Annotated in this window: 54 protein-coding genes, 1 tRNA gene, 1 pseudogene and 1 riboswitch (1 of these 57 running past the window's edge); of the genes and pseudogenes, 22 read left to right on the forward strand and 34 right to left on the reverse strand. The window is 56.1% G+C overall.

Translation table 11 applies throughout. The features are described 5' to 3' along the window. Positions 1-95: 95 nt before the first annotated feature. Together IEX04_RS00005 and IEX04_RS00010 are read right to left on the reverse strand one after the other, a co-directional pair. On the reverse strand, positions 96-1,661 hold the full coding sequence (locus IEX04_RS00005) for a DEAD/DEAH box helicase (protein WP_188682762.1): 1,566 nt from the start codon (positions 1,659-1,661) through the stop codon (positions 96-98). A 251-nt stretch (positions 1,662-1,912) separates the two neighbouring features. Then, the gene (locus IEX04_RS00010) at positions 1,913-4,066 is read right to left on the reverse strand and encodes an MMPL family transporter (RefSeq protein WP_229676914.1); all 2,154 of its coding nucleotides are present in this window, start codon (positions 4,064-4,066) and stop codon (positions 1,913-1,915) included. A 115-nt stretch (positions 4,067-4,181) separates the two neighbouring features. Between IEX04_RS00010 and IEX04_RS00015 the strand changes: the two genes are divergently transcribed. The 4 genes from IEX04_RS00015 (at position 4,182) to IEX04_RS00030 (ending at position 8,041) form a co-directional block, all read left to right on the forward strand. Continuing rightward, positions 4,182-4,682, forward strand: a complete 501-nt coding sequence (locus IEX04_RS00015; RefSeq protein WP_096254256.1) for a MarR family winged helix-turn-helix transcriptional regulator — start codon at positions 4,182-4,184, stop codon at positions 4,680-4,682. Between the two features lie 9 nt (positions 4,683-4,691). Further along, entirely contained in the window at positions 4,692-5,315 is a 624-nt protein-coding gene (locus IEX04_RS00020) for a LysE family transporter (RefSeq protein ID WP_096254255.1), read from the forward strand. A 217-nt stretch (positions 5,316-5,532) separates the two neighbouring features. Next, positions 5,533-6,042, forward strand: a complete 510-nt coding sequence (locus IEX04_RS00025; protein ID WP_188682764.1) for a low molecular weight protein-tyrosine-phosphatase — start codon at positions 5,533-5,535, stop codon at positions 6,040-6,042. Further along, a complete protein-coding gene (locus IEX04_RS00030) occupies positions 6,029-8,041 on the forward strand; it encodes a chorismate-binding protein (RefSeq protein ID WP_181148013.1) in 2,013 nt (670 codons plus the stop codon). The genes IEX04_RS00025 and IEX04_RS00030 overlap by 14 nt, the downstream gene beginning before the upstream one ends. Before the next feature lie 7 nt (positions 8,042-8,048). On the opposite strand, the gene cls is transcribed toward IEX04_RS00030, so the two are convergent. After that, positions 8,049-9,524, reverse strand: a complete 1,476-nt coding sequence (gene cls / locus IEX04_RS00035) for a cardiolipin synthase (RefSeq protein WP_229676915.1) — start codon at positions 9,522-9,524, stop codon at positions 8,049-8,051. 179 nt (positions 9,525-9,703) lie between these two features. On the opposite strand from cls, the gene IEX04_RS00040 reads away from it, so the two are divergent. Then, the gene (locus IEX04_RS00040) at positions 9,704-10,579 is read left to right on the forward strand and encodes an aminodeoxychorismate lyase (RefSeq protein WP_096254251.1); all 876 of its coding nucleotides are present in this window, start codon (positions 9,704-9,706) and stop codon (positions 10,577-10,579) included. On the opposite strand, the gene IEX04_RS00045 is transcribed toward IEX04_RS00040, so the two are convergent. Both IEX04_RS00045 and IEX04_RS00050 read right to left on the reverse strand, forming a co-directional pair. After that, positions 10,576-12,921: an ATP-binding cassette domain-containing protein gene (locus IEX04_RS00045; protein WP_382344102.1), complete on the reverse strand. Its 2,346-nt coding sequence runs from the start codon at positions 12,919-12,921 to the stop codon at positions 10,576-10,578. The two genes, IEX04_RS00040 and IEX04_RS00045, sit on opposite strands and share 4 nt — an antisense overlap. Then, positions 12,914-13,531 carry an ECF transporter S component gene (locus tag IEX04_RS00050; protein WP_188682774.1) on the reverse strand — a complete coding sequence of 206 codons (618 nt, stop codon included), beginning with the start codon at positions 13,529-13,531 and terminating at the stop codon, positions 12,914-12,916. The genes IEX04_RS00045 and IEX04_RS00050 overlap by 8 nt, the downstream gene beginning before the upstream one ends. Before the next feature lie 71 nt (positions 13,532-13,602). Next, positions 13,603-13,721, reverse strand: a riboswitch (TPP riboswitch). 74 nt (positions 13,722-13,795) lie between these two features. Here IEX04_RS00050 and IEX04_RS00055 point away from each other — a divergent pair. Beyond that, positions 13,796-14,047: a DUF4235 domain-containing protein gene (locus tag IEX04_RS00055; protein ID WP_188682776.1), complete on the forward strand. Its 252-nt coding sequence runs from the start codon at positions 13,796-13,798 to the stop codon at positions 14,045-14,047. A 62-nt stretch (positions 14,048-14,109) separates the two neighbouring features. Here the strand turns inward: IEX04_RS00055 and mnhG are convergent, their stop codons facing one another. Genes mnhG through IEX04_RS00085 form a run of 6 tightly spaced genes read right to left on the reverse strand, consistent with a single transcriptional unit; the run spans position 14,110 to position 20,458 of the window. Further along, on the reverse strand, positions 14,110-14,523 hold the full coding sequence (mnhG, locus tag IEX04_RS00060; RefSeq protein ID WP_188682778.1) for a monovalent cation/H(+) antiporter subunit G: 414 nt from the start codon (positions 14,521-14,523) through the stop codon (positions 14,110-14,112). Then, positions 14,523-14,789 (reverse strand): MrpF/PhaF family protein, encoded by a 267-nt coding sequence (locus IEX04_RS00065; protein WP_096255500.1) that lies wholly within the window; start codon positions 14,787-14,789, stop codon positions 14,523-14,525. Before IEX04_RS00065 ends, mnhG begins: the two co-directional genes overlap by 1 nt. Beyond that, positions 14,786-15,418: a Na+/H+ antiporter subunit E gene (locus tag IEX04_RS00070; RefSeq protein ID WP_188682780.1), complete on the reverse strand. Its 633-nt coding sequence runs from the start codon at positions 15,416-15,418 to the stop codon at positions 14,786-14,788. The genes IEX04_RS00065 and IEX04_RS00070 overlap by 4 nt, the downstream gene beginning before the upstream one ends. Before the next feature lie 11 nt (positions 15,419-15,429). Next, positions 15,430-17,034, reverse strand: a complete 1,605-nt coding sequence (locus tag IEX04_RS00075; RefSeq protein ID WP_188682782.1) for a Na+/H+ antiporter subunit D — start codon at positions 17,032-17,034, stop codon at positions 15,430-15,432. Positions 17,035-17,036: 2 nt separating this feature from the next. After that, complete coding sequence (locus IEX04_RS00080) at positions 17,037-17,486, reverse strand: Na(+)/H(+) antiporter subunit C (protein WP_188682784.1); 450 nt, start codon at positions 17,484-17,486, stop codon at positions 17,037-17,039. After that, a complete protein-coding gene (locus IEX04_RS00085) occupies positions 17,483-20,458 on the reverse strand; it encodes a Na+/H+ antiporter subunit A (RefSeq protein ID WP_188682786.1) in 2,976 nt (991 codons plus the stop codon). Before IEX04_RS00085 ends, IEX04_RS00080 begins: the two co-directional genes overlap by 4 nt. Positions 20,459-20,670: 212 nt before the next feature. On the opposite strand from IEX04_RS00085, the gene IEX04_RS00090 reads away from it, so the two are divergent. Beyond that, on the forward strand, positions 20,671-21,999 hold the full coding sequence (locus IEX04_RS00090; protein ID WP_188682788.1) for an MFS transporter: 1,329 nt from the start codon (positions 20,671-20,673) through the stop codon (positions 21,997-21,999). 63 nt (positions 22,000-22,062) lie between these two features. Continuing rightward, positions 22,063-22,788, forward strand: coding sequence for a VIT1/CCC1 transporter family protein (locus IEX04_RS00095; protein ID WP_188682790.1), 726 nt, complete (start codon positions 22,063-22,065; stop codon positions 22,786-22,788). 68 nt (positions 22,789-22,856) lie between these two features. Here the strand turns inward: IEX04_RS00095 and dcd are convergent, their stop codons facing one another. Beyond that, positions 22,857-23,438 (reverse strand): dCTP deaminase, encoded by a 582-nt coding sequence (gene dcd, locus IEX04_RS00100; RefSeq protein ID WP_188682792.1) that lies wholly within the window; start codon positions 23,436-23,438, stop codon positions 22,857-22,859. Positions 23,439-23,539: 101 nt separating this feature from the next. Next, entirely contained in the window at positions 23,540-24,028 is a 489-nt protein-coding gene (locus tag IEX04_RS00105) for a hypothetical protein (RefSeq protein ID WP_308422396.1), read from the reverse strand. Positions 24,029-24,273: 245 nt separating this feature from the next. Between IEX04_RS00105 and IEX04_RS00110 the strand changes: the two genes are divergently transcribed. Next, positions 24,274-25,152, forward strand: a complete 879-nt coding sequence (locus tag IEX04_RS00110; protein ID WP_188682794.1) for a M15 family metallopeptidase — start codon at positions 24,274-24,276, stop codon at positions 25,150-25,152. A gap of 83 nt (positions 25,153-25,235) precedes the next feature. On the opposite strand, the gene IEX04_RS00115 is transcribed toward IEX04_RS00110, so the two are convergent. Then, positions 25,236-26,942, reverse strand: coding sequence for a fumarate hydratase (locus tag IEX04_RS00115; RefSeq protein ID WP_188682796.1), 1,707 nt, complete (start codon positions 26,940-26,942; stop codon positions 25,236-25,238). Positions 26,943-27,053: 111 nt separating this feature from the next. Here IEX04_RS00115 and IEX04_RS00120 point away from each other — a divergent pair, with 111 nt between their 5' ends. From IEX04_RS00120 to IEX04_RS00155, 8 genes are all read left to right on the forward strand, one after another. Next, complete coding sequence (locus IEX04_RS00120) at positions 27,054-27,539, forward strand: SseB family protein (RefSeq protein WP_170947805.1); 486 nt, start codon at positions 27,054-27,056, stop codon at positions 27,537-27,539. Positions 27,540-27,644: 105 nt separating this feature from the next. Further along, positions 27,645-27,715 (forward strand) — tRNA-Gly (locus tag IEX04_RS00125). 85 nt (positions 27,716-27,800) lie between these two features. Then, positions 27,801-28,730, forward strand: a complete 930-nt coding sequence (locus IEX04_RS00130) for an AEC family transporter (protein WP_188682798.1) — start codon at positions 27,801-27,803, stop codon at positions 28,728-28,730. A 157-nt stretch (positions 28,731-28,887) separates the two neighbouring features. Further along, entirely contained in the window at positions 28,888-29,694 is an 807-nt protein-coding gene (locus IEX04_RS00135; RefSeq protein ID WP_188682800.1) for an amino acid ABC transporter substrate-binding protein, read from the forward strand. Between the two features lie 89 nt (positions 29,695-29,783). Next, positions 29,784-30,446, forward strand: a complete 663-nt coding sequence (locus IEX04_RS00140; protein WP_188682802.1) for an amino acid ABC transporter permease — start codon at positions 29,784-29,786, stop codon at positions 30,444-30,446. After that, complete coding sequence (locus tag IEX04_RS00145; RefSeq protein WP_308422382.1) at positions 30,436-31,206, forward strand: amino acid ABC transporter ATP-binding protein; 771 nt, start codon at positions 30,436-30,438, stop codon at positions 31,204-31,206. Before IEX04_RS00140 ends, IEX04_RS00145 begins: the two co-directional genes overlap by 11 nt. 65 nt (positions 31,207-31,271) lie before the next feature. Beyond that, positions 31,272-32,978: a helicase HerA-like domain-containing protein gene (locus IEX04_RS00150; RefSeq protein ID WP_188682804.1), complete on the forward strand. Its 1,707-nt coding sequence runs from the start codon at positions 31,272-31,274 to the stop codon at positions 32,976-32,978. Between the two features lie 40 nt (positions 32,979-33,018). Further along, entirely contained in the window at positions 33,019-34,020 is a 1,002-nt protein-coding gene (locus tag IEX04_RS00155; protein WP_188682806.1) for a hypothetical protein, read from the forward strand. Here IEX04_RS00155 and IEX04_RS00160 read toward each other — a convergent pair. The 10 genes and pseudogenes from IEX04_RS00160 to IEX04_RS00210 all read right to left on the reverse strand — a co-directional run bounded on the left by IEX04_RS00160 (position 34,017) and on the right by IEX04_RS00210 (position 44,673). Further along, positions 34,017-35,282 (reverse strand): MFS transporter, encoded by a 1,266-nt coding sequence (locus tag IEX04_RS00160; RefSeq protein ID WP_188682808.1) that lies wholly within the window; start codon positions 35,280-35,282, stop codon positions 34,017-34,019. The two genes, IEX04_RS00155 and IEX04_RS00160, sit on opposite strands and share 4 nt — an antisense overlap. Positions 35,283-35,457: 175 nt before the next feature. Continuing rightward, a complete protein-coding gene (locus IEX04_RS00165) occupies positions 35,458-37,374 on the reverse strand; it encodes an NHL domain-containing thioredoxin family protein (protein ID WP_188682810.1) in 1,917 nt (638 codons plus the stop codon). Positions 37,375-37,479: 105 nt separating this feature from the next. Then, positions 37,480-38,247 carry a hypothetical protein gene (locus IEX04_RS00170; RefSeq protein ID WP_188682812.1) on the reverse strand — a complete coding sequence of 256 codons (768 nt, stop codon included), beginning with the start codon at positions 38,245-38,247 and terminating at the stop codon, positions 37,480-37,482. Continuing rightward, positions 38,237-40,351: a bifunctional copper resistance protein CopD/cytochrome c oxidase assembly protein gene (locus IEX04_RS00175; RefSeq protein ID WP_188682814.1), complete on the reverse strand. Its 2,115-nt coding sequence runs from the start codon at positions 40,349-40,351 to the stop codon at positions 38,237-38,239. The genes IEX04_RS00170 and IEX04_RS00175 overlap by 11 nt, the downstream gene beginning before the upstream one ends. A gap of 328 nt (positions 40,352-40,679) precedes the next feature. Continuing rightward, positions 40,680-40,853: pseudogene (locus tag IEX04_RS00180) on the reverse strand (Dyp-type peroxidase); the annotation flags it as partial. A 364-nt stretch (positions 40,854-41,217) separates the two neighbouring features. After that, positions 41,218-41,817 carry a copper resistance CopC family protein gene (locus IEX04_RS00190; RefSeq protein ID WP_229676916.1) on the reverse strand — a complete coding sequence of 200 codons (600 nt, stop codon included), beginning with the start codon at positions 41,815-41,817 and terminating at the stop codon, positions 41,218-41,220. After that, positions 41,705-42,496 carry a hypothetical protein gene (locus IEX04_RS00195; RefSeq protein ID WP_188682822.1) on the reverse strand — a complete coding sequence of 264 codons (792 nt, stop codon included), beginning with the start codon at positions 42,494-42,496 and terminating at the stop codon, positions 41,705-41,707. The genes IEX04_RS00190 and IEX04_RS00195 overlap by 113 nt, the downstream gene beginning before the upstream one ends. Positions 42,497-42,649: 153 nt before the next feature. Further along, a complete protein-coding gene (locus tag IEX04_RS00200; protein WP_188682824.1) occupies positions 42,650-42,934 on the reverse strand; it encodes an HU family DNA-binding protein in 285 nt (94 codons plus the stop codon). 288 nt (positions 42,935-43,222) lie between these two features. Beyond that, a complete protein-coding gene (locus tag IEX04_RS00205) occupies positions 43,223-43,507 on the reverse strand; it encodes an HU family DNA-binding protein (RefSeq protein ID WP_096255551.1) in 285 nt (94 codons plus the stop codon). Between the two features lie 170 nt (positions 43,508-43,677). Beyond that, entirely contained in the window at positions 43,678-44,673 is a 996-nt protein-coding gene (locus IEX04_RS00210; RefSeq protein ID WP_188682826.1) for an SDR family NAD(P)-dependent oxidoreductase, read from the reverse strand. Positions 44,674-44,776: 103 nt separating this feature from the next. Here IEX04_RS00210 and IEX04_RS00215 point away from each other — a divergent pair, with 103 nt between their 5' ends. Beyond that, positions 44,777-45,388, forward strand: a complete 612-nt coding sequence (locus IEX04_RS00215) for a DnaJ family domain-containing protein (protein ID WP_188682828.1) — start codon at positions 44,777-44,779, stop codon at positions 45,386-45,388. 93 nt (positions 45,389-45,481) lie between these two features. On the opposite strand, the gene rpsN is transcribed toward IEX04_RS00215, so the two are convergent. The 9 genes from rpsN to IEX04_RS00260 all read right to left on the reverse strand — a co-directional run bounded on the left by rpsN (position 45,482) and on the right by IEX04_RS00260 (position 52,756). Next, positions 45,482-45,787: a 30S ribosomal protein S14 gene (gene rpsN / locus IEX04_RS00220; RefSeq protein ID WP_096255557.1), complete on the reverse strand. Its 306-nt coding sequence runs from the start codon at positions 45,785-45,787 to the stop codon at positions 45,482-45,484. A 3-nt stretch (positions 45,788-45,790) separates the two neighbouring features. Continuing rightward, on the reverse strand, positions 45,791-45,961 hold the full coding sequence (gene rpmG, locus IEX04_RS00225) for a 50S ribosomal protein L33 (RefSeq protein WP_054821834.1): 171 nt from the start codon (positions 45,959-45,961) through the stop codon (positions 45,791-45,793). A gap of 1 nt (position 45,962) precedes the next feature. Beyond that, the gene (gene rpmB / locus IEX04_RS00230) at positions 45,963-46,199 is read right to left on the reverse strand and encodes a 50S ribosomal protein L28 (RefSeq protein WP_096255559.1); all 237 of its coding nucleotides are present in this window, start codon (positions 46,197-46,199) and stop codon (positions 45,963-45,965) included. Positions 46,200-46,530: 331 nt separating this feature from the next. After that, complete coding sequence (locus IEX04_RS00235; RefSeq protein ID WP_188682830.1) at positions 46,531-47,031, reverse strand: MarR family winged helix-turn-helix transcriptional regulator; 501 nt, start codon at positions 47,029-47,031, stop codon at positions 46,531-46,533. Positions 47,032-47,390: 359 nt separating this feature from the next. Further along, complete coding sequence (locus IEX04_RS00240; RefSeq protein WP_188682832.1) at positions 47,391-48,188, reverse strand: ABC transporter permease; 798 nt, start codon at positions 48,186-48,188, stop codon at positions 47,391-47,393. Positions 48,189-48,197: 9 nt separating this feature from the next. After that, positions 48,198-49,121, reverse strand: coding sequence for an ABC transporter permease (locus tag IEX04_RS00245; protein ID WP_188684013.1), 924 nt, complete (start codon positions 49,119-49,121; stop codon positions 48,198-48,200). 5 nt (positions 49,122-49,126) lie between these two features. Continuing rightward, entirely contained in the window at positions 49,127-50,287 is a 1,161-nt protein-coding gene (locus IEX04_RS00250) for an ABC transporter ATP-binding protein (RefSeq protein WP_188682834.1), read from the reverse strand. A 6-nt stretch (positions 50,288-50,293) separates the two neighbouring features. Continuing rightward, on the reverse strand, positions 50,294-51,517 hold the full coding sequence (locus IEX04_RS00255; protein ID WP_188682836.1) for an ABC transporter substrate-binding protein: 1,224 nt from the start codon (positions 51,515-51,517) through the stop codon (positions 50,294-50,296). Between the two features lie 6 nt (positions 51,518-51,523). Beyond that, complete coding sequence (locus IEX04_RS00260) at positions 51,524-52,756, reverse strand: ABC transporter substrate-binding protein (protein WP_188682838.1); 1,233 nt, start codon at positions 52,754-52,756, stop codon at positions 51,524-51,526. Between the two features lie 270 nt (positions 52,757-53,026). Here IEX04_RS00260 and IEX04_RS00265 point away from each other — a divergent pair, with 270 nt between their 5' ends. Further along, positions 53,027-53,500, forward strand: coding sequence for an Lrp/AsnC family transcriptional regulator (locus IEX04_RS00265; protein WP_188682840.1), 474 nt, complete (start codon positions 53,027-53,029; stop codon positions 53,498-53,500). Continuing rightward, entirely contained in the window at positions 53,497-54,879 is a 1,383-nt protein-coding gene (locus IEX04_RS00270; RefSeq protein ID WP_188682842.1) for an aspartate aminotransferase family protein, read from the forward strand. Before IEX04_RS00265 ends, IEX04_RS00270 begins: the two co-directional genes overlap by 4 nt. Before the next feature lie 85 nt (positions 54,880-54,964). Here IEX04_RS00270 and IEX04_RS00275 read toward each other — a convergent pair whose 3' ends face one another. Next, positions 54,965-55,381 carry a hypothetical protein gene (locus IEX04_RS00275; protein WP_188682844.1) on the reverse strand — a complete coding sequence of 139 codons (417 nt, stop codon included), beginning with the start codon at positions 55,379-55,381 and terminating at the stop codon, positions 54,965-54,967. A 93-nt stretch (positions 55,382-55,474) separates the two neighbouring features. On the opposite strand from IEX04_RS00275, the gene IEX04_RS00280 reads away from it, so the two are divergent. Together IEX04_RS00280 and IEX04_RS00285 are read left to right on the forward strand one after the other, a co-directional pair. Further along, the gene (locus IEX04_RS00280; RefSeq protein WP_188682846.1) at positions 55,475-56,146 is read left to right on the forward strand and encodes a helix-turn-helix transcriptional regulator; all 672 of its coding nucleotides are present in this window, start codon (positions 55,475-55,477) and stop codon (positions 56,144-56,146) included. Positions 56,147-56,333: 187 nt separating this feature from the next. Then, on the forward strand, positions 56,334-57,671 hold the 5' portion of the coding sequence (locus tag IEX04_RS00285; RefSeq protein WP_188682848.1) for an acyl-CoA dehydrogenase family protein. It continues 621 nt past the right edge of the window; the window shows 1,338 of its 1,959 coding nt (coding positions 1-1,338); the start codon lies at positions 56,334-56,336; the stop codon falls past the right edge of the window.

The following is a 57,671-nucleotide window of genomic DNA, read 5'->3' on the forward strand; positions in this document are numbered from 1 at the left end:
CCTGGCAGCTTGACCCGTCTAGACTTTAATTACCTTGTCCAACTTTCGGGGACCAGTTCATTTGGCTGTCTGGAGGTTCTTTTTCGTACTAGTTCTTACCGTCCGCCGGTAGCAGGGCTTGATGCACGACGTGGTCCACGTGAACGACCGCCGCCAGCTGGTGCGCCAGCTGAGTCGCCGCGTCCACCCTGACGTGGAGCACGGTTGCCACCACTTGGACGTTCCGCGTTAGCGTTGTGCCCGCCGCGCGATGGGCGCTCGGCGTTAGCCGAATGTCCGCCACGTGCTGGACGTTCCGCGTTGGCCGAGCCGCCGCGAGCTGGACGACGGTTCGAGCTCTGCTGGCCTTCGTCTTCGGAACGAGCGCCGCGACCTGGACGGCCACCGCGAGCACCATTACCGCCGTTGCCACCACGCGAAGAACCGTTACCGGCGCCAGCGCTGGTGCGCTTGCGTGGCGATGCCTTTGGCTGTGCCGGAGCAACATAAGCAACCGGTGCGGCCACTTCGCCGACAACATCTGCCACGACTGCGGAGTTCAGGTTGACCTTCTCAAAAGGAACCTTCAAACCAGCCTGGCGAAGCAAGGTGGATACGTCGCCCTGCTGATCAGGGGTGCAAATGGTGACTACGGTGCCACTGGAGCCTGCACGGGCGGTACGGCCCGAGCGGTGAGTGTATGCCTTGTGTTCTGCCGGTGGATCAACGTGTACAACAAGTTCCACGCCGTCAACGTGAACGCCGCGAGCAGCAACGTCGGTGGCAACAAGAACCTTAGCCTCACCCGAGGAGAAGGCAGCTAGGTTTCGGTCACGAGCGTTCTGCGACAGGTTGCCGTGTAGGTCTACCGATGGGACGCCTGCCTTAGACAGGGCGATTGCCATCTTCTTGGCGTGGTGCTTGGTGCGCATGAACATGATGCGACGACCGGTGCCCTGAGCCAAAATGCGGATCAGTTCCTTCTTGTCATCGGCTGGAATCACGAAGACGTGGTGTTCCATGGTGTTCACTGCGGCTTCCGGAGCATCAACCGAGTGAATGGTTGGGTTGCTCAGGTAACGCTTAACAACCTTGTCCACACCGTTGTCCAAGGTGGCCGAGAAGAGCATGTGCTGGATGCCGGTTGGCATGCGGTCCATGATGCGGCGAACTACAGGCAAGAAGCCCATATCTGCCATGTGGTCGGCCTCGTCCAGAATCGAGATTTCAAGCTGGGACAGGTCAACGACCTTCTGCTTGATCAAGTCATCGAGACGACCTGGGCAAGCGATGACAATGTCAACGCCCTCGTTCATGGCCTTTTCCTGGCGGCTCTGGGCGACGCCACCGTAGATTACGGTGGTGCGCAAACCCGAGGCTGCGGCTAGCGGATCCACGGCCTTGGCGATCTGAGTCGCCAATTCGCGGGTCGGAGCCATGATCAGTGCGCGAGGGAAACGTGCCTTGCGACGCTGTGGACGCTGAGCCAGTCGGGCCACCATTGGAATGGAGAAGGCAAGGGTTTTACCCGAGCCGGTCTGTCCACGGCCCAAGACGTCGCCGCCGGCAAGAGTGGAGGGAAGGGTGGCTTCCTGAATTGGGAAAGCCGATTCAATGCCAAGGTCAGCTAGGACGTTGACAATGTTTTCGGGCACGCCGAGGGCGCTAAAAGTTGCAGTCATGCTCAAACTTTCTCTCTGATTCGCACGCCGGTTTTGGCGTTTGGTTTCGCCGAGCCAGGAGGAAGTCCGCAACTATGCAAAGAAAAGACACCAGCTGGTGAAGATCTTCGGAAGGGGGAAATCTAAACTGTCGACGAATGCGCACCGAGTTTTTCGGGAGAATCACCGAATCACTAAGAAGTGCGCACAGTTTTATCCTACAGGCCAATGACGGACTCCGGCAGTACCGGAGTCCGTCAGATCGACTAAAATCAGGAGATCTCAGACACTAAATCAGATTCTTTAGTCTCTTCGGGCTCTTTGGCCAGCTTCGAAGGCCACCAGACCTTCGGTCCAATTTCCTCCACCAGAGCAGGGACCAAAAGGCTTCTGACGATGAATGTATCGAGCAGCACGCCAAAGGCAACGATGAACCCAAGCTGCGCCAAGAACATGATTGGAACAACGCCTAAAGCTGCAAAGGTTGCTGCCAGCACCACACCTGCCGAGGTAATGACTCCGCCGGTAACCTTCAAGCCACGACGCATACCCTCACGCGTTCCATGCTTCAACGATTCTTCGCGCACCCTGGTCATCAAGAAGATGTTGTAGTCCACCCCCAGTGCTACCAAGAAGACAAAACCAAACAACGGTACGGCCGGATCAGCCCCCGAGAACTTGAATACGTTGTTGAATACCAGTGCGCTGACGCCCATGGCCGTCCCATAGGAAAGCACGGTGCTCAGGATCAGCAGCACCGGAGCGAGCACCGAACGCAGTAACAGCATCAGAATGATCAGAATGGCGCCCAGCGTCAACGGGATGATCTTGGCCAAGTCGGCAAGTGCCGTATCGGCGGTATCCAGTTGCGTCGCCGTAGTGCCACCGATTAGTGCTTCCGCGTCGGTCGCGTGGACCGCATCGCGAAGTGCAACGATCGTGTCCTTGGCAGCGTCCGAGTCGGCAGCGTCACTCAAGGTGATGAAGATCAGGCTACGACCTTCGACCACCTGCGGCGCTGCGCCGCGTTGTGCCATTGCCGGTCCACCATCTTCGGCTTGCAGATAAGCAGAATCCACCCCGGTGACATCTAGGACGTCTTCCAGCACGGTGGCCGCGTCAGCCTCGTTGACTACCGCGACTGCTGGCGAGCCAGATCCTCCAGGAAAGTGCTCACCTAAGGCAATTTGTCCGTCACGGGATTCAGAACCACCGATAACTAGTTCACTTTGCGGCACTCCATGGGCTTTGAGCCCAGTCACTCCCAAGGCGCCTACCGCCAGCAGGATGATCGTGAAGATCCAGATGGGACGAGGATGCGCCGCGACGAAGTTCGCGATACGCCCCCAGAGACCTTCCTTGACTGCCGCATGCCCACCTTGGTCTGCGGCCTTCGGCGGAAATGGCCAGTAGGCGGCACGTCCGAGTAAACCCAGCGCCGCAGGAAGGAATGTTAGGGCGGCAATAATGGAGAAAATAATGCCACTGGCACCAATCGGGCCCAATGCTTTATTGGAGTTCAGATCCGAGAAGAGCAGACACAGCAGGCCAACGGTCACGGTGCCACCCGAGGCGACGATCGGTTCAAAGGACCTGCGCCAAGCCTTGGACACTGCCTGGAACTTGTCCAGTCCTTCGGACAAGGCTTCCTTATGGCGTGCAACGAACAGCAAGGAATAATCCGTGGCGGCGCCGATGACCAGGATAGACAAAATGCCCTGAGATTGCCCATCCAACCGGATCCAACCAGCATCAGCCATATAGTAGACGGTCACGATGGCCGCACACAGGGCAACCACTGAGGTGAGTAATACCGTGAACGGCAGTAGCAGCGAACGATAAACCAACAGCAAAATGACCAGTACCGCAACGAGTGCCACACCGAGTAGCACCCCGTCGATACCGCCAAAAGCCTCGGTCAGGTCGGCGGCAAAACCCGCCGGCCCGGTGACATAGGCGGTAGCGCCCTCGGGGGTCAGCTGTGCGGTCAGGTTACGTAATTCTTCGACGCCCACATTTGCTTTGACTTCACCACTGACGGGAACCAGAAGTTCCAGTGCCCGCTTGTCTTCGGAAATGAATGGTCCGGTGACCTCCCCATCGAGGTATTCATAATCGGCAAACCCCTTGGCTAACTGTTCCCCCGCAGCAGCGTCAAGCTGATTCTCGCTGGTAAACAGCACCACTGCAGGGACTGCGTCAGAGCTACGGAATTTGCTCTGCCATTCCAGCGCTTTGGTCGCTTCTGCGGTCGCGGGAAGAAAAGCTGCCTGGTCATTGGTCTGCACTTCGGAAAGTTTGCCGAAGGTGGGACCGCCTACACCAGCAATCGCTATCCAGATCAACACCAACAGCGAGTACACGATTACTCGAATACCCGCACCCTTAAACTTCGAGGGCCGGTGCGGCTTTGTCACGTGAGACACGGGTCAATCCTTTTTCTCGGTGAGATAGTGGGGAGTCGAAAGCTAACGACGCATTTAGCTTATCAGGAAAGTATCTCTATGATCGAATGACTCTATTACATATACAATAACTTTTATGAGCAATAACCCCTCCCATCAGCTCGTGGCACTTCTGCGCGAATTTGCGCACGCAAGCGACAGATACGTTGAGTCCACCGGGGCCCTGCACGGAACTCACCGCACCGACATGAATGCACTGTCAATCATCATGAAATACCAGCAACAAGGCACCCCACCCTCACCTCGGGATCTGAGCCACGAGCTGCATTTGAGTTCGCCTGCGACCACCGCCATGCTTGACCGCTTAGAAAAGATCGGGTTCATTGAGCGCCAACGTACCGATAAGGATCGCCGTGTGGTGCGAATTGCGCTAACCGACAAGGCACGAACCGGCGGACGAGAAATGTTCATGCCCTTGGGCAAAAACATGCTTGATGCCATAGCTCATTACGACGCTGAACAGATTGCCCTGATTACGGATTTTATGGGCCGGATTATCGAAGGTGTCGACAGTGCGATAGTCGACGCCGCGTCACAGCACGATACTAAGTCTCAAAGTAGTACACCGAACGCCTAAGCTAATCTGGTGACACTTGCACTTTGGATCTCCCTGCTCGGCGCCTCCATCATCATCAGCTTCACCCCCGGCGCTGGGGCAATCAACACCATGACCAACGCCATGCGACTTGGCTTCCGCGGAGCTATCTGGGGAATTATCGGCCAACAGATCGCATTGCTCATTCACGTGATCATCGTTGCCGCCGGAGTGGGAATATTGGTCGCCAGTTCGCCGGCAATCTTTGCAGCCGTGCGCTACGCAGGCGCAGCCTATCTGGTGTATTTGGGCGTTCGGATGATTCTTTCCAAACCCGATGTCAGTTCAGAGTCAACGACCCAAACCCGCGTCTCGGGCCGCTGGGCAATGGTGCGCAGGGGAATTCTGGTGAACCTGCTGAACCCCAAGGCCATCGTGTTTTTCCTGGCCTTCACCCCACAGTTTATCCAACCGGGCCAACCACTGGCCCCGCAGTATGCCATCTATATCGGTACGATCATTGTGGTCGATATTCTCGTCATGTGGTTTTTCTTTGCCGCCACCGCACGCAGCTTCCAGCGTTTCACCACCACGGTGCGTGGCGCTAAGATCTTGAATTTAGTCTTCGGCACACTCTTTATTTTTGTCGCCGCACTTTTGCTCCTCATGCACTAAATCATCCATTGCGCTTGGTGCTTTCAAAGTTGCGCGCCGAGCATCTTCTAGACGAATACCGCACTTGTCGCAGGGCAGATTGAACAGCGCATAAACCAGATGACAAACCGATTTCTGCACTCGTTCACAGACCTAAACTAAATCGTGGCCTTTTTGTAGTCTTAAATCGGGCGCGTAGCTCTCGAAGGTTGGCCCGACTTGTGTCTAGACTGAGGACATGTTCCGGATAATGATCGTGTGCACAGGGAATATCTGCCGCTCGCCGATGGCCGAGTACATGCTCAAAGGCGCCCTCGCTGATGCAGGAATCTTAGAGGTTGAGCTCTTCTCCAGGGCAACCACCGACGGTGAGGTCGGCAACGGGATCGATCCACGTGCCGCGAACACGTTGCGTGCTCACGGAATTGACGCTTCGGAACACGTTGCCACGCAAATTGCCCAAAATGAGCTTGGTCAAGTTGATCTAGTGCTAGCCATGGATACCGACCACTTCGAATTTCTCGTTCCGCACTTAGCAGAGATAGATCAGAACGAACGTCCACAACTGCGCATGTTCCGGTCCTTTGACCCGGCCGTGGCTAACGAACCTCATGAAACCCAAGGAGTCTATGACCCTTGGTATGGAGATGCCGGAGATTTTAGAGAAACCTGGAAGATGGTTTCTGCCAGCCCGCCAGCCCTCGTTGATTATGTGCGGAGTAACATCGCCTCTCGTGGAAACCGATAGACCATATATTATTGCCCTCGACGGCCGTTCCGGAGCGGGCAAAACACGATTTGCTGCGGCTTTGGCGACCCTGCTGGGTGCCGAGGAAACCGTTAGTGTGCTGCACCTAGAAGATCTTTATCCCGGATGGGATGGATTGGGACAGGCCCGAGACCTCTACTCCAAGCTATTGCCAGATTTGGCAGCGGGCCACGAAGTTTCCTGGCACAGCTGGGACTGGGAGACTAACCAATTCGGCGCCCTCACCTCCTTTACCCCTGGTCGAGTGGTCATTGTTGAGGGAGTCGGCGCCGCCGGCGCCGCCGCACGTGAACACCTCGACGTGAGTATCTGGCTTGAGGCCCCTGCCGTGTTGCGCCGCGAACGCGCGCTGGCCCGTGACGGCGAAACATATCGCCCTTACTGGGCACGATGGGCTGACCAAGAGGCTGCATATCTGCAGGCAGAAGCCCCGCAGACCTACGCCACCATCATCTTGGACGGTGCCGCCGAACAAACTCCGGCCCATCAACTGCGCACAGTGCACCACTTCCTTCCCGAAAAATTACAACAATTGCTGCCGCGTGAAGAAGCGGTACAGGCACCTGAGCTACAACAAACTTTTAAGGCTCCGCAGGATGTGGCTGCTTTATTCGAGTCGCTAGCCCAAGGACTGCCAAAAGCCGCGTTGTTGGAGTCAACGAGCCATAAACTCACTGATCCTTTAGATCGTAATAGATACTCTGTGCTCGCCCTGGCACTGGATCCGGCAGCGGCCACACTCACCAATGATGCCTCCGGAACCACCGTGTCCGTTGGCGGCAGCACCGTGCGTCTTAATGAGCAGTTCTTTACTGCCCTGCATCACCTCTGGCCCCAGCACGCAGATGTCGGCGGTGATTATCCGATGCCTCAATGGGTGGGCTATCTAGGCTATGAACTCAACCGCGAAGTGGGAGCGAAAGATCGCAGCGTCCAGCTTAGTGACGCCACCATTCGCCCCGATGCTCAGTTCTTTTGCCCGGACACCGTCCTAGTGGTGGACCACCGTTTGAATCGCTTAATGCTGCATTGCCCAACCCTTCGAGTACCAGAGCTCCGAGAGCTGATCAATGCCCTGGACACCGCTGGCTCCCGGCACTGTGTACCCTTACCTCCGTTGAGCTTCGAATGCGCCGATTCGGCCAGCGGATACCAGCAAAAAGTCCGGGCGGTGCAACAACAAATTTTTGAGGGCAACACCTACGAAGCCTGCCTCACTACGGTTTTGACGGCACAGACGCCAGAATTTTCACCCTTTGAGGCGTACTGTGCAATGCGCGAGTCCAGCCCGGCGCCCTTCGCCCACTACCTGCGCATGGACACACTGGAAGTTGCAAGTATCTCTCCGGAAAGATTCTTAAGTTTAGATTCCTCCGGCCACCTTCGCGCCGAGCCAATCAAGGGGACCCGTCCACGTGGCCGGGACGAAGACGAAGATTTTGCTTTGGCTCATGACCTTGCCACACATCCCAAAGACCGTGCCGAAAACATTATGATCGTTGACCTATTGCGCAACGACCTTTCGCATTATGCGATTCCCGGTTCGGTAGAGGTCAAACGGCTATGCGCGGTGGAAACGTATTCGACGGTACATCAAATGGTGTCCACCATTGATGCCACGCTTCGAGACCGGCGTGATGCAGCCTTGGCTTTACGCGAAGCATTTCCCCCGGGCTCAATGACCGGCGCACCCAAGCTTTCGAGCATGGAAATCTTAGACAACCTTGAAGGCCAACGCCCGCGGGGCCTCTACTCCGGCTCCGTGGGATACCTCGGTTACAACGGCTCAGCAGATTTTTCGGTGGTGATCCGCACCTTGGTCTGTGACCGGATTGCAGGCGGCGGTTGGGATTTGAGCCTTGGCTTAGGCGGTGCAATTACCGCGGATTCACAACCTCACGAGGAATGGGAGGAAGTGATCACCAAGTCTGTGGGCGTGCTGCGCGCATTAGGCGCACACTTCCCGTTGCGTCCTTAAGCGTTCGCTATTGCAAGGTTGCACTCAACCGGCAGACGTTATCGATCCAGCGCTGTAAGCGCGGACGGCGACGCCACTCGCTTAAGGTCAGCTCCGAAGAGATCTCACGGTATTGATCTTGAACTTCATTGACCGCGTTCACCATTTCCGGGCCAAGCATCATCACTGAGATTTCCATGTTCAAACTAAATGAACGCATATCCATATTTGATGAACCAACCACCGCAACATCGTCATCAGCGGTGAAGCACTTGGTGTGCAGCACCATCGGCGCCGGGTAACGGTAGATCCGGACCCCGGCCTGCAATAGTTGCTGGTAGTAAGACTGTTGCGCGTGGTGGACTAGGAACTGGTCTCCCTTTTCGCAGACATACAAGTTCACTTCCAACCCACGTTGCGCGGCGGTGGTGATGGCATAAAGCAGCGAATCATCAGGCACAAAGTATGGGCTAGTGATGTTCAACCGTTCGGTAGCCGAGTACATCAACGTGTTGAACAGTCGTAGGTTGTTTTCAGATTCATAACCTGGACCGCTGGGCAAAACTTGCGCCAGCGTAGTTCCGGGCTGATCTGCCAAGGACAGCGGGTGTGAAGCTTCGGTCAGATCCGACAGGACGTCGGTGGTGTCATCTTCCTGCCACCAGTCAGTGGCAAAGGTGACATCCAAACTACGTACCAGCGGACCTTCAACCCGGATCATCATCTCGACCCATTCCCGGCCAAGGTTGTGTGAGGACTCGCGCTTGTAACCCGGTTCAATGAGGTTCTGACTGCCGGTGAAGGCCATGACACCATCTACCACCAAGATCTTGCGGTGGTTGCGCAAGTCCGGACGCCTCCAGCGTCTGCCAATAGGATCAATGGGGAGCATGGCCCGCCATTCGATATCTGAGGCGCGCAACCGTTTTTTCAGGTCACGGTAGCCGGAGACACGTAAGGTGCCCAGGTGGTCAAAAAGCAGTCTGACGTTGACACCGCGCCGAGCTGCAGCTTCCAAGGCGTCAAGCACCGGACCAACATATTCTTCATCATCACCCATGATGTAGAACTGGATATGGACGTAACGCTGGGCTTTTTCAATGGCCTCTCGCATTGCTTCCAAAGATGCTTTGTAATTGGAAAGCACCTCAATTTTGTTTCCACCATCAAGTGGAAATGCACCGAGTTTGCGGTTGAGCACCACGACCGATTCCACCCATTCCTCCGAGGAGTGAAACTCCTCAGGAAGTTTCATATGGGAAGTGGCGTTGGTAATGCTTTCGTTTGCGCGAGCTTGTTTTTCTAAACGCCGCCGGGATAAACGTGGGTTAGCGAATAACAGGTACGCAACCAGTCCTGCCACAGGGATGAAATAAATTGCCAACAGCCATGCCATGGCGGTGGTAGGTCGGCGGTTTCCCGGGACGATGCCAATCATCACGAAGCGCAAAATAATGTCGATAGTGACGGCAACTGGCCAGAGCACTGCCCCCAGATGAAGCATAAATTCGCCACTAGGCAACATTCAGACACGTCCCGTTCTTTATTTCTTCATGACTTTCACGTGTTTTGCGCGGTCAAGTCCTCAAACTCTCTGCTTAGACTATCGTCCTGTGAGCGACTTGTTCGTCCTTGGAGCCTTTGATGGCGCGTAGAACAGTAAAGTTTCGATAATCTTTAACTATGAGCTCACTCGTATTCCTAGATCCGGCATATCCTGCCGGACGTCTAGCAGATATTAATGCACCCCAACTTCCAGTAACCGCCCAGGGCGTGACACGCGGAGACGGTGTGTTTGAGTCGATGCTTTACACCAACCAGGCAGTGCGCAAAATGGAAGCGCATTTGGCCCGCTTGGCTATCTCGGCCGAAACCTGTGATTTGGTCATCCCCGATGAACACCGCTGGCGTTCGGCCATTGATACGGCCGTCGCCGATTTTGATGCCGACGGCGGCGCCGAAGAAGCCGTAGTGAAACTCGTTGTTTCGCGAGGCTCCACGGATGCCGAACAGGCTCTTTGCTGGGTGACTGTTTCACCAGCACCACAGCTTGGTAAAGACCAGCGCGAAACAGGAATCGACGTCCTGCTGTTGGATCGTGGCTACGACTCAAAAATTGCCGAACGCGCCCCATGGCTGTTGATGGGTGCCAAAACCCTGTCTTATGCAGTGAATATGGCGGCCTTGCGCTTCGCGCAGAAACACGGCGCTCAAGACGTAATTTTCACTTCTTCAGATGGTGTAGTTCTCGAAGGCCCAACGTCTACGGTCTTGCTGGCGCAACGCGACGGCGACACCAAACGATTGATCACCCCGATGCTTGAAACCGGTATTTTGCCGGGGACCACGCAGAGCGCAATCTTTGACGCAGCCGAACAATACGGCTGGGAACTGGGCTACGGTCCGTTGCGCCCCGAGGACCTCTACAACGCTGATGGCGTCTGGTTGGTTTCCTCGGTACGCCTGCTCACGCCGGTACACACCATCGATGCCAAACCGCTGCGCTTGGACGCTGAGCTCCATGCGGAGCTCAGCGACCTGAGCGATTCAATTCGTTAGGTCCACACTAGGTTGAAGGTGCCCGCCCACAGGGCTGCACCGATGGCCGCCGAGCCAAGCAAAATACCAACTGTCAGCACCGCTGCATCACGCAAGGTGAAGGTTGCACTGCGTACCCAGGTGCGCGTTCCGGTACCAAAACCTTTGGCTTCCATAGTCACTGCGAGCCTTCCTGCGCGGCGCAACGCTTGGACAAGCAATGCCAATACCTGGCCAAGTTTGGCTTTCACCCGTTGTATCGGTGAGCGTAGGTCTCCCACTCCGCGCGCCCTGCGCGCCAAGGTGAGGGTGGTAAATTCTTCCACGAGTAAACCTAGCAATCGCATGCCTGCAAGTGCACCCAAGACGAAGCGGTGCGGCACCTTCAGCTGCTGAGCCAAGGCCCCGCCAAGATCGCTGGGATTGGTGGAACTCAGTAGCAGGACCGTGGGTACGGCTAAGGCCATGGCACGTAACCCGGTGGCGATTCCGGCATTCACCGATCCTTCGCTAATGCTAAGAATTCCTAGACTAATCAGTGTGGCCCCGGAGTCCTCACCCACCAAGGCGATCCCCCACGCGGCCAAGGCCCCAGCGATAATCAGTGGCCAGCTTCGGCGCAGGAAGCGTCCCACGCTCAAGCCCGCCAGCGGGAGCGCGAGCAGTGTGGCACCAATAATGACACAGGCCGAGACCCAGTCGATGGTAGAGATTAATGGCAAGGTTGCAGCCGCAACGGCTCCAAGCTTGGCCAGTGGGTTGATCTTTGTCAGCCAGCTGCGCCCCAAGGGAGCATCAAGCATTGGACCCTGCACAGCGATTCGACGCCCAGCATTATCAGCCTCACGAGTCAGATGCAGTGCCGACGCTTCTAGAGCACGGGCAAAATCCGCGTCGTGAGTCACCGCCACCACGCTGGTGCCCGAGCGCAACTCTTCGATGAGAATAGTTGCTAGTTCCAGCCACGTATTGGCATCTTGGCCAAAGGTGGGCTCATCTAGGATGAGCACATCGGGTGAGGCTGCAAGTACCGTGGCAACAGATAATCTGCGCTTTTCACCGCCAGAGAGCGTGAACGGATTAGCATCTGCCAGCGCCGTTAGCCCCAAGCGTTCAAGCAACTCCTCTACCCGTCGTTCCACCGCCTGGGAATCAAACTGATCCTGTTGACTGCCCGCTAGCCGTGCCCGTGTCGGTGCAAAAGCTAGTTCTTCTCGAACACTTTGGGTGACAAATTGATGTTCGGGCTCTTGGAATACAGTCCCGATTCTGCCCACCAGCACCCCTGCTCGCCAGCTAAACGGTTCACTTCCCTGCCCTTGGGACAGCTGCGCACTTGCTTCAAGCGTTCCGGAAGCAGGCTCAAGCAATCCGCCTAAGGTCAACGCCAAGGTGGATTTACCTGCACCATTTTCACCGAGCACCACCAGCGCCCGGGAAGCGCGCAGTTCCAGGTCTATCGGTCGGGTTCGTACCGCACGGACGCTGCGCGATACTTGCATTTCAGCCGCGGTCAGTAACTGTGCGCCTGGGCTCGTACCCACCGGTTCGGTCACTGGGACAAAGCCTGGAACCCAGATACCCGAGGCGGCCAACTCACGACGTATTTTTTCATCATCGAATAATGCCTGCGGATTGAGGTCATGAAGAATTCCTCCACCCGGGGCAAGCACCAGGACTCGATCCACATGCTTGGCCCACGCTTGCAGACGGTGCTCCACCACGATCAGTGTTGCCCCGGTAGATTCTGCCGCGGCGAGTACTGCATCTCGCAACGGTTCGATACCTGCTGGGTCAATATTTGCGGTCGGCTCATCGAGCAGCATCAGCCCCGGATTCATCGCCAGGATTCCAGCCAGGGCAAGGCGTTGCTTTTGACCTCCGGAAAGCTCCTGGGTGCGGTGCCCCAAATCTAGGTCTCCAAGGCCTACCTCTTTGAGTACCTGTGGGATTCTGGCCCGGATGATTTCTGGTGCAATGCCAAGGTTCTCCGCACCAAAGGCGACGTCGTCACCGACGCGGCTCTGCACAATTTGGGTCTCGGGATCTTGCTGCATGAGACCCACCGGGAATGTCCGGGCAAAAGCATCTTGCTTTTGGATCCGTAGCTCACCGGTAGAAATTTGGCGTTCGTCGGCTTCCAGCACCCCGGCCAAGGCGTGCAGCAACGTGGATTTTCCGGCGCCAGAGGCACCAAGAAGTAGCACTTTCTGGCCCGCCGGAATCCGAACGTTCAATCCTTGCAAGGCTGGCACTTCACGTTCTGCGTGATGCCAACCAAAATCGGTGGCAAGAATTTCTAGTCCCCGCTTGGAAGTACGTTCGGCAGTGCGGGCCGCGCTGGCGTTACTCACTTCAGGCACGTCCCCACGGACTTTCCAGATGCGCTGAGCGGCTGGTCAAGGCGCCCAGCGCACCGGTTTTTGCCAAGGCGCGCGTGGCTAGCCACGTCAGCAGCCCGGCAATGATCAGACCGGAAATACCGGTGGCAACTACGTGGAACAGTTTCATCGCTTCGGTGTATTCCGCGAAGTAGCCCATCAGGTAGGCTTCACCGATTCCACCGAAAATACCGGTCATGAAGCCGGCGAGCAATGCGACAGGCAGATTCCAGCGGCGGTACCTGAATGCAGCAAAAATAAGCTCGGCGCCCAGTCCCTGAATGGCGCCCGAGATCAGTACGCCCAGTCCCCACTGGGATCCCAGCAATGCCGAAATGATGGCTGCCAGAAGTTCGCAGTACAGTGCGGCACCGGGTTTACGGATGATCAGCGCACCGAGCACTGCTGGGAAAAGCCACATGCCTGAAAGAAAAGCGCTGGCTGGTGGGAAGGCAACAAATGCGAGACTGACAAATCCGTAGCCTGCGTTCCACGCCCAAAAGATGACGCCCGAGGCTACAGCGATGACTGAAGCTACGACAATGTCTACCACGCGCCATTGCGCGCGAGTTGTTGCTGGTGCAACGTTCATAAGGTTGGTCCTCCTGTGTCAGGAGGGGAGATGTACGGATTCGTTGGCGTTTGATGGCGCACCCGAGTCCGCATCCGAGATGCTCGACTTCCTTCGCCGGTACTAACCGGAGCAGGTTCGAGGGTCTGCGATCTATCGCACTCTCAGCGTCTGGCGCCGCGAACGGCATGACGCTCCCCTGTCGGAATGATTACTGCTCACCCACCATACCGCAGGTATGCTGGGTTACAGAACGAATCCCCAATACACGAATGCGAGGACCACATGAATGCAGTTCAGAAGCTCATTACCCTTGGAATTTCTATGGGTGCAGGAATGCTCGGAAGTAAGCTCATTGACAAGGTATGGCAGGGATTCACCGGAAATGCGGCCCCTCGTAAAGGCAGTGAAGAAGCCGCCGAAGCTTCGATGCGTCAAGCGCTAGCCTTCGCGGTCTTTTCCGCAGCAGTCGCAGCAATTCTCCAGGTGCTCGCCGAACGCGGAACGAACAAAGCGATCTCCAGGTTCAGCAAGTAATTTTGTGTACTTATAGTTGTGGGGCGGGCCTTTCGGACCGCCCCACAACTATTTAGTCTTGTTTACGGCTTTTCATTCTCGTCCGCTTTGGAGCCTTCAATTTTCCTCACGGCCCCGGTATTTCCGGTTGCTTCGGAATGCTTGCTGATCACCTTTTTTAATTCATCGACATGTAATGTTTCTTTGGCAACGTGCTTGGTGCGATATCCGGCGCGACCAATCATATGTGCCGAAACCGGTGCGGTGAGCAACTGCAATCCCCAAGCCAGCACCAAGACCGGAACCAGAATCCAACTACGCAGGTGAATGGCCAGCCCGGCAAACAACAGCAAGAATCCGAGCACTTGTGGTTTGGTCGCCGCGTGCATGCGCGAGAGCAGATCCGGGAAGGTGATCAAACCAATTCCGGCGATCAGCGACATCAGCGAACCCACCACGAGCAACACTGCAACAACAATCTCTAAGAAGAAGTCCATCAGGCGTTCCTCTGATCCGAGACGAAGCGGGAGACCGTCACCGAACCGATGAACCCCAGTGTGCACGCCACCACCACGAACAGCAGATAATCCGTATGGCGGTTGATGGCCATGTCTAGGCACAACGCGCTGGAAATGATCAGCAAGATCACGTCCAAGGCCAGCACTCGATCAAGAATCGATGGACCCTTGAAGACGCGCCATAGGCAGGCAATCGAGGCCAGAGCCAACATGACTCCACCAATCCATACCGCAGTTTCAATCATTTAGCTGGCCTCCTAGCGGAAAAATCCGGGCCTTCTTCGGCTTTGATTGCTTCATATTCGTCGGGACTGCCGATGGCCATGATCAGCCGGCGTTCAATATCGCGGATACCAGCTCGCGCTTTTTCCACTTCCGCGTCACTATTCACGTCAAGGTAGTGCAGGTACAGCGTTGAGCTGCTGCGGTCCACATCGACTACGAAAGAGCCTGGAATGAGGGTCAGCACGTGTCCTACGGTCATCACAATCAAGTCTGATTCGGTACGCAAAGGGACCGCGATGAGTGCGCTGCGCGCCTTTCTGCCACGTGCCACGGCAACCCACGCCACGTGAACGCTGGCCGCAAAAACCTGACCGATAAACCAGATGAACAGCTTCAAGCAATACCAGAGGTTGATTCGTCCTGGCAGAACTACCGGGGGCAGCGGGAACAGGTTCACGATGATGATTGACAAGATCGCACCGAAGAGCAGGTTGCCTACGGAGAAATCTTGCCACAGCGCGCCCCACACGAAGATCAACAGCAAGAGCAGCGGCCATTCCTGCTTAAAGGTGGCGCGGTGCCGGACGCCAGCGGTATCCAGCGCATCATCGATGCGCTGATCGCGAGGCGTGAGGTCCTTAGGTTGCATGTCTGCGCCTCCTAACTGAACGGTAGTACTGCGTTGATAAATGGTTCACGGGCAATCAGCTCGGCAGCTACGCGCTGGCAGAATGCAAAGATTGGGCCGGCAAAAACCGTGAGCGCAATACCTGCAACTACCAGCGAACCGGTGGCGTAGCGCATGCCCCACGGCAATGATTCAGCTTCCAGCTCGCGTGCAAGCTTGCGTCCCAAATACGGTGCTTGGGCACCGCCGACGGCGGTTTGCTCCAGGACTCGGGTAGATTCGGCCACCAGTTGTGCGCTGGGCACCTCGGCGTCGGCCGCACGGCGCCAGAACATACGTGCCCACACGCGAATAATTGCCAGCAAGGTCAAGAGGCTGGTCAGCAGGCCCGCACCGATCACGGCCCAGGTAAGCGCGTCGGCATCTGCCGCGGCAGCGTGCAACAGCCCGAATTTCCCGAGGAAACCGGAGAACGGTGGAATGCCGCCCAAATTGATTGCCGGGATGAAGAAGAGGATCGTCAACGCCGGGGACAGCTTGGCCAGGGAACCGAGTTTGGTGACGTTTGCGCTGCCGGCGCGGCGTTCAATGAGTCCTGCCACCATGAACAGCGAGGTCTGCACAATGATGTGGTGTCCCACGTAGTAGATTGTGGCAGCAATGGCTAACGGGCCGCCCACCGCGACACCGAAGATCAAATATCCAATGTGGCTGGTCAGCGTGAAGGAAAGCATACGTTTGAAGTCTGTCTGCGCCAACGCACCGAGAATACCGATGACCATGGTCAGGGTCGCAACGACCAGTAGCGCCGCATTCACCGTCCCACCGGGGAAGAGCAGGGTTTCGGTACGCACAATCGCGTAGACGCCAACCTTTGTCAGCAATCCGGCGAACACTGCCGTGACCGGGGCCGGTGCCGTCGGGTAGGAGTCCGGAAGCCAGAGCGAAAGCGGGAACACGGCGGCTTTGATGCCGAAGGCAATGAGCAGCAAGACGTGCAGGATCAGTTGCGGGCCTTGCTCGAGTTCTGGCAGCTTGACCGCCAGGTCTGCCATGTTCACGGTACCCGTGGCCGCGTAGATCATCGCGATGGCCATCAGGAATATCACCGAGGAGACCACCGAAACAACCACATAGGTGGTACCGGCTCGGATACGCTCGGCCGTGCCGCCCAGGGTGAGCAACACATAGCTGGCGGTCAAGAGAATTTCGAAGCCCACGTACAGGTTGAAAAGGTCAGCGGCGAGGAAGGCGTTGGACACGCCCGCTAGAAGAATCAGGTAGGCGGGGTGGAAGACCGACACAGGCCCGGGTTCATCGCCATCGGCTAAACCTTGGCTGGTCGCGTAGAGCAGCACCGCCAGGGATACCACGGTGGAGATCAGCAGCATGAAGGCGCTAAAGCCATCCACCATCAGTGCTATACCGAACGGTGCATCCCAGCCACCTATATGGATGGCATAGCTTTCGCCGCCCCAGACCGCGGCGACCATTCCAACTTCCAGCACCATGGTCAGGCATAGAATGCCGATGGTAATGAGACGTTGGGTCCGCAGCCGGCGACGGGCGAGGAAAGCCGCGCCCGCACCGAAAATCGGGAGCAGGACTGCTAAGGGAGAGAGTTCTAGGAAGTTCATTTTTACTCCTCCCCTTCTCGGATTGGCCGGCCTTCTTCATCGACGAATTCTGTCGTGTCCTCGGCTACCGGTGAATCTTCTTCTTCGTCATATGCGGTGGACTGCGAAACCTTGATATCTTCGGTATCATCGGCCACGATATCCGCGCTGGTCAGTGCCCAGGAGCGATAGATCATAGCAAGCAAGAACGCGGTCACCGCAAAGGTAATGACAATCGCGGTGAGGATCAGTGCCTGGGGCAGCGGGTCGGAATATTCACTCGGATCCCGGTTCGAGTCGAACAACGGTGCGACACCGCGCCGTCCACCGGTGGTCAAGATCAGCAGGTTCACCCCGTTGCCCAACAGCATAATGCCCAGCAGCACCCGGGTCAGCGTGCGTTCAAGCACCAGATAGAATCCGGCGGCCAGCAGCACGCCGGTGATCACCAGGAAGGTAATGTTGACGCTCATCGTCCCACCCCCAAGGTCGCGGAGTGGCTGACATCGTGCTGTTCCACCGGCGAGCGTCCTTCGGACAGCTCGTCAATTTCGCTGCCCAGCGAGCGTAAGACGTCCTGTACGAGCCCAAGGACCACCAGATACACTCCAATATCGAAAATTGTTGAGGTGACGAACTTATGTTCGCCAAAGATTGGCAACCAGAACTCCCAGGCATACATGGTGAAGATCGCGTCCCCAAAGAACACCGGTACCAACCCGGCGATACCGGCTAGGGCAAGCCCACCGCCGATGAGCATGCCCGGGGCAATGCGCATTGACTCTGAAAGTTCCACGCGCCCACCTGCCAGGTAGCGGATGGTCAAAGCCAGTCCGGCAATGAGTCCGCCGGCGAAGCCGCCACCGGGTGTATTGTGTCCGGCGAGCAAGGCATACACGCTGAGCAGCAGCACCGTGTGGAAGACCAGCCGGGTGACAACCTCAAAAATAATGGAACGGCGTTCGGCCACCAGGGTGTTGCCGGCCATGAGCCAGTCTTGGTTGCTGGAGGTCGCGAAACGGCGTGCCACCCGCAATCCGCGTTCCTTGCTGCTCTGGTCTCCCATAGCTTCCGAACCGCGGTCGATGCTTCCCGGTTCCACCTCATGGGCGCGCAGCCGAGTGCCAAAGCCGCGCCCAGCAAAAATCAGCGATGCCACGCCGGTCGCTGCGGCGGCAAGCACCGTGATTTCTCCGAAGGTATCCCAGACGCGGATATCAACCAGCGTCACGTTCACGATGTTCTTGCCGAAGCCCTCGTAGTAGGCCAGGTCCGGGAAGGACAGCGAAATCGGCGCTTCGCTACGCGCGGCCATCATCGCGATCGCGATGTACACCACCATCAGCGCCAGCGCGATGGCCAGTACCGCACGGCCCCACTTGATGGTGGTCAGCCCGACCCAAAGCCGTTTAGGCAGAGCACGCAGCGCCAGCACGAAGGAAACCAGCACAATGGTTTCCACTAAAAGCTGGGTCAGGGCTAGATCAGGGGCTCCCTGCAGCGCGAAGATGGCGACCATGCCGTAACCGGTCACCGAGACCATCAGCACTGCCATGAAGCGTTTTGGTGCCACGATAGCGGTCACACAACCGACGATGATAATCGCACCGATGACCAGCTGTGCCGGGTGGTCAGCGATGACCCAATTAGTCGGCCACGGTGTTTCAACCGTCAGGGCGATGGACAGTGGCAAGATGAGCACAACCATCAAGATCACGCCCAGGTAGAAGGACAAGGAACCGCGCTGGGTACGGCCGGTAATCCAAATCGCTACTCGGTCAACGACGTTGATGCTTACACGATAAATTTCCTCGGCAGAAATCATATTGCGGCGCAGCGGTGCGCCGGTATCGGTGCGCTTGCGCAACCAGAAGAACAGGATACCGATGCTCACCGAGATCGCGCTCAAACCCAGCGCCGAATTAAACCCGGCAAAGAGCTTCAAATGCATGTCACCCGGCCCGCCTTGCAACAGCGACCAATGCGCTACCAGTGGTTCAATCAGTGCCGGGAAAAGGCCAAGACCCAGGGTGCATACGCTCAGCACCAGCAGCGGGCTGAGGAAGATCAGCGACGGACGCTTGGAGGTTGTCAGGCCCGCAATTTTTTTCTTCACGCCGAACGCGCCAACGAGGAAGCGCAGTGAGTAGGCCATGGTCAGCGCCGCGCCGAGGACCAGGCCGATCAGTGCAAAGATTCCCCACCCGGTCTCCAAGTGCAAGGCAGCTTCATACACCGCTTCCTTGGCCACAAAACCGAAGAGCGGCGGAATGCCAGCCATTGAGGCGACGGCGATAGCGGCGATCAATGCCAGTCCGGGCATGCTGCGGCGCAGACCAGAGAGCTTACGGATGTCACGGGTACCGGTGTTGTGGTCAATGATGCCCACGGTGAGGAACAAGGTGGCTTTGAACAGTCCGTGAGCAAGTGTGAGGGCAAGCGCTGCGAAGGCGGCTTCGGCGGTGCCGAAGCCAAAGACGGCAATGATGAAGCCAAGCTGTGAGACGGTACCGAAGGCGAGGATCAGCTTCAAGTCATATTGCTTCAGTGCCCGGAAGCCGCCGATCAGCATCGTCAGCACACCGATACCGACGGTGATAGGAACCCAGAAGGTGGTGTCGGAGAATCCTGGGGCTAACCGCGCGATCAGGTAAACGCCGGCCTTCACCATGGCTGCAGCGTGCAGGTAGGCGGAGACCGGGGTGGGCGCCGCCATTGCTCCGGGCAGCCAGAAGTGGAATGGAACCAGTGCGGATTTGGAGATTGCGCCAAGCAAGATCAGGGCGATGGCTATGTCGACAAACATCCCGCTGGCCACCAGCTGGTCCGATTGGGCGATCCATTCCGAGAGTCGGTAACTTCCGGTCTGAGCGCCGATCATCAGCAGGCCACCAAGCATGGCCAGGCCGCCGAAAGTCGTGACGATCAACGCGTTCATGGCCGAACGACGTGCGGTGATCAGATGCTGGCTAAAACCAATCAGGAGGTAGGAAAGTACCGAGGTGATTTCCCAGAAGATAAACATGATGATGACGTCATCTGCAGTCACCAGACCGGTCATGGCACCGGCAAAGGCCACCATTTTGGCGGCGAATCCACCGATTTGCGGGTCATCATTTTTGAAGTAGCGGCCACAGTAAATCAGTACGAGTGCGCCAACACCCAGGATCAGCAGCAAGAGGCTGGCGGCCAAAGCGTCCATGCGGAAGTTCAGCCCGATATTCAGGCCAAGTATCCAGTCGATGCTCAGTGAAGGGGGCGCATTGGGAGCGCCGGAGGAAAGTGTCGGGTCAGCTGCGAGTACCGCAGGAATGCGCGTGAGCAACCAAATAAATCCCGCTGCAGGCACTATTGCTACAACATAAAAAGCATTTCTTTTTAATGCTCTAAACAGTATTGGACACAACACTGCCGTAGCAAAGAGTGCAATGAGAATTACTAACACACGTCTCCTCTGTCGACTGAACAAGGGGCCAGAGTCCGACGAACAAAAAAATGCCCGCTACGCAATTTTATCAGCCCAGAGCGGGATTTTATGCACTATCGAGGGGTATGCGAAGCTTTTGCGCCACGGGAGAACAGCGGAATGAATTCCTAGAGCGGAATATCCTGCAGTAAATTCATTTACTGATCACCACAAACCTGTACGATGCCCACATGGGAACGAAAATTGAACCGACGGTAATACAACCCGGTGACAAGTGGCTCAATAAACACACGTGGGCTTGGGCCAGTTGGGACTGGGGCCAGGCGGCAATCAACGCGGTGATGATCACGTTCGTGTTCACCGTGTATTTAACCAGTGAACTTTTCGGCGACACCGACCATTCCTCACTGGTGCTCTCTCAGGCTTTGTCACTGGCTGGTTTGCTGATCGCTTTGCTGGTGCCAGTGACCGGGTTGCGCGCCGACGCTGCGGGCCGGCGCAAGCTCTGGATTATGGTCAACACCTTCTTGCTAGTGGTGGTGTGTGCCGCCGGATTTTTCGTCTACCCAGATCCTCGCTTCCTGATCTTCGGTGTCGCAATCATTGCCGCGCTTTCGCTATTCTCGGAGTTCGCCGGGGTCAACTACAACGCGGTGCTCAATCAGATCTCTACCCGGGCCACCGTTGGCAAGGTCTCCGGTTTCGGCTGGGGCATGGGGTACGTCGGTGGAATTCTTGCGCTGGCCCTGGTGCTCTTTGGATTTGTGCAACCCCTCGTTGACTGGCCCGGAGCAAACACCACCGATTCACTGAACCTGCGCTGGGTCGCGGTCTTCAGCGCCGCATGGTGCTTGATCTTCGCTCTTCCCTTGTTCTTCGTGATTCCCGAGTCCCCTTCAACGGTGTCCACCAAGATTCCTCTCTCGCAGTCCTACAAGGTGCTGTGGGGACGAATCGTGGGACTCTGGCGCGAAGACCGAAATCTCTTGTTCTTCCTTGGCTCCTCCGCGGTCTTTCGTGATGGGCTCAGTGCCATCTTTACCTTCGGCGGCGTGATCGCGGCAGGAACCTTCGGTTTCACCTTGACCGAGGTCATCATCTTCGCGATTGTCGGCAATATGGTCGCAGCGCTCGGTGCCGTGATTGGAGGCAGACTCGATGATGTAATCGGCCCCAAGGCGGTTATCACCGGCTCATTGATTGGCTTGTTGCTTGCCGGCGCTGGGGTGTTCTTCTCCCCCGGTGCTAGTGGTTTCTGGATTTTCGGCCTGTTGCTCACGCTCTTTGTTGGACCGGCACAATCCGCCTCACGTTCTTATCTGTCACGGATGATTCCGCCTGGCCGCGAAGGTGAACTTTTCGGCCTCTACGCAACCACCGGACGTGCGGTCTCTTTCTTAGCCCCGATGCTTTTTGGTCTGGCCATTGCTCTGGCTACGCCCTTCGTAGCAAGTGGAGAAGCACAGCGCTACGGCATTCTAGGTATCTTGGTGGTGCTATTGATTGGCTTGTTCCTACTTTTGCCAATTCAATCGCCACGCAAAACTTCAAATGCCTAGCAGTCCGCGCATTATTCGTCATTGACTAGCAAAGTTGGGTTTCCTAATGATTGACTGTGGCCTATGAAGGATCAAGAAGCAGCGCACGGTGTCGAGCCGCATGATAGAAATGTCGCAGAAAGACTGAATTGGCTACGTGCCGGTGTTTTAGGTGCAAATGATGGCATCGTCTCGGTGGCCGCAGTTGTGGTCGGTGTCGCTAGTGCCACGACCGCCAACTTACCGATCATCACCGCTGGCGCGGCCGCGGTCATAGGTGGAGCAATCTCAATGGCCTTGGGTGAATATGTTTCAGTGGCTAGCGCCGCTGACTCCCAGCGAGCGCTGATTGAAAAGGAGCGGGCGGAGCTACGCGATACTCCCGAAGCGGAGCTCGAAGAGCTGACCGGTCTGTATCAAGCTAAAGGGTTGAAGCCCGAGACCGCGTCACAGGTCGCCCGAGAACTAACCGAGCATGATGCGTTGCTCGCCCATTTGGATGCCGAGCTAAATCTTGACCCGGACGAGGTACTCAGCCCGTGGCATGCTGCCTTCGCCTCGGCCATCGCATTCCTTACCGGCGCAATTTTGCCCTTCGTCACCGCGGTATTTTTGCCCGGCCCATTAAAAATACCGGTAACTTTCGTGGCGGTATTGCTTGCGCTGGCGGTGACCGGTGCGCTGGGTGCCAAACTTGGTGGCGCACCGCTGTTACGTCCAACGCTCAGGGTGCTCATCGGGGGAGCCGCCGCGCTGGTAGTGACCTTTGCGATTGGTTCCTGGCTGGGAGACAGTTCCTTAATGCAATAACAAAGCCAAAAACCGTAGTGTTCCTCAAAGTTGAGGGACACCACGGTTTTTTGCAATATTGCTGAAACTTAGTCGGCGATGTTCGTCCGGTGAAAATTCAAGTGGCTGCGTGAAGCAGTTGGGCCACGCTGACCTTGGTAACGGTTACCGTAAGGGCCCGAACCATAAGGGTGTTCGGTGTCTGAGGTGAGCTTGAAGAAACAAAGCTGACCAATTTTTGAACCTGGCCACAGCTTTATCGGCAAGGTGGCCATATTTGAGAGTTCTAGGGTGACGTGTCCGGAGAATCCCGGGTCAATGAAACCTGCGGTGGAGTGGGTCAGCAGACCGAGACGGCCTAAAGAACTCTTGCCTTCGAGCCGAGCGGCTACTCCGTTGCCCAGGCTCACCACTTCATAGGTAGAACCTAAAACAAACTCTCCCGGGTGCAAGATGAAGGGTTCATCGGCGGCCACTTCAACCAGTCGGGTCAGCTCATTTTGATCCTGCTCCGGATCGATATGAGCGTACTTGTGGTTATCAAAGAGCCTGAAGAATCGGTCTAAGCGCACATCTACGGATGCGGGCTGCACCATCTCAGGGTCAAAAGGAGCTAAGCCAATTTCACCGGACGCAATTTCTCGACGAATGTCACCATCTGAATACAACACGTATCTAAAGTTATCTTGTTCGGTACCGGAAGTCGCAGTCTGGACGTAAAAAGAAGTGTAGAAATGTCGCCAAGGCTGTACTTCGGCTCGATTTCTACGCTTTATCGTCGGCTTTGAACCAGATTCGCGTAAGGAAGCTGACCGTGTTCTTCAATAAAGCGAGCCTGATACTCCGATAGTGCCGCGTTCAGCTCTTGCGCCGGGAGCTCTTTCCACGCGATCATCAGTTTTCCCACTCCGCCTAGCTGCCACAGCAAACGGCTATCCCAATGGCCAGGTGGCTTGCCGGCACCAAAGTCAATGATTTCCTTAAGCTGGATTCGAAGGCCGCGATTACCTTGGCTTCCCGGGCCGGCTTTGCCCAGGTACAGGATCTGAGCCGAGTCCACCCAACGTTCACTCAACTCCGCGACAGACAACGAAGGGTCTTTCTTCTTGAAGACGCCAGCCGTGCTTTTCGTCAGAAATTTCGGGGTGAAGTCTGCCGGACGCAAGATGGCAAAGAGCCCTTGGCGATTCGGGACCCGGTTAGTTTCCAAGGTCTTGATCGGCCGAAAACCGGTAAACCCGTCGGACTTCAGTTCCTTCATACTCAAGTGAATCCCGGTCCTTGCTTGGTGGTTGGGTGATCCTGCGGGACGCAAACTACAGCACAGAGTCCGCCATACGATGTTACCCCCGATATTTGGTAGTGGGGCTCTTCAAAGAATGGCGCCTACGCAAGCATGGAAAACATGTGCTTCTGCTCAAATTCTCATAGACCGCGCAGGTTTTCGAGCTATCGTGGAATAGAGTCCTGTGTCTTGCTAACTCGAACACCATAGAAAGTACGTTTATGCGTTTGGCTTCAACCCTCACCGGCGCCGTGTTGGCCGGTGTTGTTGTGCTCTCTGGAAGTGTCGCCGCCCAGGCAGCTCCCAAGCCTCTTCCCGTGGTTCAGGCAGAGGAATTTAGCGACGCCGCGAGTTATCTAGCGCTGATTAACCCTCAAACGCAGCTCTCTCGAGCCGACTACACACCGAAAAAATTGGTCAATGTTGCTGGCACCTCCAATAAGCTGCGCCCTAAAGCAGCCGAGGCCGTGGAAGATCTTATGGCGGGAGCCCGTAATGCGGGCCATAGCCTGAAGTTGTTGAGTGCATACCGCTCATACGGACGCCAAGCGGTGCTGTTCAACCAGTATCAGGCTAAGTACGGCACGACCTACGCAGAACGTATTTCTGCTCGACCGGGCACCAGCGAACACCAACTAGGCCTCGCCGCAGATGTAGGCAGCATTGGCAGCGGCACAGATCTGAAGGAATCCTTCGGGCAGACCAAGGCCGGCATCTGGGTGGCCGAGCACGCCGCAGATTACGGTCTGATCATTCGCTACCCGCAAGGTAAAGAGGAAATTACCGGGTATAAGTATGAGCCTTGGCATGTGCGCTATGTCGGCAAGGATCATGCGGCGGCGATGGAACAAGCAAAGGCCGAGACCTTTGAGGAATACCATCAGATGCTGCGCGACGCGGAACAAGACAGCACCAAAGACGATGCTGAAACCGTAGAGAATTCGGTGACCGTCGACGAGGAACCAAAGCCAGCTGATAAACCGAAGAAGGAGGAAAAGAAGTCCGCAGACGAAACGAATCAAGTTAATGACGATGATTTGCTCGTATTGCGCTTCCTTCCCCCATACCGGGACTGGGGCTTCGGCTTCACTCAGGAATAGTTCAACTTCCGCTAACTCTTAAACACGGCGGGATCCAGTTCAACTGAACTGGATCCCGCCGTGTTTTGCTTCCGTGGTGCGTGCTACTTAGCGCGGACCGGAATGCCGGTGAAGGTCGGCTTCATGGTCTCGGCAAAGAAGTCATTGCCCTTGTCGTCTACGACGATGAATGCTGGGAAGTCTTCGACCTCAATCTTCCAGATTGCTTCCATGCCAAGCTCCTCGTATTCCAGGACCTCAACCTTTTTAATGCAGTCCTGGGCCAGGCGGGCGGCCGGGCCACCGATGGAACCAAGGTAGAAGCCGCCGTGGTTATTACAGGCGGCAGTGACCTGTCCGGAGCGGTTGCCCTTGGCCAGCATGACCATCGAGCCGCCAGCGGCTTGGAACTGATCCACGTAGGAGTCCATACGACCGGCGGTGGTTGGGCCGAAGGAACCCGAAGCCATCCCCTCAGGGGTCTTGGCCGGACCTGCATAGTAGACCGGGTGGTCCTTCAAATACTGTGGCATTTCCTCGCCAGCATCCAAGCGTTCCTTGATCTTGGAGTGCGCGATATCGCGGGCCACCACCAGTGGGCCGGTCAGCGATAGGCGGGTCTTGACTGGGAACTTGGAAAGCTCAGCCAGAATCTCAGCCATTGGCTTGTTCAAGTCGATCTTAACTACCGACGAACCACCGGTGCCCGAGACACCGGAAGTCTCGTCATCGTGGGCTGCCAGCGCCGGGTGGTTTTCATCTGGCATGAAGCGCGCCGGATCGGTTTCCAGCTGTTCGACAAAGAGGCCATCAGCGGTAATCTTCGCCATCATCTGACGGTCCGCCGAGCAGGAGACCGCGATAGCCACTGGCAGCGAGGCACCATGTCGAGGCAAACGCACAACGCGCACGTCGTGGCAGAAGTACTTACCACCGAACTGGGCACCGATACCGAAGTGACGGGTCAGTTCTAGGACCTTTTCTTCCAGGTCGGTGTCGCGGAAACCACGACCGGTCATCGCCCCTTCCGTAGGCAACGAATCCAAGTATTTTGCCGAACCGTATTTGGCGGTCTTCAACGCCATTTCGGCGCTGGTGCCACCGATCACGATGGACAGGTGGTACGGCGGGCAGGCCGCGGTACCCAGGGAACGCAGCTTTTCATCGAGGAACGTCAGCATGGCGTTCTCGTTCAAGATTGCTTTGGTTTCCTGGTAGAGGAATGACTTGTTGGCAGATCCGCCGCCCTTGGCCATAAACAGGAATTTATAGTCCGTATCGTGGCCGGGCTTGGTGTCGGCGTACAGATCAATCTGGGCTGGCAGGTTATTTCCTGTCGCTTTTTCTTCCCAGGTGGTGATCGGGGCCAGCTGCGAGTAGCGCAGGTTCAAACGCGTGTACGCGTTGTAGATGCCGCGGGAAAGCGAAATCTCGTCCTGTTCTTCGGTCAGCACACGCTGTCCACGCTTACCCATGACGATTGCGGTTCCGGTGTCCTGGCACATTGGCAGGATGCCACCCGCAGCAATGTTTGCATTCTTCAGCAGATCCAACGCCACGAACTTGTCGTTCGGGCTGGCATCGTCATCATCAAGGATGTTGCGCAGCTGCTGCAAGTGAGCCGGACGCAGGTAATGATTGATATCGTGCAGAGCCGTTTCGGCCAGCTGCTCCAACGCTTCGGGTGCTACCTGCAGGAAGTTTTTACCGTCCGGTCCGGCGACTACGTCGACGCCTTCGGAGGAAATCTTGCGGTATGGGGTTTGATCTTCGCCAATCGGCAGAAGATCTTCATAACGAAATTCAGGCATGCTCAGTCCTTGGAAATGAAGATGTTTGCTCTTCATCTATTTTAGGCCTTTGTGCCAAAAAACCTCATTCGGTGTTTGCACCTGCGGGTTTTGCGCGACATGCTTGTGTACATGAGCTCCGAAAACAGCAATACCCCACTGGACGGAAACAACCCCGACGAACGTCCAAATATGGTTGTCGAAACGCCAATGGACCAGGAACGGGCCCGGGCCAAAACCCACTTTGAAATGATGTTGCAGGCCGGGCTTAACAAACCTGAGCTCTCAGGTTCGGTCATCAGCGCGTTCATGACCGCCGAGGTGTACTTCCTCTCGCGGGAAGAAGTGACCGAAGAGAACAAAAACGCGCAGCCAATGCTGCTGACCAATCCTCAGGGCGCAGCGATGGTGGCTTTATTCACCGGTTTGGATCGCATCCCCGGCACGTACATCGATATGGCACCCTATGGTGTGAAGGTTCAGGGTGCCACCATTGTGCGTGCCTTGGAAGGCACCGGTTTTGTGGTGAATCCGGGAGACGAACTGAGTTTTGAAGTTCCTGCCGATGGCGTGGCAATTCTGAAGGAAGAACTGCTGAAGCAAAAACGCTCCGAGTAAGCTCAAAGTCTTTTTTTGACATCACCGAATGCTGATTTCTGACCTGACCTTTTCTTAGGATAAGCTGGGTTCTGCCCGGGCCGTCAATAGGCCGCTCGGTGCATTGCGGGCGTAGCTCAATGGTAGAGCGCTAGCTTCCCAAGCTCGATACGCGGGTTCGATTCCCGTCGCCCGCTCGCATTCTGAAACGTCGGGACACCCCAGGGTGTCCCGACGTTTTGCATTGGCAGCACCCCAGAATCGTTGAACCGAGGAGTCCGAATGGCCGGAGTACTGTCAGGATTCTCGATTATCTGGATCGTGATTCTAGTGGGCTATCTGGTAGGCCGCACCGGGGTGCTCGGTGAGCAAGGCCGCCATGTACTGAGCCGGTTGACGTTTTTTGTCGCCAGCCCGGCGCTGCTCTTTGTCACTCTGGCCGAATCAGATCCCGTTGCAGTTCTTGGTCCACTGATGTGGGTGGCGGCTATTTCTGCCGGGCTCACGGCAGTGATCTACCATGTGGCGACCTACAAGTGGTTGCGCCGCGAGCCAGCTGAGCGGATCGTCGCGGCGATGTCCGCCTCGACGGTGAACTCCGCAAATCTTGGTTTGCCTATAGCCCTGTATGTACTGGGCGATATGTCCCATGCGGCACCCATCATCCTCTTCCAATTGGCGATCTACCAGCCGATTAATCTTGCGATGCTCGACGCCACCACAAGTACTCACCGCACCACTCCCATCGCGTTGCTGGTTGCCACGGCCAAAAACCCGATGATCATCGGATCGCTGTTGGGGCTGGTGGTGGCGTTGACTCGTTTTGAAGTTCCGGAACTCGTCTTAGCACCCATTGAACTCATTTCAGGTGCGTCAATTCCCGCCATGTTGATGGCTTTTGGCATCTCCTTAGTCGGTTCCAAACCTCTGGACAAGAAATCCGGGCGTCGAGCCGATGTGCTGCTCGGTTCAGCCGCCAAATTATTCATCCAACCGTTGATTGCGTGGCTTGCCGCGGTCTATCTTTTTGGACTCACCGGTGGGATGCTCGTTGCCGCGGTGATCATGGCGGGGCTGCCTACCGCGCAGAATATTTTCATCACCGCCCAACGTTATGAGCGTGGTGTGACCGTTGCGAAGGATACGGTGTTGATCACCACAATCTGTGCCATACCTATGATGGTGTTGCTGGCTTTGATGCTTGGAATTTAGCCAAGTTCAGGTCAGCAGGTGGGAATCCGCAAAAGAAGTTATATGACACGTCAGTTGCTTCGTCGGGGTATTCACGGGAATCTTACGGAATACCGCGTCGCTAAGCACCGTTGATCAAGGTATAGATCACCTCGTCACCTCACATAGTTAGGCCAACATGAAGCGCACAGCTCCACTCCTTGCAATCACTGCAGTACTCGCACTGGCACTGAGTGCGTGCGGCTCCTCAACCACCGGTTCCGACGCCTCCGGCGCCACCGATGAGAATCTCCTGCAGCACGTGGAATCCAGCGGTGTGCTGACCGTTGGCACCGAGGGTACCTACCGGCCTTTTTCCTACCACGAGGCAGATAAGCTCACCGGCTTCGATGTCGAGGTCATTGAGGCTGTCGGCGAACAGCTTGGGGTCAAGGTCGAATTCCAGGAAACTCAGTGGGATGGCATCTTTGCCGGTCTGGAAGCCGGCCGTTTTGATGTAATTGCCAATCAGGTCAGCGTGACGCCTGAGCGCGAAGAAAAATACCTGCTTTCCAAGCCATATAACTACTCCAGCGGAGTCATCGTCACCAAGAGCGACAACACTGATATCACCTCCTTCGACTCACTCAAAGGAAAAACCACCGCACAGTCGCTGACCAGCAGCTTCCATGATGACGCCAAAGCTGCCGGCGCGAAGATCCAGGCCGTAGAGGGCTGGGCACAGGCGGTCACGCTGTTGAAGCAGGGACGTGTGGATGCGACCGTCAACGACAAATTGACCTACTTGGACTCGCAGAAAACCAACCCGGATGACGGCATCAAGATTGCTGCGGAATCAGAAGAAAAGACCGAGACCGTGGTGGCGCTGAAGAAAGACCAGCCAGAACTACGCGACGCGATCAATGGCGCGCTGGATGAGCTTTCGGCCGACGGCACGCTGACAAAGATTTCGGAAAAGTACTTTGGCGAAGACATCACCAAGTAGCTAACCTCCTTCAGCACTTCGACACGTAAACTGGCCCCAAGGTTCCCCTTTGGGGCCAGTGTCCGTTGCAAAGGACGGGAAGAGAATAAATGGATTCACTTTGGCAGCTAGCATTGGACTCCTTGTGGCCGATGGTCAGCGGCGCGCTGACTGCCACTATTCCGCTGGCAATAATCAGCTTTGCCTTGGGGCTTGCAGTGGCCCTGATGGTCGCGCTGATGCGGATCAGCACCAATAAAGTAGTTTCAGGCATTGCCCGGGGCTATATCTCGATCATTCGCGGCACTCCACTGTTGGTGCAGCTGTTCGTGATCTTCTACGGACTGCCTTCGGTGGGGATCACCATTGACCCATGGCCTTCGGCCATCATCGCTTTCACGCTCAACGTGGGTGGTTACGCCGCAGAAATTATTCGTGCTGCGATTCTTTCCGTGCCCGGAGGGCAGTGGGAAGCTGGCTACACCATTGGCATGTCCAAGACCCGCACGCTCTACAAGCTGATCTTGCCGCAGGCGGCTCGCGTAGCTATTCCCCCGTTGTCCAACACTTTTATTTCATTGGTCAAAGACACCTCTTTGGCCTCGATGATTCTCGTAACTGAGATGTTCCGGCGTGCCCAGGAAATCGCGGCCACCACCTACGAATTCATGTTGCTTTATATGGAAGCGGCGGCCATTTACTGGGTGATCTGCTTGGTCCTCTCCGCAGTGCAAGACCGTATGGAAAGCAGGCTTGAAAAGTATGTCGCCTAAGGCTCTCACCCCGTTGCTCAACGTCACCGATCTGCATAAGTCCTTCGGCACCAACAAGGTGCTGCGTGGCATAGATTTCAGTGTCCGCTCTGGCGAAGTGCTTGCGTTGATTGGCCCCTCCGGCTCGGGAAAGACGACCGCGCTGCGTTGCCTGAACGGTTTGGAATCTCCCGACAGCGGAGTCGTTTCTTTTGCAGGCGGACCGGAGGTCGCGTTTCAGCCTGGCCTGCCCGCTAAGAAAGCTCAGGTCCTGCGGGACCGCTCGGCAATGGTGTTCCAAGGCCACCACTTGTTCCCTCACCTGACGGTGCTGCAAAACGTGACGATTGGCCCGCTGCAGGTGCAGCGCAGGCCGCGCGAGGAAGTCATGGCGCGCGCTAATGAACTGCTTGAACGCGTCGGCCTGGAACAGAAGTCGAGCGACTACCCCTCCTCGCTTTCAGGTGGACAGCAACAGCGCGTCGGCATTGTGCGCGCGCTGATGCTCCAGCCAGACCTTCTGCTCTTTGATGAGCCGACCAGTGCACTGGATCCAGAACTAGTAGGTGAGGTGCTCAGCGTCATTAAAGAGCTCGCCCAAGAAGGTTGGTCGATGGTGCTGGTGACACACGAGCTCGCATTCGCCCGCGATGTAGCCGATACGGTGGTGTTCATGGATGATGGAGTAGTTGTTGAGCATGGACCTGCGGCGCAGGTGCTTGGCAACCCGACCCATGAACGAACCAAGGCTTTCATGCAGCGGTTATTGCACCCTTTCTAAATCAGCCGCAAACATTTTACGTGCCGTTTGTCACTTCGTCGCCATTGCATGCGTAGGCTATGGACATGGCTGAAAGTACTTCGCAGGAGAACATCACGGCGCTCAAAGACGGCTACGCTTTCGACGGCGCATGCCTTGAACTAGGCGCTGCAATAGTCGCGGGAAATCCCGTGGCAGAAGCCCAAGTTCGGGTTCCGTTGCGCATGCTCAATCGACACGGAATTATTGCCGGCGCTACCGGCACCGGAAAGACCGTCACCTTGCAGGTGATGGCGGAGCAGTTGAGTGCCCACGGTGTGCCTGTATTTCTTGCCGACATCAAGGGCGACCTTGGCGGCCTAGCTCAAGAAGGGGCGGCAAGCGAGAAGCTCACCGCGCGGCTTTCAAGCATTGGCCATCAGTTCAGCGCACGCGCTAACCCGGTGGAATTCCTTGCCCTGGGCGAAGGCAACGACGGCATCTCGGTACGTGCCACGATTGATTCTTTTGGCCCCATCCTGCTTTCCCGAGTCCTGGAACTCAACGAGACGCAAGAAGAATGCCTCCAGCTGGTTTTCCATTACGCCGATCAACGTGAACTTCCCATGGATGATCTCAAGGACCTCAAATCCGTTTTGAGTTTCTTGCTCAGCGACGAGGGCAAAAAAGACCTCGAGGGGCTTGGCGGCGTTCCTTCAGCCACCGCCTCGGTGATCTTGCGTGGGCTGACCATCTTGCAATCTCAAGGTTTGGACAAGTTCTTTGGCCAGCCAGAATTTGATACCGCTGATTTCCTCAGGTTTGATGAATCAGACCACGGAATTATCAGCTGCTTGGAGCTCCCTTCGCTCAACCGCCAGCCACTGTTGTTCTCAACATTCATGATGTGGCTGCTGGCAGATCTTTTTGAGGATCTGCCAGAGGCCGGTGATCTGGACAAGCCAAAACTCGTCTTCTTCCTGGATGAAGCCCACCTGCTGTTCAAGGATGCTTCGAAGGCTTTCGTCAACGCGATTATCGCTACCGTACGCCTGATTCGCTCCAAGGGTGTGGGACTGTTCTTTGTCACGCAGTCCCCAGCAGACCTGCCAGACGAGGTACTCGGTCAGCTCGGTAACCGTGTCCAGCATGCGGTGCGCGTATTCACCCCAAAGGACGGCGAAGCACTCAAGGCAATCATCAAAACCTTCCCTTCTGGCCCACTAGACCTGCAGCAAGCGCTGACCCAGGCCAGCGTTGGCGAGGCGGTCATCACCGTGCTCAACGAGCGTGGCGCGCCGACCCCGGTGGCGTGGACCAAACTCACCTCCCCCGGCTCGCATATTGGTCCGGCAGCACCTGAAACTCAAGCAGCACTCATTCAAAGCTCTGCACTGGCACCGAAATACGGCACCGCCGTGGATAGGCGCTCGGCCATGGAGATGCTCGGCGGCGAACCAGCTCCCGAAGTTCAAGTCCCAGCTGCGGCTCAACCCGGCGCGGCTGATTCTTCGGATCCACAAGATGTAGATGCCGAGGCGCAACGGATTGCCGATTCAATTCTCGGCAAAACGACCACGATGCCACAGAATGCGCCACCTGCCACGGGTTCCGGGCCGGTCAACACGGCTACGCCATCTTCGTCACGTACAAATTCTTCCCCGGCCCCCGCAAATCCACCGCGAGAGCCGGCTAAATCTTCAAACAATCAAGTCAACCCGCTGATGGACTTTGCTCTCGACGCGGCAAATAGCATTGGACGTGAATTGCTCCGAGGAATGTTCGGCACAAAACGCCGCCGACGCCGCCGTTGAGTTACAACCTCTGAACCGAAACCCGCTAGCCTGATTAATAATGAAATCTCGTATCTCTGTGCCACGTCTCGCTCTGCGCTGGGCGGCCGCGGCCTTCATCATCGCTGCGCTGGTCGTCACCAGCGCCATCGTTGCTAACCGCACCCTGTTTTCTGCCGAGCACGCTGTTCAGTCGTTGCATCAGCATTTGCTGGCCGGCGAAGGCGCTGAAGCCCTTGGGCTGCTAGGTGCCAAAGTCCCGACCGGTGACGCGGTCGCCTTGGACGGGGAAGTGCTCAAGCGTACTCAGGCTGGGATTACAGATTTTAAGGCGCAAAAGGCCGAAACATCAGAGAATGATCCGGATGTTCGCACCGTCGTTGCCAAGTACAAGGCCGACGGCGTTGATAAGGAATCAACCTATACCTTGCGCAGTACCGGAAAGTCCTGGCTATTTTTTGATCAGTGGGCCTTTGAACCGGTAACCCTGCCCACGGTCAAGGTCAAAGCCAATACGGTCAACGAGGTCTCCGTCAGCGGACAGAAAATCCCGCTGGTTAAGGGCGTCAGCACCCTGCCGGTGTTCTACCCCTCGATTACCGACGCAAGCTTCAGCACTAAGAACTTCGAAGCCGACACCCGAGGTGTGGTCGTCACTGGCCCCGCCAAGAAGCCGGTAGAAATTTCACTAAAGACACAGCCCACCAAAGAATTTATCGCACAGATCAATTCCAAGGTCCGCGGATACCTCGATAAATGTGCGGCACAGCAGGTACTCATGCCGTCGGGGTGCCCTTTTGCGTACCACACCGCGTCCCGGGTCAACCCGGAGACTATCAAATGGTCCATCGCGAAATACCCGACTATTGAGGTTAATTACTATAACGGCGCCTGGGTGCTCAGCCCGTTGAAGGCCACCGCAAAGTTATCGCTGACCGAGCAGGATCTGCGCACCGGTTCGTTGGAGAAAAAGACCGTGAGCGATGAATTCTCATTCACCGCTCAGCTCACCACGAGCACTTCCGAGGTCAGTGTGGTTCCCGTAGCCGGTTCCGAAGACTAATCTTCGGTCGCCTCACGCCGTTGGTGCGGCAAGATAATTTCTTTGAACTGTGTCCGCAGAGGCACAGCATCTGCTCGGAACCGTTGCCAAATAATCAGTGCCAGCACGGAGACCGCCAACGAAAGTATGGCTCCGAACGCCACCGCAGCGCGTACCCCCAGCAGTTCGGCGATCCAACCCACTAAGGGTGCCCCGAGAGGCGTTCCACCCTGTACCACCATCAGATACAGCGACAAGACCCGTGCGCGATACTGTGGGGGAACCGAGGTCTGCACCATGGTGTTGCAGCTGTTCAGGAAGGTCAGCGAGCTAAGTCCTACCAACACGAGGCTTGCGGCAAAAAGCAGGTAATGCGGCATCACTGCGGAGAGCAATGCCGTGGCGCCAAATGCAATGCCACCCCCAATGACAAAACGCCAGCGTGGTCTAGAACGGCGCGCCGCAAATAATGCTCCGGCGAAGGTGCCGATGGCCATGATGCTGCCCAGGATTCCGTACTCTGCCGCACCCACGCCGTAAACTTCGGCGGCCATCATCGCGTTGGTCAATTGGAAGTTCAGCCCGAAGGTGCCAATGACAAAGGCCATCGCAAAGATCAGCAAGAGATCTTTGCGATTCTTCACATATCTGAACCCCTCGCGTACCTGTCCTTTTGCCCTCGTGACAGGTTTTGAACGGCTCAGCTCAGAAATTTTCATGCTGCTCAAGGAGAAGAGCACCGCAAGGAATGACAGGCCGTTGAGCAAAAAGGCCGGGCCGGTTCCCACTAACGCAATCACGACACCGGCGATGCCAGGACCTGCCAGCCGGGCGAGGTTGAAGTTGGCACTATTGAGCGCCACAGCGTTGGTGAGGTGCGTCCCCGGCACGATTTCGGAGACAAACGCCTGCCGGGCTGGAGCGTCAAAGGCCGAGCCCACCCCCAGCAGCGCGGCCAATACATAAACGTGCCACAGTTGCACGGTTCCAGTAATGACCAGGGTTCCCAAGACCAGCGCACACAAACCCATGAAAGTTTGAGTGACGAGCAAGATCTTGCGCTTGTCATATCTATCGGCAATGAGCCCCGCGTAAGGTCCAAGAATCAGAATGGGCAGGAACTGTAAACCGGTGGTGATTCCGGTGGCTATCCCGTCGTGGTCGGTGAGCTCCGTGAGTACCAACCAGTCCTGGGCCACACGCTGCATCCATGTGCCGATATTAGAGACAAGTGCACCAATGACCCATAACCGATAGTTCGGAACTTCTAGTGCCCGGAACATCCTGTTTGCCACTACTTAGCTAGCCGATGCTGTACCGTTTCGGCTCCTCCTGTCGCCATCCAGTCTAACGACTGCCTGGGATAAAATTGGTGAGGTTTCCTCAATTTTCTGGCTTTTAAATGAGCAAGGCGCGCTTCGCATGGCAAAGCGCGCCCTGTTCTAGGAGCCGCGGTGGCTAATTCACTCCACGAAGATCCAGCAAGAGTTCGTTATCTCCGGACTCATCGAGCTCCACCGGGATGCCCCAGTCTTGCTGGTAGAGGTGGCAGGCTGCATGATCTGGAATTTCTCCGCCAGGTTCCCCATCGCAGGCCGCGGCACGGGCTGTAATGTGCAATACGCCCTCGCTTACCTCGGGGTTCAGCTTCAAGGTCCTGGTCAAACCGATAGAGGTGCCGCCACCGTCAAGAAGCAGCTCTTCGGGACTGGCCGAAATCTTCAACTGCGTGGGGTCTCCCCAGCGGTCATCGAGCTTCTGTCCCTTAGGTGCACCAAAGCGCACCACGATCTCGTGCTGGCCGGCCTGCACCTTGGTCTTCGGACGTTGGGTCTGGCTTGCGCCCTCGTCAACGACCAGCGCTTCGGCTGGCACCGGAATGCGGATCAGCTGGTGGGTGTTGGTTTCCACCACGAGCAGTACCGGAGCACCGTCTACCGAGTCATCAAGCAATACGTCCGCTGGTTCCTTCAATCCCTTGGCCAGGGTAGAAACCATTTGCGTCACCGGATCAAAGCGGCGCACGGCCCCGTTGTACGAATCCGCCACGGCAATGGAACCATCGGGAAGCGCGGTCACACCCAGTGGGTGCTGCAGGCGGGCCTGGTCCGCTGCGCCATCGCGGAAACCAAAGTCGAACAATCCTGCACCAATAGCGGTGTGGACTTGGATGGCCTCTCCATGCTCATCGATTTCCAAACGACGCAGAGCGCTGGTCTCCGAATCAGCAACCCACACATCATCATTGGTGTCCAAGGTCAGTCCGGAAGGCTGGGCGAACCATGCCTCCAATGGTGCTCCGTCTGACAGACCTTCCAAGCCGCTGCCGGCGTACACATGCAAGGCGCTGGTCAATGGGTCGAAGGAGAAGATCTGGTGGGTTCCGGCCATTGCGATGATGACCTTGCCCGATGGGTGGTAGAGCACGTCCCATGGCGAGGACAGCGACACGTTCAGCGAGTCGGTGCCCAAGTCAGCTGACTGGTGTTCCTGGCGAGCATTTTCAGCATCCAAGAGGCGCTGCACTCCGTTGCCAGCTAGCGTACCTACCTCGCCGGTGCTCAGATTGACCGAGCGCAAGCGGTGGTTGACGGTATCTGCAACGATTACGTCGTAGCCGACCTTTGCGGCTAGCTCGGTGGGCAGTGCGGTCAGGCCCTGCAGTTCATTAAACTGGGCGCTTTGTGCGTCCCCATCGGCGTAGCCCTTAACACCGGCTCCGATGGTGCGCACCACGGTGCTCAGATCATTGTCCAGTTCTACCAAGCGGTGGTGCCCGGAGTCGCCGACCAAGAAATTACCGTTCTCCAAGGAGATGGTCTTGCCGGGGAACCGCAGATCACCCTCGCGGGCTTCGGGCGCCACATAGGGGCCGTTCCCACGGTGCAAGGTGCCTTTGGCTTCGTGCTCGGCGACTAGTTCATCAACAAGTGAGCCAAGGCCTTGTGCATGGCCCTCACCGGAGAGGTGCGCCACGATGTAGCCTTCGGGATCCAAGACGACCAGAGTTGGCCAGGCACGGGCGCCGTAGGCCTGCCAGGTGACAAGTTCTGGATCGTCAAGTACCGGATGGTGAATTTCGTAGCGTTCCACGGCGGCAGCCAGTGCGTCTGGGTCTGCCTCGTGCTCAAACTTTGGGGAGTGCACGCCAACGGTCACCAGCACGTCGGCGTATTTTGCCTCGAGAGGACGCAGCTCGTCCAACACGTGAAGGCAATTGATGCAGCAGAAGGTCCAAAAATCGAGGATGACAATCTTGCCACGGAGAGCTTCGAGATTCAGTTGTTCGCCACCGGTGTTCAACCAGTTGCGACCCAACAGCTCGCTGGCCCTCACCTTGTAGTTTGCGCGTACTGAATCGGAAGTTGCACTCATGATGGTCCTTTCAAGGCGACTTCACTATCTAAATGCGACAGTGAAGTATTAATTATCCTCCACTGGACTTTCACCGCCGAAGTGTATGAAGCGATGCTAAGCCAGTTACAGCTGTGAAACCGCGGTGTCCAAGATGGTCTTGGCCACGTCTTTGAATTGTTGTTCTGCCAGAGAGACGGTGGACATGAACGAAACCATGACCACGTAGTCGCCCTTGCTTTGCATAAGCACCAGCGATTCGCGGGCGTTCGCGGAGTCCCCGGTGCGTGTGTAATACAACTGAGACTCAACGCCGGATATTCCGGGGCTGGAGAATTTCAGTGTTTCGGTGAACTCCAGTCCATTGAGCTTCACATTTTCACACTCGGTGCGCATTTCAAGCACCGTCTTGTAGTGATCTTCGAGCTTCTGCCGGTTGGTCACCTTGGCCACTTCAATGGATCCCGCAATATTTTGCGCTTCGTTAGTGAAGTCGGTCCGCGCAGCTTCGGTTCCCATTTGAGCCGGTGACCAATTCAAGTCTTCGACTGGTTTTGAGCACTGGGAGGGCAGCACCACGACATCTTTGAGTGTGTCAGCGGGCGGCACCGCCAGTACTTTGAGCTCCTCGGCTGAAATTTGACGAGAATTGGGGAACCCCAAGGTTGCCGCAATGACCGATCCGGTCGAGGCGATGAACTGTGCCCGGGTCATTTCTTCTGCGCTCTGGCTCGGCGCCGTACTCGGCGAACTGGGCTGCGCTGGCTGCTCGGTAGCTTTTTGATGAGTTAGATCATCTGGCATGTCGGCGCCGGTTTCCGGTGCGGTACACGAGGACAGCAGCAACCCACCGGCCAGCATCGCCGCCGACAGCTTCCATAGCTTAGCTGCCACCGGGATCTCCCTTAGTTTCTTGCTGTTTCATCTGTGCAAACATCTGGTTGTAGGCCTCCAGCTCGGCATCCCCATCACGCTCTGCCTGGCGGTCGTAACGTTTGGTGTCCTTTTTGTCCTGCCTTAGCCACGAAACCACCACGAGGATGGCCAGGGCCAAGGTCGGTACCTCGCCAATGGCCCACATCGCGCCAGCACCAACAACTTGGTCTTCCATTGCCGTGCCGCCCCAGGTGCGGCCCATATTGCCGAACCAGTCGGGAGCCAAGAGGTTTTCACTGCCCATCATTGCCACACCGAAGAACGCGTGGAACGCTACGGTAGCCAGCAGCACAATCAGCCGCATCGGATACGGGTAACGCTTGGGAATTGGGTCGGCGTCCACCAGCGACAAGGCAAAAAGATATCCGGTCAGCAAGAAGTGCAGGTTCATCAATTCGTGCCCGGCGTGGTACTTCATGGCGATCTCGAGAATCGGGGTGAAGTAGAAAACGACAATCGATCCGGCGAACATGACGGCCGCGAAAATCGGATGGGTGACTACCGCGGAATACCTCGAATGCAGCGCCCACAGGATCCATTCGCGTGGTCCTCTGGTTCCATCGGTTCGCGAACCCAAGACCTTCAGCGCCAAGGTGACTGGGGTGCCCAGCACCATGAAAATTGGAGCGATCATGGTCAATGACATGTGGTCAACCATGTGCACCGAGAACTGCACCTTGCCGTACACGGCCAGGGCACCGCTGGTGATGTAGAAGAGCACCACCAGTCCGATAATCCAGCTGAACAACCGGGGGAAACTTGGTTTGTCTCCGCGACGGCGCAGGATTATGAATGCCCACAAATACAGTGCCAGCAAGAAGAAGCAGATGGCGACCCATAACCAGTCCCATCGCCAGACGGTGAACCAGCTTGCGGTGGTCGGCGCCGGTGGTAATTCATAACCTGTCAGCAAACGAGCGGGGGTTGCCTCAGCTGGCGGCTGTTCATCGGTCGGCGGTGCGGTACGCGCCAGCACCGTCGCCAATGACATGGTCGCGCCCATCAAAATCAGTTCCGCTGTCACGATCCGCCATGTGGCGGTTAGCGCGGTGAACTTCCCTGCCAGCAATTTCGGAATGACCTGGCCGCGGTGCATTAGGCCTAGGAATCCAAGGGCCAAGGTCAAGATGACCTTGGCAATCACAATGAGGCCGTATTTGGAGAACCACTGATCAAATTCGGTAATCCGGATCGTGGCCGAGGCCAGGCCGGAACCTGCCATCAAAATGATGGCGAACGTTGCGAGGGCAGAAAAACGGCTGAGTACTACGCCAGCGAGTACCGGCCGTGTCTCATATCGGCCCGGCGCTTTGGTGCCCAGGGTCGGAGAGAGCAAAGCCAAAACGACAATGCCGCCGAACCAGATAACCACCGCTAACAGGTGCAAGGCAATGGAGTTCACGGCACCGTAGTGGTCATCTCCTCCGGCAGCGTGCCCGATGAATGCCATGGGCACTATGCCGAACAGCGAGAACGCCGCGGTGAGCCCAACTCCGGTGTGCGAGCGTAGCGCCAACGCTAATGAGCTGGTGATCGCGGCGATGACGATCATCCATGCCCAGGCACGGCCGGCGGTAAGCTGCAGAATATAGTCCAAGATCGCCACGGTGTAGCTTGGGTCCAAGTTCATTGGCACTCCGGCCAGATCCCAGAAGGTCAGCAGCAAGACGGTAGCCGCTGCAAGCGTCCACACCATTCCGGCCCCGGCAGCGATATTCATGGCACGGGTGAAGGCCGGATGGCTCCGCCCGACCTCAATTTGCCCATCATCCGCGCTGGCACGCCGGACTTTTGTAGTCCGGGGAAGTATGACCGCCGCAAATACCAATGCCGCAACGGTGATAGCCATGGCACTGTGGTGAATTGCGCGGGATATTGGCAATGCCCACCGGACAAAGGCCCCTGGGTCAGCCAGCTCGCTGGGGACCGCAATTCCAGTGAATAGCGCGGCACAAAGAAAAACGATCGCCATCACAGGGACCGCAAGAACCAGGTGGCGCGAAATGGAGGGTTTTTGCGGTGCTGTGGCTTGAGCCGGTGGCTTTGGTATTTGAGTGGTCATAACCTCTCCATCATCTCACTTGCATTTACCCCGGGAGTAATCGGGTAGGGCTTTTCCTATGGTGAGGCGGTGCATCTCACACCGTTTCACCGCATTGCTACGTGCGGCTAAGCACTAGCGGTGAATAAGAACTGTCTCAAGTACTCTCCTTCTTGGACTCCCGGAAGGATCGCATAGACCGCCGAGCCAACATGTGCAGTCCACTCACTGAGCGCATCAAGCTGAGCGCATCAAGCTGCGCCAACCGCTGCTGCACCGGAATGAAACTAGTCCGGGGGTCTCGCTGATAGGACGCAAAGGTGAGACCCGAACCGTTCTCCCGTGATAGCTATACCCGCAGACCCATACCGCCTACGGCTTGCAGATCCACCGGATTGCTGAGCGAATCGCCAGACAGCGCAGATCCATCGCTTTGCCGCCGTCCGAGCGCAAACTCCCGTCCCGTCCGGTCCACTTCATCCCACTTGTCCAGGTTCATTTCGATGCGACGAATCACCAGGACGCTGCCAGCTGTGGTTCAGCTTGGTTCCTGGCCATCACCAAACACCGCAAGTTCATGCGCTTGGCCGGCGGGATTATTCGTTCCATCGAGTTGCCCAAAAAGATTGCGAAAACCTAGGCCTTCATGCACGGTGTGCGCCGCGTGGGTGAAACCGGTCTGGGTAAACAGTTCTTCGGCAATGCCACGAATTTTTTACGCAAAGCACACACTGAATTATCAGATCACTCTGGCCGTACCGGGAGCCAAGTTATTCACCAGCAAATGGCGGCAAGACCTCGACAGTTGCCGAATTCTGTCCCAAAAGTTCGAGTATCCCCGGCCCCAGCCCGACGGTCACCGTCAGTTGCGCGGTGGGCGCAAGCGCCTACTTGTTCTGGCGAGTGAACTTCACCAGCACGGCGATTGCTGCACCGAGGATTGCAATGCCAACGATGACCCAAATGACCGGGCTGATCTGGGATCCGAGCTGCTGAATTGGTTCGTTGTTTTGTTCGGCTGGTTCCGACGGTGCCGGTGCATTAGTGGCTGATTCGCTAGGCGTTGCGCTGGCAGCTACCGGCAGTTTGACGGTGAAGTTGAAGCTCTCTTCGATTGGGTGCCCATCGGAGGAGACCACACGGTAAACAAGCTTGTACGTTCCCGAAGCAAGCTTTTTCTCCGGAACTACGGTGACGGTCTTGCCCTTGGTGCTCACCACACTGGCCAGCTTGGTACCGTCTTCGGCGCTCAAGGCCACCACGGAAGTCTCTGCACCAGCGAGCTGCTGCAGGTCAGCGGAGAAATTCAATTCGATCTGCTCGGGAGATTCAGTCATCGTCGAGCCAGCGGACGGGTTTGAGGAGGTCAGCTCGTCATGGGCCGAAGCTGCGCTGACCGTGCCGAAGACCGCGACTAAGGCTATCAGAATGGCCGCTGAAAGCCTGATCAAGAGTGTGCGGGAGTGCTGTAGAGCAAGGGAATTCAAAATATTCCTTCCAAATGATCATGCGCTGAAGCTCATGATCGGAGTGTATTGAGTCGTTATAAGCGCAAGGGTTCAATACGTTGGAAGGTGGGCCTCGCCGGGCCGGGAGCCGGAGGAACACCGAAAGGCGATTCATCACCGGGGAGACGAAGTTTGCCGGGGCCTTCGGGAATTCCGGAACAATCCGTGCTGCAAGGACCAGGACTCGGCGCACAGCGCTCAATGACAAGGCCGCCCACACCATGGATAGCAGCTGTTCGCCTACACGGAGCACCAAGATGCTGGTTAGCGCTGCGAGAACGTGTGCGTACAGCATTGATTCGGATTGCACCGCGCTGTAGCGCGAGGCAATGTTCCCCACCAGCATTTCACCATGCTGATGTCCGGACGGCGCCGCTTGAGTAGCCACGACGTCCACACTGTGGTGTGTCATCACCGAGAGCCCTAGGTGATAGAGGCCCTGGCTGATCAGAACGACAAGACTCGTGCTGAGTAGCGAGAATTTCTTGCCCACCATAGCGGTAGCGATGACGGCAGAAACACAGGTAATCAGGATCATCACCACAAGCGAGGTCTGAGTCGGCGCGCTGTGTGCGTGTGCGGCGAATGCTGTCCAAGTGCATAGGCTTGCAGCTAGCCACCCGCGCAGTACGCGGGTGGGGCCGAAGTCCTTGGACACGAAGATCTACCGTTCAGTCGTTATTTTTCTACCTAAGCATTGATTCTACGCTAGGTAGAAGATTGCCTCAACGCGCTGTCGATTCGCTGAGCGCTGAGAGAACAAAAGCCCGATTCTCTTTCGAGAATCGGGCCCATGCCAAATGTCTGGGGACTACTTCTTTGAAACAGCAGCCTTCAGCTTCGAACCAGCGGTCAGCTTCACCGAGTGGCCAGCTGGAATCTGGATAGCTTCGCCGGTCTGTGGGTTGCGGCCGGTGCGTGCTGCACGATCGGTGCGCTCCACTGCCAACCAACCTGGGATCGAAACCTTCTCGCCCTGGGAAATCTGGTCAACGAATACCTCGAAAACAGCATCCAGTACACCGTTGACGGCAACCTGGGAGTTTTCGGTCTTAGCTGCAACAGCGGCAACAAGTTCGCTACGGTTCATAGCCAATGTGTGGTCCTCCTGGACTAGTGATCCATGACCCGACAGAGCCACGGACGCCGCGCGGTCGCACGGACTTACCAGTGAGAACATATCAAACCTTTGCCCCGAAAACGCGCGAAAACGTGCGAAATCCCGGGATTTTCTCAACATTTTGCGGTTCTGCACGTTAGACGGTCGGTTTTTGAGGCTCAAGGGAGGCAAATAATAAGAAATTGGTACTTAACGACAACGACCCGCTACCGCGAACATGGTTCCGGCAACGGGTCGTTGCAACGCATAAATTGCGCTGTGGCCTTACTTCTTGGCGACAGCAGCCTTCAGCTTCGAACCAGCGGTCAGCTTCACCGAGTGGCCAGCTGGAATCTGGATAGCTTCGCCGGTCTGTGGGTTGCGGCCGGTGCGTGCTGCACGATCGGTGCGCTCCACTGCCAACCAACCTGGGATCGAAACCTTCTCGCCCTGGGAAATCTGGTCAACGAATACCTCGAAAACAGCATCCAGTACACCGTTGACGGCAACCTGGGAGTTTTCGGTCTTAGCTGCAACAGCGGCAACAAGTTCGCTACGGTTCATAGCCAATGTGTGGTCCTCCTGGACTAGTGATCCTCACCCCGTTCGGGATTTGGATGCCGCACGCTCGCACGGGCTTACTTGAGAGAACTTACCAGCATTTACCGACGATAAGCGCACGGTTCCGCGGTTTTTGATGAAATTCGGCGATCTTTCGAGGTGTGAAAGTTCACGCTGGATCAAATTTGGAAGGGATCTATTCCATGATTTGCTTCAACAAAAATTTTCCACACGGGGTCCATAAGTCGCTTCTGCCGGGTTATCTTTGCGGGTCTGGCTAGGATGGATTCTCCTTTTGAAAGAAATTTTGGAGCAATATAGGTTCCCCGGGGGCTCGACTCGATTCCGCGGTTCAACGCTGCTTCCACAATGTTGACTGCGCCTTCGTGTTTGCCCTGCGCGAAACTCGCCTGAAGCTGGCCTTGCAAGCGCTTCATATAGACCGGTTCGTTGATTCCCGGCACCTGCGCGGTGAGCCCCGAAATTGAATATCCGGGGTGCAGCGCAAGGGAACGCGCCGGCCAGGATAGCTGTTTGAGCCGATGGTCCAAGGCCAAAGTGAAAGACTGCAGCGCCGCCTTGGACTGTGCGTAGGCGCGGTAGGGGTGATAGCTTCCGGTAAGCGCCAAATCTGCGGGATTGGTTTTCAGCAGGTTAGTCGAAATGGATCCCAACCCGATAAATCTCAGGGGACGCATGCGGAAAGTTTCGGCGAGTTCACCGACCAACCGGGCGTGTCCGAGGAAGTTTGTGGCCATGGCCATCTCATAACCCAGGCTTCCGGCAGTTCGCGTTTCTGGACTGCGGATAATCCCCGCGTTGGCGATGAGGATATCTATCCGGCGGTGGCGTAGCACTTGGCCCAGCGCACTGGCAGATTCCAGCGAGGCCGAATCAAAGGGTAGATATTCGAGTTCTGCATTCGGCACCCTGTGCTCGATAGCCTCGATCGCTCGAGCTGCTTTGGCCTCGTTGCGGCAAGCTAGCACTACGCGGGCACCGCTTGCAGCCAGAGCAAGGCTGGTAAAAAACCCTAAACCAGCGTTGGCGCCGGTGATGACCGCAGTTTTTCCCTCGCCGAGTCCGGCCCATCTGTCGCGGTTGCTGTACACGTCAGGGTACGGGGATCCGTAGCCTAAGAGGTCAAGGGCTCCAACACGGGCTTCAGTGTTCATAGCTCAACGCTACTATGCTGGGCCCACGCAACGTGCTCATTGCCGGTGAAGGGCAGTTCATCACCCGTTGCCGAAATGGTTGTGGTGGTGCCAGTATGGAAGGGTGGAGAAGCTACCGGAGAACTCGGCCCATCAGGCAGCGCTGAAAGCTGCCAGGTATAGGTTAGCTACCGAGCCTGAAACACCCGTTCCGGTGGACGAATACGCGCAGAAGACCGGCCGCCCCAGCGTGAGCGGTCCTCCGCGCACACCGCTGCAGTTCCACGCACAAGACGAAGCCTGGGAGGTAGCCAAAACTGTCCTAGATGAAGCCTTCGCCCGGGGAGACTTCGATAATCTGGCGCTGTCCGGTCAGAACATTGATCACCTGACGTCCACCGATGATCCGGACTGGTGGGTGAAATCCATGATGCACCGCGAACAGCTCACCGGATTAGGTCCGCCCGCTTTGACCTTGCGGGTAGACGATCAGCGCCTTGAGCAGACACTGGACGCTTTGCCCACGGCCGCAGCGGTCCGCGCACACCTGAACGACTTCAACCAGCGTATTGTCGAAGCACGCCGACAACTGCTTGGCGGTCCCCCGGTCATCACCAAGTTGCGCAGCATTGATGGGGAGCTGCAAGCGTGGCGTGAACGACGCAGCGCCCTGGTTCAGCCGTCTGCAGAGAGCACGAGGGAACCCAAGCGGCGTTGGTGGGCTCGGCGAAAATAGTTCTGGACAGTTTAAACGACGAATGCCGCCTCACTCCCCGAAGGGTTGAGACGGCATTCGTACTAGAAAGCTAAAGTCTGAAGACTTTGAGGCTTACCAGGAAGACTTGGTGATGCCCGGAAGCTCACCACGGTGTGCCATGTCGCGGAAGCGAACACGGGAGATACCGAACTTCTGGAAGGTACCACGTGGGCGACCATCGATCGAGTCGCGGTTGCGGACGCGGATCGGCGAAGCGTCGCGTGGAAGCTTCTGCAGACCCAGACGTGCAGCCTCGCGGGCTTCGTCGGTTGCGTTCGGGTCAACCAAGGTCTTCTTCAGTTCGAGGCGCTTTTCAGCGTAACGCTCGACGATGACCTTGCGCTGTTCGTTCTTTGCGATCTTGGACTTCTTGGCCATGTCTTAGCGCTCCTCTCGGAATTCAACGTGCTTACGGACAACAGGGTCGTACTTCTTCAGAACCATACGGTCTGGGTTGTTACGACGATTCTTGCGGGTCACGTAAGTGAATCCGGTACCGGCGGTCGACTTCAGCTTGATGATAGGACGTACGTCCTTATCCTTCTTTGCCATATTAGAGCTTCACACCCTTCGCAAGTAGATCGGTCACAACAGCATCGATACCGCGAACGTCAATGAGCTTGATGCCCTTAACCGAAAGGGTCAAGGTCACGTTGCGGCGCAGGGATGGAACCCAGTAGCGCTTCTTCTGGATGTTCGGATCGAATCGACGCTTGTTGCGACGGTGCGAGTGGGAGATGCTATGTCCGAAGGCCGGAGTAGTACCGGTTACCTGGCAAACAGCTGCCATGATCACTCCTTAGTTAGTTAGTAGTAAAATTCGGCGGTTCTCGCGCGAAGTGTCCTTACCGAAATAACGACACCACTTAGTGCGTTATGAGCCCCGCCAACCAGTGAAACACCGTTAATACTGCACACTAGGAAGGTAACCAGGCTGGGTGAGAACCAACCGAAGAGCCTTAAAGTATGTAAGTCGGTGAACTTCGTAACCGGTTGAGCAATTCCCCGTACTCAGGTGGTTACGATATTCGGTATTACGGGCTACGCGTACCCGCTGCTCCACCATTATGGCGGCACAACGAAACACGCGATTAACGCGCTATAAGAATATCTGGGATTGCTCAGAGAGCCAAATCGGAGGTCGGCTCATCAAGCACCCAGTGGTCTTCGTCCAAAACCCTAACGACCTTGCGAGAAATCCTCGCTAGGTCCTTAATGTCCTTGTCATCTAGGGATTCTAGAAGCAGTGCACGAACGGTTTTCACATGATGCGGCGCCATTTTGACCACCGCATCCCAACCCTGCTTGGTTAATGAGGCGATTTTCACACGCGCGTCTCCGGCGGACTGTGAACGAATCACCCAACCGCGCTTCTCCAATTTCTTCACCACATGCGACAGCCGCGACAACGAAGCGCTGGTGCGCGCAGCAAGATCCGTCATGGTCAGTTCACGGTCTGGCGCCTCGGAGAGCATAGCCAGCATGTGATAGTCGAAGAGGGTAATTCCTTCGAGACCTTGCAGGTCCGAGTCTAAAGCTGCAGGGAGCAAAGACATTACCGTGTTCAGTCCCAGCCAGGCCGTTCGTTCTTCGGCAGTTAGCCAGTCGACTTGTTCACCCATGTAATTTCACACCATTCTTCGCTACCGCACTGGCAGTAAGTCACATTGCCTCGTGGCAATACTCTAATCGGTAGAATGCTACCTTGTCGCGTCTTGGTTTGCTCGGCTCAAACCCATTAAGTACGCAGAGTTTGGTAATTTATCAACCACGTCCAGCGGTTTTGGCCCACGGGTGTCCCTGCCAGCAGCAAGAGCCTGGGCTATCGGCAAGTGATCTGCTTGGCCTCATTGAGAGATTCGTCCATTTGACTGGCTTCCACCATAAAGGTGAACACCGGGTGAGACCGAGACACAAGAAAAGACCCATCGGCCCGAACCTCTCAGTGGACCAACAGATCTTAACTTGTCATGAACGGGTGTTACCGCTGGGCTAATCGCTTGCGCCGTCGGTAAGCCATCACCTGTCCGACGATAACTACCAGCAAGGCAGCGATGAACATTGCCGAACCAATGACGTTTGCCTGGGCCGGGATACCGCGGGTCGCGGCTACGTAGATGAACTTCGGGAACGTCTGGAAGGTGCCGGAGTTGAAGTTGGTAATAATGAAGTCATCAAAGCTCATAGCGAATGACAACAAGGCGGCTGCCACAATCCCAGGCACTAGCAAAGGGAAGGTAATCTTCCAGAATGCCGCTCGCGGAGTGGAATATAGGTCAGCCGCAGCCTCTTCTAATCGTGGGTCAAGTGACGAAACACGTGCTCTCACGGTCACAATCACAAAAGACATACAGAACACGATATGCGCGATCACAATCGTGGTGTACCCCAGTTCCCACCCCAAATTCAGGAACTGAGCCAGTAGCGAGGCTCCAAGTACCACCTCGGGGGTGGCGAGCGGAAGAATAATGAGAACGTCGGTCAGCTTGCGGAAACGGAATTTGTACCGCACCAGCCCGATGGCAATACAGGTGCCTAAGGCAGTGGAGACGATGGTCGCCACCACACCTACCTGCAAAGAATTGACCAAGGATTCACAGACGGCCGGCGCACCGCAGGGGTTTTGCCAATTGCCGAAAGTGAATCCGCGCCATTCAAGATTTGTGCGCCCGGCGTCGTTGAAGGAGAACACGAAGATATACGCGATAGGTACCAGCAGGTAGACGAAGGCCAGTCCACCAATGCCAGGAATGATCCAGCGGCCTATTTTTTGTTTCATCATTGGCTCCTACATCAATTCCTTGGTACCGAAACGCCTGATATAGAGGGTGACGAGTATCAGGATGGACAGCATCAAAATGAAACTCAGCGCCGCAGCGCCCGGGTAGTCGATGACCTTGAAAAATCTTGAATCAATCACTTGCCCGATCATTGTCGTGTTTCGGTTGTTGCCCAACAGTGCGGCGTTCACGTAGTCACCGGCCGCCGGGATGAAGGTCAGCAGCGTCCCGGCAAAAACTCCGGGGGCAGACAGCGGCAGGGTCACTTTGAAAAATGATGTCATCGGGCTCGCGTATAAATCACCCGAGGCCTCTAAGAGCCTGGTGTCTAAACGACCGAGATTCGCGTAAATCGGCAGCACCATAAAGGGCAAAAAGTTATATGTCAGGCCCGCTACCACCGCGAAGGGTGTTGCCGTCAGATGCCCGTCGGCGGGAAGAACCGCAATCAGCTTTAAGGTTTGCGCCACCCATCCTTCATCGGCCAAGATTTGCTTCCACGCTTGGGTGCGCAGAATAAAGCTAGAGAAGAATGGTGCGATCAACAAGACCAGCAAAATTCCTTGAAGCAAGCCATGCTGGCGTAAACGTACCGCGACCAAGTAAGCCATGGGGTAGCCAATAAGTAAGGCCAGTACCGTGGCAATCAGCGCGAAGCCAAAGGAACGAACCAGCTCGGACCAGTACGCACTAAGCACCGTGACATAGTTGCCAAATTCTAGGGCTGGAACAAATTCGCCAATTTCCGCGCCTTCGGGTCTGGCGTATAAGGACATCGACAACAGTACGATCACCGGAAGGGCAAAGAACAGAAAGAGGACCAGCATCCCCGGGACCACGAGGTATACCCCGGTACGTCCCTTGCGGCGTTCTGCCTTGATCTCTTCCGCGCTACGTAAATCGGCGATTTTCCCCTTTTTGGTCATCACCATTTTGCTCATGTCTGATCCACCCCGGCATCAACTACCTCGTCACCGGCCAGTCCAAAGGAGTGAGCGCTGTCCCAAGAGAGGTACACCGTATCCCCCATTTGGGCAGGTTGTTGCCCACGGTTCTGCGAGAAGGTTCCGATCCGTCCAATGCCTGGCACCTCGATCAGGTACTCCGTGGTGGTTCCGGTAAACGAAACATCAATGACCTGACCGCTCAACTCGTTGTATCCCGTTGATTCTTGGGGTGCCTCACGATGTAGGTGAAGCTTTTCTGGTCGCACACCAATGACGATGTCACCCTCATGCTGCACTGCCCGTTCGACGGGAACCAAAACCTTGCAACCGGCGGCTTGCGCTTCGATGAGTCCTTCTTGTTGCCCCACCACATGAGCGCGCATGAGATTTGATTTGCCTAAGAAATTGGCCACAAAGGCTGTCTTCGGCAACTCGTAGAGATCGCGAGGCGCACCCATCTGTTCGATGCGTCCTTCATTCATCACCGCAACAACATCAGCCATGGTCATGGCTTCTTCTTGGTCGTGAGTGACATGGATAAAGGTCAAACCGACCTCGGTTTGAATCGCTTTGAGTTCGAATTGCATCTGCCGACGCAACTTCATATCTAACGCACCGAGAGGTTCGTCAAGCAGCAACACCTGAGGACGGTTAACTAGCGCCCTAGCCAACGCGACACGCTGTTGTTGTCCGCCTGAAAGCTGCTCGGGGCGCCGGTTGGCGAGGTGGTCAAGCTCCACCATTTTTAGACCTTCCCGGGCCTTTTCCATTGCTTTCTTGTCTTTTTTCCGTTTGAGTCCAAAGGCCACATTTTCAAGCACGGTCATATGCGGAAACAGCGCATAGGACTGGAACACGGTATTCACCTCACGCTGGTGGCTAGGCAACGAGGTGACGTTCTTACCCCCGATGAGTATTTCGCCTTCGCTGGGGGCATCCAATCCGGCGATCATTCGCAGTGTTGTCGATTTACCACAACCTGACGGTCCCAATAAGGCAAAAAAAGTTCCCGAGGGGACGGTGAGGTCCAGATCTTTCACTGCAATGAATTCAGCAAAACGCTTAGTAATGCCCTTAAGTTCTAGGTCCGCGCCTTCGCTGCGTGGCGGAACCGTGGGTTTCCGGGATGTCTGTGCGGTGTTGGTACTCATCACGTGCTATACCCCAATTACTTCTTGGAACTGGTTTTGGAAGTCATTTTCTTCCTCCACGCTCAGTTCTCGTTCGGTGCTTGCGTTGTTCAAGAATTCTGCGGTAGGGAAGATCAACGGATCATTGACTAGATCGGGATCAATTTTTTCCATCTCTTGCTGTGCGCCTACCACAGGGCACAGATAGTTCACATAGGCAGCGACCTCTGCTGCCACATCTGGCTGGTAATAGAAATCCATCAGCTTTTCCGCGTTTTTCTTATGCGTTGCGCCAATGGGAACGGTGAAGTTATCTGACCAAATCAATCCACCACGCTCAGGCATGATGAACTCCCACTTATTGCCCTCTTCATAGTTCAGCTGCGTGATGTCCCCCGAGTAGGCAATTCCTGCTAGCGCATCGCCGGAAATAAGATCCTGCTTATACGAATTGCCCTTGACCTGTCTGATCTGGCCGTTTTGAATATTTTCATCGAGCACTTCTAAAGCTCCGGCGAATTCGTCCTGTCCCCATTGGCCTGCGATATCTATGCCCTGATCAAGCAGGAGTATTGGAATCGTGTCACGCATTTCGTCCAAAAGCGTCACCCGCCCTTTAAGCTCCGGGCTCCATAGGTCTTCGACGTTTCGCAGTCCTTTGGGGAATGCTTCCTTGTTCCAAACCAGACCGGTATAACCCGATTGCCAGGTCAGTGATTTTGTCCGTCCTGGATCAAAGCGCACATCTTTCAACGCGGGGAGCAGATTTTTGATGTTTGGAATATTTGCGTGGTCTAGTTCCTGTGCGTACCCCAGACGCATCACGCGCTCGGTCATCCAGTCGGTCAGCACGATCAGGTCCTGACCGATATCTTGTCCGGCCGCCAGTTGGGATTGCACCTTACCGTAATACGAATCGTTGGAGTCGATGTCTTCGACGTATTTCACCTCCAGGCCAGAGGACTTCTTGAACTGCTGCAAGGTTGGATAGTTTTTTGCCTTGTCGTCATAGTCCAAATACAGCGTCCAGTTGGCCCAGCGGACGAGTTTTTCGGTGTCAGAAAGATCTGTCGCGGGAGCCAAGGAAGCCGTGGCGGAACTATTTGCACCCTTGGTACCGCATGCGGTGAGTAATCCGGCAAGCGCGAGGCCGGCAGCGCCGGCGAGCACCCCTCGCCGGCTCGCCTGAGCGTGCCCAATAGCTTGGGAGAGTTTCATCCGTTGATCGTTCAGGGCACGTTGGCGTGACATCTATTCTCAGGCTCCAATCGCGCTTTGGAATTCGCTGCCGAGGGTAGTTTCTTCCTCGGCGTCCAAGGCTCGGAAGACATGGGCGTGGCTGAGGTCTTCTTCGGTTGGGAAAATCAGTGGGTTATCCACCAGGCTCGGATCGATTTTTTCCATCTCCTCTTTGGCGCCGAGCACGGGACAAATGAAGTTCACATAGGCGGCGACCTCGGCAGCTACCTTCGGTTCGTAGTAGAAATTCATCAGCTTCTCGGCGTTGGCTTTACGTGGCGAAGCAACAGGAACCATTAAGTTATCGCTCCACAGCGTGCCGCCAGCCTCTGGGATGGCAAATTCCCATTGGTCATCATTTTCGAAGTTCATCTGCACTATGTCTCCGGACCAGACAATGCCTGCGATGGCATCGCCAGAGATGAAATCTGACTTGTATGAGTTGCCCTTGACCTGGCGGATCTGGCCATTTCCAATATTCTTGCGCAGGTCATCGAGGGCGGTGCCGAATTCGCTCTCCCCCCATTGGCCGGTGATATCTACCCCACGGTCAAGCATCAGCAACCCCATGGTGTCGCGCATTTCGTCAAGCACGGTGACCCGTCCCTTGAGTGCGGGGTCCCAGAGGTCTGAAACATTTTTCAGCCCCTTAGGGAACTTCTTTTTATTCCAAGCGATGCCGGCGTAGCCGGTCTGCCAGGTGACTGAGTTCTTGCGTCCTGGATCGAAGTCGACATCTTTCAGATCTGGCAAAAGATTTGCGAGGTTCGGAATGTTTGCGTGGTCAAGTTCCTGGGTGTACCCCTGACGAATGATGCGCCCGGCCATCCAGTCAGTGAGCGTGATGAGGTCCTGACCGATATCTTGTCCCGCTTTGAGCTGCCCTTGGACTTTGCCGTAGTAGGTGTCATTGCCATCAATGTCTTCAACGTAGCTAACGCTGATACCAGTCTTCTCTTTGAACTGGTCAAGTGTGGGATAGGTTTTGCTCTTCTCGTCGTAGTCAAGGTAAAGCGTCCAGTTCGCCCAGTTCACCGTCGGATCGGTAGCGGAAACATCTTTGACGCTGACTGCTGACGCGGAGCTCCCAGCACTTTTGCCGCCGGTTCCGCAGGCTGCCAAGAGCCCGCCCAAACCCAGAGCGCCGGCGGCCCCCAAGACTCCTCGGCGTGACATTGAGCGCTGGCTCATCGCTTGGACCAGTGCGCGGATTTGTGGATCTTCAGGTAGTTGTCGTCGCTGAGGAGACATGATTCCGTCCTAACATTGAGGGCTCAAACAGTTTGGCGACTGTGACGCGCCACACAAGATATCAATGACGTTCATAATGTCAGCTCTTCGCCAGCGAAACAAGGGATTCACGCAAGTATCGATGTTAAATCTGTGTTTCTAATGCTGGAAACAATAAAAATTGCCTCTTTCGCAACTGGATCAGTAGATGTATGGTCGGTGCTATACCCAAAACATCGGCAGTTCTTGGGTGGCGACTATGCATCGAAAGACCCAGGAGGTCGATAACGAATGACCCTGCCACCGCATAACCACGTAGCGGCGACCATCGATGAAATTTCTAAAGAAATCATCGAGCAACTGCAAGAGGATGGACGACGCTCCTATGCAGCCATCGGCAAAGCAGTGGGCCTCAGTGAAGCTGCGGTTCGCCAGCGCGTGCAGAAATTGGTGGACAGTCGAGCCATGCAGATCGTTGCGGTAACCAATCCATTGGAGCTGGGATTCACCCGGCAGGCAATGATCGGAATAATCGCTTCAAGCGACATCAACTCCACGGCAGATCGAATCGCAGAAGTACCCGAAGTGGACTACTGCGTGGTGACCGCCGGAAGCGCAGACATCTTGGCCGAAGTAATTTGCACCAGCGACGAGGACCTCTTGCGAGTAATCAGTAAAATTCGCGGCACCGAAGGCGTTGTCAGCACGAATACATACACGTATCTTTCACTGAAAAAACAGGAATACAACTGGGGAACACGATGAGTAAAACTCCACGCGGTACCGATCGACAGCAAGCTGCCCGCGACCATCTTTGGATGCACATGGCACGCCATTCAGGTCTTCACAGTGGTGGGACCGTACCAATTATTTCCCGCGGCAGTGGGCATAGGATCTATGACGATCAAGGCAAAGAATATATCGATGGGCTCTCCGGGCTCTTTGTTGTCAACGCCGGGCACGGGCGTGCGGAACTAGCCGAAGCGGCAGCAAAGCAGGCAGAAAAATTGGCTTTCATGCCGCTGTGGTCTTACGCCCACGAGCCTGCGATTGACCTCGCCGAACGCCTAGCGCACTATGCCCCGGGAGATCTAAACCGAGTCTTCTTCACCACCGGTGGAGGCGAAGCCGTTGAATCAGCTTTCAAACTGGCCAAACAGCATTTTAAGATGAAGGGGTTCCCGGGAAAAACGAAAGTTATTTCCAGGGCCTTGGCCTACCACGGAACCCCGCAGGGCGCTCTGGCGATTACTTCCCTGCCGGATATGAAGACTCCGTTTGAGCCACTGGTTCCGGGAACCTTCAGAGTTCCGAACACTAACTTCTACCGGGCCCCGGAAATGTTTGCCGACAACGAGAAGGACTTCGGGCTTTGGGCTGCGGAGCGAATCCGTGAAGCCATTGAATTTGAAGGTGCCGATACCGTCGCTGCGGTGTTCTTGGAACCTGTGCAGAATTCCGGTGGCTGCTTCCCGCCACCTCCTGGCTATTTTGATCGCGTCCGCGAAATCTGCGACGAGTACGATGTCCTGCTCGTCTCCGACGAGACTATTTGCGCCTTTGGTCGCATCGGTTCGATGTTCGCTTGCAACGACTTCGGCTACGTCCCGGATATCATCACCTCGGCCAAGGCACTGACCAGTGGGTATGTTCCATTGGGTGTCATGGTGGTTTCAGACAAGCTCTTTGAGCCGTTCACCAAGGGCGACACCACTTTTTACCATGGTTACACCTTTGGCGGTCATCCGGTGGCTGCGGCGGTGGCGATGGCGAATCTTGATATTTTTGAGCGCGAGGGGCTCAACGATAACGTCAAGAACAATGCCGACAACTTCAAAGCGACGCTAGACAAGCTCAAGGATCTCGATATCGTGGGCGATGTTCGCGGGGCCGGCTACTTCTATGGAATTGAACTGGTCAAGGACAAGAACACCAAAGAAACCTTTAACGATGATGAATCGGAAAGGTTGCTACGCCAGTATCTATCCCCTGCACTGTGGGAAGCCGGGCTGTACTGCCGCGCAGATGATCGGGGCGATCCGGTGATTCAACTGGCTCCACCACTGACCATCGCGCAACCAGAATTTGATCAGATCGAATCGATTCTGCGCTCCGTTCTCAAAGAAGCGGCAAATAAGATCTAGCGCAGTTCCAGATATTTTCAAACAACAAAGCTGGCGGTCGGCTCCCCACAGGGAGGCGGCTGCCAGCTTTGTTTTCTGCGGTAATCTAGCGCTGCAGTGCCGTTCGGGCCGAGGACAGACGTTTTAATGCCAACGCTCCGATCAGCAGACCGAAGTCACGCAACGCGACATCGAAGTAGCCAGGAAGTATCAGCAGGTTCACGATAATCCCCAACAACCAGAGGCTTACCACCACCGAACCGAGCTTCGGCCGCAACGCCACCAAGATGCCGGCCGCAATTTCCACAACGCCTACGGCGTACATAAACACTTCTGGCGACACCGGGATGATGTCGGTTGCCAGCGGCGCGAGGTAAAGGGTCCAATCGGTGAGCAGGTTGAAAAACTTGTCCAGCCCGAACAGGATCGGCGCCACCGTGAAGATGGTTCGCAACAACAAGAATGCTTGGTGCTCCAAAGCCTGCGACCGCAATTCTGAGGATCTAGCCGTTATTGAAGACATGCTGACCCCTCCTTTCTAAAAGTAGTAATCCTAACTTTAGAACTCGCGGGCTTCTAAGTCAACAAATCGCAACTTTAGATTTAGACTGTTTGCATGCAACTCTTTTCTCGCAAACGCTCGGTCCACGCCGTCTCGGCATTGGCCGATCCATTGCGGGCAAAAATCTATGAATATCTGCGCCGCACCACCGCACCAGCGAGCCGTGATGCCGTCGCACAAGCGCTGGATCTGCCCAGAAATACCGTGTCCTTCCAGCTTGAACGCTTAGCGAAGGAAGGACTGCTGACCTACGAATTCAGAAAACTCGGTGAAACTAGCGGCCCCGGCTCCGGCCGGCCTTCAAAACTGTATTCGCTAGTGACCCAGGAAATTGAAGCCAGCGTCCCGCACCGCGAATACACCTTGGCGGCCCACATCATGGCCCAAGCCATCGAACGCGCCACACAAGAGCAACGTCCGGTCAATGAATTGCTCGCCGAGGTATCGCGCGAGTCAGGCCAAGCCTTAGCGGCGTCTGGTGAGTCCCTGGAGCAGATGCTCGCGAAAGGCGGATATCTCCCCGAGACTGATAAAGCAGGCTCAATCCATCTGACCGATTGCCCTTTCCATCAGTTATCCGCACAATTCAGGGACACCGTGTGCATGATGAACCGAGAACTTCTGGGGGCCGTCGTAGAAACCAGTGACGCCCCGTATACGCCTTGTCCGGTATCGCCGGAAGGCGGACACTGCTGCGTGCGGTTGGACCCCACATCCAATAAATAGTCGACTAAAAGTACCTGCCGGGCATAGAAAGGATTAGAGCTCTCGCGGCTGCTGTTGCTTATGCATGACTTTGCATGGGTTTTCTTCTTCTCTATCCTCTCCGCAGAATCGGGGCTAGGCTTGGGCCACCAGAGGACAGGCGAGCATGCCACCAGGGCAACAACGCCTGGAGTGCAAAGGATCTGCCATGAGCCCGAATCCGGAACCCGTTAGTAGCAATGTTGATGCAGCCAGCGCTCGAGAAGTTGCCGAGGCCTCCCGTGAACAAACGTGGGAACGTCCAAGTTTCGCCAAAGGCATCTACATGGGCGACGTCGACTTTTCGCTAATCACCCCCATGCCAGTGCAAGATGCGCAATCCGCCGAGCGTGGCGAAAAATTCCTTGCGCAACTAATCCCAGTCCTCGACGGGTTCGACGCATCGCGCATTGAACAAGCTGCGCGCATTCCCGAGGAATACATCAAAGCGCTACGCGAGGTAGGCGCCTTTGGTATGAAGATCCCCGAAGAATACGGTGGATTGGAGCTGAGTCTGCTTGATTACGGGCGGGCTTTAATGCGGGTTGGTTCGGTTTCCCCTGCTCTTGGTGCGCTGCTTTCGGCTCACCAATCAATCGGCGTGCCGGAACCGGTCAAAAGTTTTGGAACGTCGGAACAAAAACGCACCTATCTTCCGCGTTGTGCGGCCGGCGAGATCAGTGCCTTCCTGCTCACCGAAAACGATGTGGGCTCGGATCCGGCCAGGCTAGGTACCTACGCGACGCTCAGCGAGGACGGAACCCACTACCTTCTCGAAGGGTCAAAGCTCTGGACCACCAATGGCGTGGTCGCCGACCTGCTCGTCGTCATGGCGCAGGTCAAACCGCATGAGGCTCAAGGGGCCGAACTCGCAGGCAAGGGTGGGATTACCGCTTTTATCGTGGAAGCAAGCAGCGCCGGCATCACCGTAGAAAATCGCAACGCTTTCATGGGACTGCGTGGAATCGAAAATGGCGTGACACGGTTCTCCGCGGTGCGGGTTCCGGTAGAAAATCGATTGAGCCGCGAGGGCTCCGGGCTGAAAATTGCGCTGAGCACATTAAATACCGGTCGATTGTCGATTCCTGCCCTGTGCGCTGGAGCAGGAAAATGGTCCACCAAAATTGCTCGCGAATGGTCAGCGGCCCGAGTGCAATGGGGTCTGCCCATAGGCAAGCACCAAGCAGTTGCCGCCAAGCTTTCCTATATGGCAGCGAGCACCTACGCTCTGGAAGCGGTCTTCGAGCTGAGCGCTAGTCTGGCCGACGCAGGCATGAAAGATGTCCGGATCGAAGCAGCTCTGGCCAAGCTCTACAGTTCCGAGGTCTCTTACAAAATTGTTGATGAGCTAATTCAGATCCGTGGCGGCCGAGGATACGAAACAGCTGCCTCCCAAGCCGCACGTGGCGAACGAGCGGTGCCCGCCGAACAGCTGCTGCGCGATCTACGCATTAACCGCATCTTCGAAGGTTCTACCGAAATCATGCACCTGCTGATTGCCCGTGAA

Source organism: Glutamicibacter ardleyensis (assembly GCF_014644555.1).
In the GTDB taxonomy this organism is placed as follows: Bacteria; Actinomycetota; Actinomycetes; order Actinomycetales; family Micrococcaceae; genus Glutamicibacter; species Glutamicibacter bergerei.

Excerpts from the sequence above, each read along its gene's own strand:
- IEX04_RS00005 (WP_188682762.1), bottom strand. The coding sequence starts at position 1,661 with ATGACTGCAACTTTTAGCGCCCTCGGCGTGCCCGAAAACATTGTCAAC.
- IEX04_RS00015 (WP_096254256.1), top strand. The coding sequence starts at position 4,182 with ATGAGCAATAACCCCTCCCATCAGCTCGTGGCACTTCTGCGCGAATTT.
- IEX04_RS00025 (WP_188682764.1), top strand. The coding sequence starts at position 5,533 with ATGTTCCGGATAATGATCGTGTGCACAGGGAATATCTGCCGCTCGCCG.
- cls (WP_229676915.1), bottom strand. The coding sequence starts at position 9,524 with ATGCTTCATCTGGGGGCAGTGCTCTGGCCAGTTGCCGTCACTATCGAC.
- IEX04_RS00040 (WP_096254251.1), top strand. The coding sequence starts at position 9,704 with ATGAGCTCACTCGTATTCCTAGATCCGGCATATCCTGCCGGACGTCTA.
- IEX04_RS00050 (WP_188682774.1), bottom strand. The coding sequence starts at position 13,531 with ATGAACGTTGCACCAGCAACAACTCGCGCGCAATGGCGCGTGGTAGAC.
- IEX04_RS00055 (WP_188682776.1), top strand. The coding sequence starts at position 13,796 with ATGAATGCAGTTCAGAAGCTCATTACCCTTGGAATTTCTATGGGTGCA.
- mnhG (WP_188682778.1), bottom strand. The coding sequence starts at position 14,523 with ATGGACTTCTTCTTAGAGATTGTTGTTGCAGTGTTGCTCGTGGTGGGT.
- IEX04_RS00065 (WP_096255500.1), bottom strand. The coding sequence starts at position 14,789 with ATGATTGAAACTGCGGTATGGATTGGTGGAGTCATGTTGGCTCTGGCC.
- IEX04_RS00070 (WP_188682780.1), bottom strand. The coding sequence starts at position 15,418 with ATGCAACCTAAGGACCTCACGCCTCGCGATCAGCGCATCGATGATGCG.
- IEX04_RS00075 (WP_188682782.1), bottom strand. The coding sequence starts at position 17,034 with ATGAACTTCCTAGAACTCTCTCCCTTAGCAGTCCTGCTCCCGATTTTC.
- IEX04_RS00080 (WP_188682784.1), bottom strand. The coding sequence starts at position 17,486 with ATGAGCGTCAACATTACCTTCCTGGTGATCACCGGCGTGCTGCTGGCC.
- IEX04_RS00090 (WP_188682788.1), top strand. The coding sequence starts at position 20,671 with ATGGGAACGAAAATTGAACCGACGGTAATACAACCCGGTGACAAGTGG.
- IEX04_RS00095 (WP_188682790.1), top strand. The coding sequence starts at position 22,063 with ATGAAGGATCAAGAAGCAGCGCACGGTGTCGAGCCGCATGATAGAAAT.
- IEX04_RS00105 (WP_308422396.1), bottom strand. The coding sequence starts at position 24,028 with ATGAAGGAACTGAAGTCCGACGGGTTTACCGGTTTTCGGCCGATCAAG.
- IEX04_RS00110 (WP_188682794.1), top strand. The coding sequence starts at position 24,274 with ATGCGTTTGGCTTCAACCCTCACCGGCGCCGTGTTGGCCGGTGTTGTT.
- IEX04_RS00115 (WP_188682796.1), bottom strand. The coding sequence starts at position 26,942 with ATGCCTGAATTTCGTTATGAAGATCTTCTGCCGATTGGCGAAGATCAA.
- IEX04_RS00120 (WP_170947805.1), top strand. The coding sequence starts at position 27,054 with ATGAGCTCCGAAAACAGCAATACCCCACTGGACGGAAACAACCCCGAC.
- IEX04_RS00130 (WP_188682798.1), top strand. The coding sequence starts at position 27,801 with ATGGCCGGAGTACTGTCAGGATTCTCGATTATCTGGATCGTGATTCTA.
- IEX04_RS00135 (WP_188682800.1), top strand. The coding sequence starts at position 28,888 with ATGAAGCGCACAGCTCCACTCCTTGCAATCACTGCAGTACTCGCACTG.
- IEX04_RS00140 (WP_188682802.1), top strand. The coding sequence starts at position 29,784 with ATGGATTCACTTTGGCAGCTAGCATTGGACTCCTTGTGGCCGATGGTC.
- IEX04_RS00145 (WP_308422382.1), top strand. The coding sequence starts at position 30,436 with ATGTCGCCTAAGGCTCTCACCCCGTTGCTCAACGTCACCGATCTGCAT.
- IEX04_RS00150 (WP_188682804.1), top strand. The coding sequence starts at position 31,272 with ATGGCTGAAAGTACTTCGCAGGAGAACATCACGGCGCTCAAAGACGGC.
- IEX04_RS00155 (WP_188682806.1), top strand. The coding sequence starts at position 33,019 with ATGAAATCTCGTATCTCTGTGCCACGTCTCGCTCTGCGCTGGGCGGCC.
- IEX04_RS00160 (WP_188682808.1), bottom strand. The coding sequence starts at position 35,282 with ATGTTCCGGGCACTAGAAGTTCCGAACTATCGGTTATGGGTCATTGGT.
- IEX04_RS00165 (WP_188682810.1), bottom strand. The coding sequence starts at position 37,374 with ATGAGTGCAACTTCCGATTCAGTACGCGCAAACTACAAGGTGAGGGCC.
- IEX04_RS00175 (WP_188682814.1), bottom strand. The coding sequence starts at position 40,351 with ATGACCACTCAAATACCAAAGCCACCGGCTCAAGCCACAGCACCGCAA.
- IEX04_RS00210 (WP_188682826.1), bottom strand. The coding sequence starts at position 44,673 with ATGAACACTGAAGCCCGTGTTGGAGCCCTTGACCTCTTAGGCTACGGA.
- rpsN (WP_096255557.1), bottom strand. The coding sequence starts at position 45,787 with ATGGCCAAGAAGTCCAAGATCGCAAAGAACGAACAGCGCAAGGTCATC.
- rpmG (WP_054821834.1), bottom strand. The coding sequence starts at position 45,961 with ATGGCAAAGAAGGATAAGGACGTACGTCCTATCATCAAGCTGAAGTCG.
- rpmB (WP_096255559.1), bottom strand. The coding sequence starts at position 46,199 with ATGGCAGCTGTTTGCCAGGTAACCGGTACTACTCCGGCCTTCGGACAT.
- IEX04_RS00235 (WP_188682830.1), bottom strand. The coding sequence starts at position 47,031 with ATGGGTGAACAAGTCGACTGGCTAACTGCCGAAGAACGAACGGCCTGG.
- IEX04_RS00240 (WP_188682832.1), bottom strand. The coding sequence starts at position 48,188 with ATGAAACAAAAAATAGGCCGCTGGATCATTCCTGGCATTGGTGGACTG.
- IEX04_RS00245 (WP_188684013.1), bottom strand. The coding sequence starts at position 49,121 with ATGGTGATGACCAAAAAGGGGAAAATCGCCGATTTACGTAGCGCGGAA.
- IEX04_RS00250 (WP_188682834.1), bottom strand. The coding sequence starts at position 50,287 with ATGAGTACCAACACCGCACAGACATCCCGGAAACCCACGGTTCCGCCA.
- IEX04_RS00255 (WP_188682836.1), bottom strand. The coding sequence starts at position 51,517 with ATGTCACGCCAACGTGCCCTGAACGATCAACGGATGAAACTCTCCCAA.
- IEX04_RS00260 (WP_188682838.1), bottom strand. The coding sequence starts at position 52,756 with ATGTCTCCTCAGCGACGACAACTACCTGAAGATCCACAAATCCGCGCA.
- IEX04_RS00265 (WP_188682840.1), top strand. The coding sequence starts at position 53,027 with ATGACCCTGCCACCGCATAACCACGTAGCGGCGACCATCGATGAAATT.
- IEX04_RS00270 (WP_188682842.1), top strand. The coding sequence starts at position 53,497 with ATGAGTAAAACTCCACGCGGTACCGATCGACAGCAAGCTGCCCGCGAC.
- IEX04_RS00275 (WP_188682844.1), bottom strand. The coding sequence starts at position 55,381 with ATGTCTTCAATAACGGCTAGATCCTCAGAATTGCGGTCGCAGGCTTTG.
- IEX04_RS00280 (WP_188682846.1), top strand. The coding sequence starts at position 55,475 with ATGCAACTCTTTTCTCGCAAACGCTCGGTCCACGCCGTCTCGGCATTG.